Here is a 55,540-nt window from a genome sequence, read left to right as displayed (position 1 = left end):
ACAGTCCGGTGAAGCGTCAAGAATCACCGCACCTTTAGGTCGGTGAGTATGTCAACAATCCACAAGAACAACTATGAACACGGATTGCCAAGGTTTTCTCAACACTAGAACCACAACTCGAACAATTGATACTTGTTCCTCTGGGGTCAACTCCTCGCGTATGCTTGCCGCGTCTTACCGCTACTGCTTGCATGATTTGGAGGAATGCGCCCCAAGCAACATCTAGTATCGACTTAGCTAGTCGTGTCCTAGCTAGTCCCTTAATGTTCAAGTTTTCAAAAACGATTAAGTCATAGGAATTAACTAACCAATGAGCAACTTGATAATGAAACTCTTTTCTTTGTCTTGCAACTTGCAGGTGAGTAAGCGCAACCTTCTTAGCTTGCTTCTGGTAATTTTTAGACCCCTTGGTTTTACGTGCAAGCTTACGCTGCTGATGGGCTAATTTAGATTGTGCCTTGCGGTAATACTGCGGAACTTCAATACTTTGTCCATCAGCAGTAGTTAAAAATTTCTCTAACCCTACATCTATTCCTGTGGCAGACTTAATTTCATCAATAGATAAAGAATCAGGAACGGTTTTATCTTCTAAAGAAAAACTACAATACCATCCATCTGCTTTGCTTAAAATCGTCGCCTGTTTAATCTCAAAGCCATCTGGAATTGGGCGATGCAAGATAACTTCAATCTCACCAATCTTGGATAATTGGAGAATATTACCTGTGAGATGTGCGCCTGCTTTTGGTGAGTTAACACGCGGGAAAGTAAACGAAGATATATCACCACACTTTTTAAATCGTGGTTTGCCTCCCCTTTTGCCTTTCTTGTCAGGTGTTAGCCATTTTTTCCACGCCTTGTCCAATCGCATTAAATTTTGTTGTTGGCAGTCAGCGTAGATGTTTTTGTAGTCGGGGAATAACTCTTTAGTTTGTTTGAGATTTGACGCTTGTGTATAGTAATCAGGTTTGTCCGGTATCTTCCCAATTGGCTCCCAAACCAGGCTACATCGGTCAATTTGTGACCTTGTACGTCTTAACCAATCCAGTCTTTCTCCTAGTGCGTAGTTCCAATGACGACGCAGCAACTCGCCCCAAGTTTCAAGAATAACAACTTGTTCGGCAGTAGGGTTGAGTTTGAACTGATAAGTTAGTAGCATATAACTATTGTACAGCATTATTCCGTACTTTTATATGACTACTCGCATAGATATCAGACTTCCAGAGCAAGAGTTAGAAATATTAAAAACATACTGCCAAGAACAAAATAGAACTCAAACAGAGGTAATCCGTGAATTTATTCGTAGTCTTAAAAAAAAATCAAAAACCAATGATTTGGCAATTACTAGGGTATCGAACCCTAGTAATTGCCCTCCTATCCCCCATCACCGCCAATCGGAGTACCGATGTGGCGGGAGTACCCCGGAGATTTAGATGGGCGAGAAAATTAACCTCGCTAGTAAGCTTTCCCCAAACCCAAAACTCACACCAACCACTGCACCCAATGGGGAGCAGATGCCCCCAACTGCTCAAACATCTGTGGGTGTGTTTCCTCAATTGCCAACATTACACCCCATTGCTCGTTACTTGTCAGGCTGGAGAGTGACTCTTTGACTGCATTAACCTCATTTTCTATCTGTTACATGAGTAATGGGCATAAGATTTGACCTGTTTGCACAAAAAAATACTGGCAATCCACATAAGAGATTTATCAAAGAATTAACAAAAGAGCCAATGATTTCAAAACTCTAAGCTCTTTGTATAAAGAATCCCAAAGTAGTAATGTACAAAGCTTTTGGTTAAGCTAAGGTAAAAATAAAATAGCAGAATCAACAATTCAAACCTCCAATTGATGGGCGTAATTATAGGTAATTGACGAAGGTGACTATGACCAAACAATACATGGATTATTTAGAGTCAGTTGTTGACCAATTAACATTGGCAGCAGTTTTAGAGATGTTAGAACGAATTTGTCATAAAAAAGCCGAAAATTTGAGAACTCACTGGCAAGATGAAAATTCTGCCAAGCTTTGGGACAAAGCAGCCAGACAGATAGAACAGATAAATATTGATGTTTAATCGAGAAATATTGGGCGTTGTTGCGTGAATAGGCAAAATGGTAAATTTTACCTATCGCCGATGTTAGCTCGCCGCAAGCGCCCGGCATATGAAGACGAAAGCCCAGTACAAAGTTAAAAATGGGAACGCTTATGATGCTGCCCTCAAGCAACTAGGCAGTATAACTTTCGCTTGTGAATGAAGAGACCATCGAGCAGTGGCGCAATCAGCAAAAAACCGGGAAAAAGCGAGCATCGAATTATTACAGCGAAGTGGCAATCGCCACTTCGGGGAACGATTCAATCGTTATGACCAAGCAATATCCCCTAAAATCCGATTGACTTAAGATACTGATTTCGCATCTTGTTCAAGTAACATAAGTAGCTTACGCAGCATGGGGATGGATAGTTGCAATTCATCAGCTGTGAATTGAGATAACATCTGTTTCTCTTTCTTAAACAAAATAGGCATCACAGTATCCGCAAGCTTTATTCCTTTGGGGGTCAGTTGCACCATAACGCTACGACGATCCTCTGCATCACGAACACGCGTGACTATGCCATCTTGTTCTAGGCGGTCAATCCGGTTTGTCATTGCGCCTGAAGACAGCATAAGCAAACTATAGAGTTCAGTAGGTTTCAATTGAAAAGGTTGTCCCTGTCGTCGCAGTGTGGCTAACACATCAAATGACCACACGTTCAAGCCATACTCAACCAGTATACTTTCTCGGTGCTTTTCCAAAAGACGGGCAATTCGCAGTACCCGCCCAATTATGCTTACTGCTGAGGTATCCAACTGCGGCAACTCCTGTTGCCATTCCTCAAGAATGATGTCAATTCGATCTTTGTTCATATTGCCATTTTATCTTGACATCGAGATTCTTGACTTTTATCTTTATCTTAAGTATCTTGATATCAAGATATATTTACAAGCATCCTCTATTCTCCTCATAAAACAACAGCCATGACACCCATACGTCTAGTTCTCCGGGGGTCTGTCCCTAATGGTCAAAGCTACTTGTATGTTCTACTAGCATTGCTGAACGGTGCTATCTTGCCGATTCAAAGCAATCTCAATGCTCAATTAGCGAGATCGCTCAATTCTGTACCCCTAGCCGCAGATATTTCTTACCTTGTCGGCTCAATTGCATTGATTAGTTTGTTATGCACAGGTTGGTTTGGTCATCCAGATTGGTCTGCTTTAGCCAAAGCTCCTCGATGGAGTCTAATGGGTGGTTTATTTGGAGTTTGGTATATTACCTCCAGTGCTTATTTCACCTCTATTTTGGGGACTACCTTAACTCAGGGGTTAATTATTTGTGGACAAGCGATCGCTGGCTTAGTGACTGACCATTTTGGCTGGTTGGGAGTTAACCGCCGTCGCCTGACAGCTAATCGTCGCCTAGTGATGGGACTGTTAATTGTGGCAATTTTTTTACTTTCGCTACCAACCTAATACTTTTGAGTATCATCTTATGGAAATCTTCTTAGCATTGCTTGGTGCTGGCTCGGCTGGTGGCTTCTCAACAATTAGCTCAGCTGTCAATGCTCAATTAAAAACAATACTCCGCTCCCCAATAGCAGCAGCAACAACTAATTTCGTAGTTGGGTTTAGTATCCTTACATTGCTCCTAGCACTAGGTATTTTCCCACTCTACAAGCTTGACTTACTTTTTATTACTCCTTGGTGGGCATTTTTAGGCGGCTTGCTAGGTGCAATCTTCGTAACCTTAAGTACATTAATAGTTCCTAAATTGGGTTTAACTACAACTACTTTAGTTGTCGTCTTTAGCCAGATGTTTATGTCACTGGTAATTGATCAGTTGGGATGGTTCGGTGCTATTAAATATCCGATTACCACACCCAAGATATTAGGAATCGTCACATTAGTAGTAGCGATCGCAATTAATCAATTGGACAAAAACTATTCAGGTCAAAACTTCAAGTAGTACCTTAAATAAGGTTGAACAACTGGTATTTTTTTCAATCGTTTACTCACAATGATATTTCACAACCACACAGGAACATAGTTTCTCCCTCTATTCCCTTACATCTAAAATTGCAATAAAAAATATGGAATGGCTTAATAAACCTTCTAATTGGTCGCATTCGGATCAGCGAATCATAGTTACAACAGCCCCAAAAACCGATTTTTGGCGTAGGACTCACTATGGTTTTATTCGTGATAGCGGACATTTCTATTTTGACCGAGTGAGTACAGATTTCGTTGTCGATGTCAAGATAAAAGGAAACTATAAAGACTTATACGACCAAGCAGGAATTATGATTCGTGCTGACGAGCAACATTGGATCAAAACTGGGATTGAGTATGTAGATGGAGTACAAAATCTGAGTGCTGTTGTCACTCACAACTATTCAGATTGGTCATTCACACCTCTGTTAAATCCTCCTAACATTTTTCAGCTACGGGTTGAGCGATGCCAAGAGGCAATTCATATTGCTTATTTAGATGAATATTCTCGCTATGTTCCATTTAGAATGGCTTATTTTCCAGTCGTGCTAGACATTCAAGTCGGAATCATGTGTGCATCACCACAAGGAAATGGATATGAGGTAATTTTTGAGGATTATCAATTAACAAAAAAAGGTGAAAAATTATCATGAATATTCAAGATTTAGCTGATTCTATCATCAAAAAGCAATCAGAATTGTCAGTAGATAGAGGTTTTTTAGTTGCTGTCAGTGGTATTGATGGTTCTGGCAAAGGTTATATTACTGAAAAATTAATAATTGCTCTCAATGAGCAAAGTGTTTATGCTGTTTCCATTAATTTAGATGCTTGGCATAAGCTCCCGACTGAGCGATTTAATTCTGAGAATCCAGTAACGCATTTTTACCATCATGCTTTTAACTTTGATGCTCTATTCCAGCAATTGATCCTGCCGTTAAAAAATCAGCGTATGATTAATTTAACGACGGTTTTAACAGGAATTACAGGTATACCGCAAACCTATTATTATCAATTTTTTAACGTGGATGTAATTGTTCTTGAAGGAATATTTTTGCTAAAGAGATCGCTCCACCATTTCTATGATTTTAAGATTTGGATTGATTGTTCATTTGAAACTGCTTTGGAAAGAGCAATCCAGCGAAACCAAGAAGGCATTTCATTAGAACAGATAATTGAGGATTACCAAAAGATTTATTTTCCTGCCCAAAAGACTCATTTGGCAATTGACAACCCCAAATCAAGTACAGACGCGATTTATATTAATGATTTCAAGTTTGTTGAATTTGTGTTTTAACAGAGGAACTGAATTTGGGAATGTTGGTTCTAAACCTCTATTCCTGCATAAGTTTTTCCAAGAACTGTTTACCGCAGTCTTTGCAAAGATAGCGTTGTTTCCCATAACGATGCCCATTTTTAGATAAACGAGATGAATGACAGAAAGGACATATCATTACTTTCATTACTTGTTGCGGGGCTTCCTGTGCATAAGGTGTCAAATATGCTACTAATAAATCTTTAATTTCTGCATAATGAGCTTGTCTTTGATGCTTATCTTTGCGTAAAGCATTTAGTAGTAAAGCGTTGTAACATATATGAACCGTTTCTGCTAACAGTTCGCTTTTTTCCACAGCTAAGTCTGGATTCCACCTGCGGAATAAGCCAGCAAATTCTTGTATCAACGACGCATTAAAGGTTTCGTTAAATAGTTTAAACAACTCTGGTGCAACGAAATACTGGATGTACACAACACGCGGCATGGGATCTGCAAAATATTCAGCATAGGTATTCACCACGCGCTCAATAAACTCTGATAATGACTTTTGCTCGTCTGCTGACTGCATCAGCTTGGCATGAATAGCTGTCACCTGTTCCATGTGACGAGCTTCCAGAGCATGAAAAATTGCCAGTTTATCAGGGAAAAACTGATATAGAGAACCAATCGCCGTTTCAGCTTTTGCAGCTATCACATGGGTAGTTGCAGCTTCATATCCTACTTCAACAAAAACTTCTGCTGCTGCTCGAAGAATTTTCTCTACTCGTTGTTGACTACGTTTTTGTTGGGGTTGACGGCGCATTTGGGTAGGTTCTGGTTTGATCACGTTCCGAGTTGACAAAAATGAATAATATGTCGTATTTTTAGTTTTAAAGATGAAACTTTTGTCACAATTTTACTCTAACGATGGCGATCGCTGAGCCGATACCTTGACTGATCATTAAGTTATTGCCTTCATCACACATACCTTAAAACCAATACTTTGGGAGACTTTTATGGAACCGATTCTGCTGGGCGCACCTTGGTTAATTGCTCATCGTTCCATGTTGGGCATTAACCAACCTTATAAAATCACGCTCAATGACCATGACTATGTACTGTGGCAAAATCAACAAGGAGAAGTGTTTGCCCTTGATAACATTTGTCCTCATATGCAAGCACCGTTATCAGATGGCTGGATTTGTCAACAGACAGATGTGATTGCCTGTCCTTTCCATGCACTAGAGTTTGATGGGCAGGGAAGACTGCACAATTGCGGTAAGGTGGGTAGTCAACCTCTGCTCACTCCTCTCGAAATCGTGATTAAAGACGATTGTATTTGGACATACGGCGGCTATACTCCCAAAATTCCGATTCCGGATCTTATCCCCAAAGTCAGCGCAGGTATGAGCTTTTTAGGCGTTGCAGGAGAAAAAAGTATTCACGGTACTTTTTTGGATAGTATATCAATCAATTATGACTACAACCATCAAAGTGGCACACACCGGGAATTATTTGGCATTAAAGCCAATCGCATTCCCGTATTTGAGCATGACGGATATTGGGCAAAAGTTGTGCAAGAACTAGATCGTGACGACAGTACTTGGAATGATATCCTCGGCAATCCTGTTATCCTCACTGCACCTAAGACTTACACCGGAACATTAGAATATGCTTTTCCCTCACTAACAACTTTTCGAGCAGATTTTCCCATTGGAGAAGTTTTGCAAGTTCATGTGTTGTATCCAGAAACTGCAACCCAAACTAAAACCTTCGTTTTAGTCTACAGTAAACCTAAACACCCCATTTTGAAACTACTACTGGGGCGCTTTGTGTTAAGTGCAGTGGCAACAGTAGTAGAGCAAGATACACGCTCCATTGAAACTTCTTATCCTCGCCAGCCAGCCAAGATTCGCCTTCCTAATGAAGAAATTATGTTTCTTGCCCAAAAGCTATATCGTGAATGGTAATTCGCGCAATTGACTAGATTGGAATGCTCACGCCTTCAGGCTGAGGAGGATGTCAAAGCTAATTTCTGGGGATGTCTCCTATATATCATTCGATCAAATCCAAATCTGTCACAGCACCGATACTGCTAGAAGATACCAATTTGGCATATTTTGCCAACACGCCTTTAGTGTAACGTGGTACAGGAGGTTGCCAATTAGCACGACGACGAGCTAATTCATGATCAGATATGTTCAACTGCAAGAGACGTGCAGGTGCATCAATGGTAATACTATCGCCTTCTTCTACAAGAGCGATTGCACCACCCACTGCTGCTTCTGGAGCAACATGACCAACTACCATACCGTAAGTACCGCCAGAAAAGCGCCCATCGGTAATTAATCCCACCGCATCACCCAAGCCAGCACCAATAATTGCCGAAGTGGGAGCCAACATTTCTCGCATTCCAGGGCCACCCTTGGGCCCTTCGTAGCGGATAACCAAAATATCACCAGCTTGAATTTTACCCGCCAAAATTGCATCTAAAGAAGCTTCTTCTGATTCAAATACCCTTGCAGTTCCGGTAATTACTGGTTTTTTCACGCCAGTAATTTTAGCGACAGCACCTTCTGTTGCCAGATTACCTCTGAGGATGGCTAAGTGTCCTTGGGGATACATCGGGTTATTCCAAGTCCGAATTACATCTTGATTAACAGATGGTTCTTCGGGTATGTCTGCTAATATCTCTGCAATTGTTTGACCAGTGATGGTCAGGCAATCACCATGTAACAAGTTATGCACGAGTAGCATCTTCATGACTTGGGGAATGCCACCAGCTTTGTGCAAATCGGTAGCGACATACTTACCACTAGGTTTTAAATCACACAAAACGGGAACACGGGCGCGGATAGTTTCAAAGTCATCCAGAGTTAACTCTACATTAGCAGCGTGGGCGATCGCTAAAAAATGCAACACTGCATTGGTCGAACCACCCACCGCCATAATCACAGAGATGGCATTCTCTATAGATTTGCAGGTGATAATTTGGCTGGGTAAGATTTGTTTACGAATGGCTTCGACTAATACAAATGCTGATTTTTCCGTGCTATCGGCTTTTTCGGCATCTTCGGCTGCCATTGTCGAAGAATAGGGTAAACTCATCCCCAGTGCTTCAAATGCTGAAGACATAGTGTTAGCCGTGAACATTCCCCCGCAGGAACCCGCACCAGAACAAGCATGACTTTCGACTTCTAATAATTCCTTGTCGTCAATTTTTCCAGCACTGTATTGACCAACAGCTTCAAAAGAACTGACAACAGTTAAATCGCGTCCGTTATAGTGACCAGGTTTAATTGTGCCACCGTAAACGAATATTGCAGGGATATTCATCCGCGCGATCGCTAGCATTGCTCCTGGCATATTTTTATCACAACCGCCAATGGCTAGTACACCATCCATACTTTGTCCAGTACAGGCGGTTTCAATGGAATCAGCAATGACTTCCCGCGACACTAGGGAATATTTCATCCCTTCAGTTCCCATCGAAATCCCATCGCTGATGGTAATTGTGCCAAACATTTGCGGCATCGCTCCGGCGGTTTTAATCCCAGCCTCTGCTCTGAGCGCTAGTTGATTTATTCCCATATTGCAGGGCGTGATAGTGCTGTAACCATTAGCAATACCCACAATGGCTTTATTGAAATCTTCATCTTTAAAACCAACTGCACGCAGCATAGCTCGATTAGGTGATCGCTGCACCCCTTGCGTCACAATTTGGCTTCTCAAATTCTCCGACATAGTTACATCATCCTCTGACTTGCCTGTATGAGTATGATAGGTAGCAATTTTTGATATGTCCAATATATATTTATGAATATTTGAGACTTATAAAATATCAAAACTATGGAACTACGACACCTGCGTTACTTCATTGCTGTAGCCGAGGAACTACACTTTAGTAAAGCCGCAGAGCGACTTCACATCGCTCAACCACCCTTAAGCCAGCAAATTCAGCAGCTAGAAACAGAACTAGGAGTAGAACTTTTTCAACGCAAAACTAAACGACAGGTACAGCTAACGGAAGCGGGACAAGTATTTTTGCAAGAAGCTTATCAATTGTTCGCTCAACTGTCCAAGGCAATTGATCTGACTCAACGGACAGGTAGGGGTGAGAAGGGACAACTACGAGTAGGTTTCACCAGCTTGGTAACTTACGATTTGCTGCCTGTGATTTTGCGGCAATTTCGAGAGCAGTTTCTAGAGGTGGAGTTAGTGTTGCAGGAATTAACGACAACTCAGCAAGAACAAGCGCTATTTGATCGCCGCATCCATGTAGGTTTTGCCCATCCACCTTTAGAAGACAACACTTTCAATCAAGAATGTATTCATCAAGAAGGACTAATTGTAGCAATGCTCGTAACTCATTTCTTAGCTAGACAAGAAAATATTTCAGTGCGCGAGCTAAAAGACGAAAATTTTATTATGTTCCCCCGCTATTTGGGCCCTGGACTTTACGATCAAATCCTGAGTCTTTGTCAGCAAGGAAATTTCAGCCCAAAAGTGACGATAGAAGCAATCCAAATGCAGACAATTATTGGGCTAGTGTCAGGGGGAATGGGGATTGCGATCGTACCATCTTCTTTGCAAAATCTTCAAAGGGCTGGTGTAGTTTATCGCACTTTAGATGAAAAAACACCATTAGTAGAAACGGCTGTAGTGTGGCGACAAGAGGATATGACACCTGTTTTACGAGAGTTTCTACAAATTGTCAGAAGTGTCTGTGGTGAATTAATTAGTTAAAAAGGCGATCGCCTCTATATTTTGTAGTATATTACATATAGTAATTAGCCGCTAATGACAGCTAAAACGGGTAAATATTCCCAAGTTTTTGTATGTTCAAAGCCATCTCAAATAGAAAAGCGATACTAGCTCTGTTACTGTTAGTACCAGTTCCAAGTCTTGGGGTAGCGGCTGGATTATATCTTCCCGGAATTTTAGTTTTTTATCGTATTCAAAATACTACGATTGAAATTCTTCGGGTATTTCATGGAGCAAGGGATTTAGCAAATATACTTAGTGAATTGGATGAAGAGCTTTAAGCTAACCCAAAACTCACCCCATCCACTCGACCCAACCGGGAGCCTGTGCCACCAACTGCTCAAGCATCTGCGGCTCTTGCTCATCAATCGCCATCATCACGCCCCAACGCTCGTCACTTCTGAGGGTACTGAACGACTTTTTGCCTGATTTCACTCCAGATCCCACCCGTTCAATCACCAATGAAGCATAAAATATTATTAATCAGTTCAAGCATCCTCTAAGTAAACTAAATTGAATGACTCGGTTTGTACATGACGAATTTGCTAAAGATTATCTGGAAGAACTGTTAAAATCATACGGGGAAGTAAAATCATCGGAAAAAATATCAGGAGAGATCAAAGAAATTGATGTGCTATTTACTCCTTTAGCACAGCAAAACTCTAATTTAGAAGTGCTAGGGCTACTGGGAAAATTTGCCGAATTTCCGGCAATATTAGAACCATTTCGCAATGCAGCTTCTAGTGATGAAATTTGCGATTGTATTCAAAAATTATTAGAAGTAAAAGCTGCATTGCGGAGAGATGCTAAAGCGAATAAAACCAAACTCCAGGAATCAAATATTCCTAAACTATGGGTTTTGACTCCAACTGCATCCCCAACAATACTATCGAGCTTTAACGTTAATCAGAAAGAGGGTTGGTTGCCAGGAGTATACTTTTTAGGTGATGCTTTACGGACAGCAATTGTAGCCATACATCAACTACCGCAAACACCAGAAACGTTGTGGTTGAGAATTCTCGGCAGGGGAAGTGTGCAGTCACAGGCGATTGTGGAGTTATCAAACTTACCATTGAATCACCCATATAAGGAAGCGACGCTAGAATTAGTTTACAACCTGCGTGAAAATTTAAGGATCAATCAAAATTTAGAATCGGATGATAGGGAGTTAATTATGCGATTAGAACCACTTTATCAGCAAGACCGTGAAAGAGCTAAAGAAGAAGGACAACAGGATTTAATTATACGTCAACTAAATCGTCGTTTTGGGGAAATTGATGCGTCGTTGATTCAACGAATTCGAGGACTATCTATTGAGCAGTTGTCTTTTTTAGGAGAGGCGTTATTAGATTTTTCCGTTGTCGCAGATTTAGAAGCTTGGCTAAATCAGCAAGCCGGATAACAAAGTGAAATAAATTACAGCCAGCCAATCGCACCCCACAGACCTACAACCCGTCCCCAAAGTTCAATCACACTTGCCACTGCCGCAAATACCCATTCCAAAACGGTTCACCTAAATTTGGGAAAAGGCTCACCCAGTGCGATCTAGCCCCAAACCCAAGCGGTGACGCTTATGCGTATAACCAGAAGTAACTTGGTTATACATTTGTAAGACTGATGCAGAAATACGTCCTAAGAGTTTTGTGATCGCCCATAGCGCTCTTGTAAAATCATTTTCAATTGTTGAGAATTCGCAAGAGAAAAAAGTTTATGGCAGAGATGTCCGGTCAAGACCCTTCGGAAATCACAATGGCAACGGTTGATGAAGAACGAAAAGGCGCAACTTTTAGCGGTACGGTCATCCTTGGTATAGATCCTGATGCTGGGGAAGTTGTTTTCTTTAGAGACTTTTTAATTGAAGATTATAAAGGCGAACTTACCGCAAATCTTGCAACAGATGGTGATATAAGAAAAAGCATTGATTTAGGCGAACTCGATCATAAAAGCCCCAGTTTTAGGCTGCCAATTCCTCTGGGAACGGATACATTACCCTACAATACAGTCGTTTTGAGCGACAAAAAAAGCAAGAAAAAAATCCTGACGATCAATCTTTGACATCCTCCCGCCGCTAGAATCTAAAAAGATTTAGCGGCGGGTCATTGACGGGTGTGATAGCATACCTTCAACAATTTTAGATAGTATACCCAATCCATGAATCAAGTTAGACTCCCCAAAGTTAGCGTTGCCATGATTGGTTTGGTAGTTGCAAGCGTATTTCATGCTACTCCCGTGCTGGGAGCGATTCTAACTAGACAAGAATTTTCAGGTAATTTTACCTTAGTTGATGCTACTAGCCCATTCCTTACGAACTCTTTGCCAAAAGAGAGTAAATATTCGGGATTCGTGGTTTACTCAAAGGACGGGACTTTGAGCGATTGGGAGCTTAACGTTAACAATCTAGACCTGAATTTGAAGAGAGGATCTACTAATGGCGGTAATTTAACCCCAGATGTTGATTTTGAGCTTGATTCGAGGTCGAATTGGAATTTAGTGGTTGATTTTGGCATTGCTTTTGATGCTCCTAGATATACCTTAGAAAGAACTTCAAGCTCTGAAATTAGCTTGACGGGTGAAGTGGGACGGGCAGGAACATACATCTATCAAGATTCTGCTGCCAATATTACCCTGAGTTCTTCATCTACATCAGTACCAGAACCCAGTTCCCTACTAGGTCTATTATTTGGAGTTGGTGCAATCGCTGTCTCTAAAAAAGCTAGTCAGACGAAATCGGAAGCATGAATTACCTCTATCCGCTCTATCTTAATGGAGCAAGAGGACTCCCGTTACAGCGAAGCTTAACGGGATGATGAATTGCGACCAGTATAGAATTGAGCGCAGCGAATCATTATTTTGGTTGTTCTTGGTTCTCAAGGTAATTCTTTAATTGCTCAACTGTGACACCACCACAACTAGCCCGGAGGCGGAGCGTCTCCGGCTCCGCACAAAATACGCACCAGTCCAAAAGTAAGGCTTGTTGTAGAAGTATTTTTTAGCCAACGAGGGGAACTCTTTACGTATTAACCTGCTACTCACTGTTTTGATATTTCCAATCAATGTTGATAGCGGTTTATCTGGTTTGTAGTCAATTAATATGTGAACATGATCTGGTTCACCGTTAAACTCTAACAGTTCACAATCCCATTTTTTAAGGGTATCTGTGATTATTTCTTTCAACCTGTTTAGGATTTCTGCATTAATAGCTTTTCTGCGGTACTTCACAACTAAAACGATATGAGCGTTAAGTCTGTAAACAGACCTAAAACCATGATGGTACATATATTGACAAGAGTTAGCGGTAAGCAGTATATTACCACCGGCAGTTGTTCATGGGGGAAACCCCCAAGACCACACTGCCTCATAAGTTTCTCAAAAATATATTGATGTTAGACGTACTGAAGGTCAGAATTTATCCAAACAAAGAGCAAGAAATATCCTTAGCTAAAAGCTTTGGTTGTTCTCGCTTTGTTTGGAATTTCTACCTCAATAAAACCAATACTCAATATGAAGAAACTGGTAAAGGTATGACTTACTGCCAGATGGCTAAAGACCTTACCCAGTTGAAGAAACTGTCTGATTATGAATGGTTGCAAGAACCAACTGCTGCCGTTCTACAACAGTCACTCAAGAATTTGGAATCTGCGTTTAAAAACTTTTTCTCTAAACGTGCTGGATTTCCAAAATTCAAAAGCAAGCATTCTAAACAGTCCATCCGATTCCCTGAGAGTTGTTCGATTAAAGATAGTGGTTTAAAACTACCTAAGCTTGGGATTGTTAAAGTCAGTCTTTCAAAAAAAATTAATAGCAAAATCAAATCTGTAACTGTTTCCAAGACAAGTACAGGTAAATATTTTGCTGCACTCTTATTTGAAGCCAAAGATTTAACAAACAACAAGCAAGGCAAAATATCAGGAATTGATTTAGGACTAACCAGTTTAATAACTGTGTTTGATGGTGAAACTTGTTACAAGGTTGACCCAATCAAACCCACCAGAAAATATGCAAAACGACTGCGAATTAGACAAAAAGCTTTATCTCGTAAGGTCAAGGGGTCTAACAACAGACGAAAAGCAATTAAAGTAGTTGCGAAAGTTCACGAAAAAATATCAAACACTAGACAAGATTTTCTCCATAAACTCTCACGAAAGTTAGTTGATGATAACCAAATCATAGTAGCTGAGAACCTTTGCGTTAAAGGTCTAGCACGTACCAAATTAGCTAAGTCAATACATGATGCTGGTTTTGGTATGCTGCTTAATTTCATCAGCTACAAACTGGAAAGAGAAGGAGGTAAATTTGTTCAAGTTGACAGATTCTTTCCCAGTTCAAAACTTTGTTCATGCTGCGGTCATAAGAATAATTTGCTGAATTTAAGTATCCGTGAGTGGATTTGTCCAAGTTGCCAAACAACCCACGACAGAGATGAAAATGCTTCACGGAACTTGAGGACAGAAGGGATAAGAATACTAGAAACAAATACTGCGGGACACGCAGAAATTCAAGCTTGCGGAGAAACAGTAAGACTCGTTGGTACTTGTGCCAAAAAGCGTGTTTCTGAGAAGCAAGAATCTCCCGCTACACTGCTTTGCGGTTAGCGGCGAGAGTGTCAATTAACAAGTTTCATTCGCTTTTTGTTAGAGAAAGCGCCAGCCTGCCGTAGTGCAGCAGTTGGGTTCGGGTGAGCAAAGAACTCCTCAACTGCCGCCTTCAGCCCTTCAAAAACAACTGGATCATGGCAAGCGTAGATATATACGGATTGCTGAACTCCGTTGACCAAACGATATTCCTGGCGGTCGCCGAGTTGTGGGTAAAATGTGCGAATCCATGTACCTAAATGCCCCCGATAATGGGAGCCAGACAGAGGTACTTTCTTGCCAAGCTCGATTTCGGCAAAGTTTACAACGCCGAGCCATTTTTCTGGAGTACCACAGAGTGCTTGTCTGTTATGTTCAGCTAAGAGGTTAGCGGCGAAGTCTTTGAAATGCTGCTCGATGTATGGGTTGAGTTTTCCCCCAGTGAGGTCAGCCAAAGTCTTCATGGCCTCAACCAGAGTATGCAATCGTTGCTCTACAGGAGGGAGAGCAGGGACAGGCGGTTGCTCTGGCTGTTGAGTGGGTGTTTTTGTCCAGCCAGTGATATCCTGCATCCAGGCGCGAACACCGATGGTTTTGAATGCTCGGCAAATTAACTTTGCTTGAACAGTGCAGTAACGCCCGGCTTCATAACCGTAATAATCGAGGACAATAGCGATCGCTATATCTGGAATACCATTAGTACGCCAAGAATTTAGGTTCGCCGCATCGAATCCTTGCTCCATAAGCATTAGAGCTAATTTAGATGGTTCTAGGTTCGCGCTTTCTAATGCTTTACCGATAGCCTTGTCACTAACTCCAGCTAATCGTGCAGTAGCTTTCATACTGGCTTTACCCCGACCATCTGCGTCAACTTCAATCTCTTGTTTTATCTGTTCAATGATTTGTACAATTTCAATTTGTGACATAAATTTAGTTGTGTGATTGTGCTAACGATTGAAAAGTTGTTGAGGCTGGTGGAGAAATTCAGACCTTCACCCGTACCAAGTCTTCTTCTCGTACCAATGAAAAGCGATTAGTTGTAATGAGTGGTTGTTCAAAAGTAGGTGATGCCAACTCCACCAGATAAAACCAGGACTTTTCAATTAACTCAATCCCCAGAATTAACCGTTGTTTTGTGCCGCGATCGCTAAATTGCAACAGTACACGCTCTCCCAACATGAAAGAAGGTTTTTTCAAAATCCTGGGTTGTATATTACCAGTGGCAATAATTTGATGTTTAGTTGCATAGTTGAAATCATTTTTGATCTCGATAATGTAGTTCCAGCAATCGCCATACCACTGCACTCCACAGCAGTAGCCGAATGTTCTGTTGGTCTTTAGATAGACCTTTTCAAATAAGTTGACTTCTACAGGTGGTATTTGATGACCCCACGGTGGGGATAAAAACCAGCATCTTTCTAAATCTGTGATTTGTTCTGTCATACTTTTTTACTCAACAAATAATTAATGGTTTGGGAATCAAGAGATGCAATCCGTTTTCTGATTTGATGTGGTGGATTTTCTAAAAACTGTTTGAGATGAGAAATGCTAATCTCGTAATACTTTGGACAACGCTTGTTTGCCTTAAGCCAGCCTCGGTTAATCCATAACCGGACAGTAGACAAATTCAGCGAAAGAATACTGGCGATTTGGTGACAGTTGCAGTTTTCTGAATTAGTAAAATTCTTAGTCATAAACTTGCTTCAGATTCTTTTGATTCAGTTGTTAAAATTCGTGCGTTGATGGATACAAAATCGACTTGAGCAATATTGAAGTCAGTCTGCATTTGACCAGTGTTGTATCTAGCGACTATTTCCTGCTTTATTACTTCTTGGGTTAACCCATCAGGGATATCAATGTGAGCTTCACTCGTAATTTCCTCGACTACAGTAACGATGAATCTCATGGGAAATATTGATTATTGAAGTGGATAAAAATTAAAAAGTATGGAAAAGAGTTAAGAGGGGAATATTCTTAACTCTCCCCTCTTACTATTTCAGGCAGATCCAGTATTAGCCGCTTGTATCTGCTGCATCCATTGATTAATTGCTGTTAATTCATCATCCCCATTAGCAACCAAATCAACCACTTGCTGTTGATATGAAGTTTCAGCTTGATTAGGATGTTCAATATAGTTAGCAGCCCAAGCAAGGCACATATTTTTGACGAGAGCATCCACCTTACTAACAGGTAATTGACTTGGGGTAGTTGCATCTTGAAATTGCAAATACTCCTTCACCAAATCAAGCGGGTAATTAAGTAAAGTGCGAATATACTTCACCCGCAAATCTTGAGGATGCGGCGGCTGTTCTGGTGCTAATCCAACAGATGAAGACATACCCCCTAGCCGTGATTGAATCTCAGCAATGAGTGATGCCCAATCAGCATTAGGGTTCCATTCACGACGTATTCTAACTTTGGTAGCCGCATCATATAATCGGCAAAATACAACGTTCTCATCTCCGGCTGTAGCAGCAATAATTAGAGGTTTCGAGAAGTCATAAACTTGAGATGCTGAGAGTAAAAATGTTTTGGCAAAGTTGGTTTCAATGCCAGTGCGGATGATGTAAACTTCGTCTGCGGCAATAACAATATCTAACTTCATATTGCCCTTGCCCTTAAATTCTTTTGCAGTGATTCTCAGTTCTGATAAGTAACCTGTTAAACCCTTTTGATGCACAGGTGTTGTTTTATCTCTATCAATGTCGTGGAAATACCACAGATAAGATTCACCGTTTAATTCCCCATTTTTTACGTATAAGTAAATTGGTTCGGGAGGGTTACAAAACCCTAACTTAATTTCGTTATTCATTCTTAACCTCAAAGCTTTTTGCAGCGTGCAATAATAAAAATCTTGCGGAAGATGCTACTTATATAGATTGGCAATCGCGTGGAAAATAGCACTCATTCAGGCGATGTCTGCGACAAGCCGCTTTGCGTCTACGCTTTTTCCTAATTCGTTTCCTTTGATGCAGCAGATAACTGTTGCTGGTTCTCTAGCTCATCTTTGATACAAGACAGTGCAGTTTGAGCATCACCAATTGTTAAATCAGGGTAGTATTCCAGTTTGAGAAAATCAGGATGTTTCTCAATTTGGGATAGCAGATATTGAGTAACACCGATTAAATCAAGTAACTTAACTTTCATGAAAACTTCCTTTCTGCGTTGATTATTTTTCTTCGGTAAGTTTCAATAGAAAACCGCAACCAGTATTCTGAACTTGCACCAAATTCTTATCTAACAAAGACTGAATAATCCCTGTTGAAAAGCCGAGCGAATGCAAGGGTGCAGAACCTCCACGACAACGGAGTGAATGCAACAAATTTGCAGCAGTCAAATCGTTACCACGCTTTTTTGGTCTAGCCATTGTTGCCTCCTGTAACTGCTGCTAATTGCTGTTGCAGAATCATGATTTGCTGTTGGTGTTGTTCGAGTTCTGCTGTAATCTGTGCAAGTAATTCTTGAGTTGAAAATGGCTTAAGTTGCGATTCTTGGTAGTGGAATATGTCTTCAGACTGCTTATTCGGCATCAAAGCGTAACGCCATCCGTGACTGTATTGATAAGCCAACTGAGTATCAGCAGGATAATATTCGAGTCCGAGAATGACTCCCTGCTGTGTTCGTTGACCAAAGATAAAGCGAGGATAATCCCAGTGTTTGGGGAGTAATATCGTAGGTTGCATGATGAATCGATGGGTGAAGCGATTGGTAAACTTTTGAGAAAAATCTGCTAAAGACGATTCCAAAACGAAGGGTTATATTGAATCCGGTTCAGCTTCATTTAACTTAGTGGGCAATACTGCAATACTGCCCACTTATTTCCTTTAAGCCGCAACTAATTCCTGTACTGGCTCAGATTCCATCATCAGCAACCATTCTTCTGCACTGAGTTGGTCGAATGGTTTATCTAAAAGTTCGTCCCAATCGACAACCTCAACTTGCAACAGTGAGCGCACAAGAGCGATCGCCGACTCACACCCCGCCTTCTGCTGCCCAACTGAAGAAGTGCGGATGACCCACCAGTTGCCATTAGTAAAGCCGACTTCGCCTAACTTTTCGCCATCACGGGTATAAATCCCATCATCGAGCAGTTCTAACCCGTGTTGCTCACAAGCATCGAAAATCTGCGCCATGATTTCATTGCTCGTTGTAGCGGCGGGTGCTTCTGGTTCTTGTACTGGGAGTGTTCCGCGTGAGTAATGCCATTGGGTATCATCAAAGCACTTTTGCCACCAACTGCGGCGGAATACTTCGGCATTGTTCACCATCACAACCCAGCGTTGGGTGACAAAATCTGCCTCATCGTAAACAATCCGAGCAACCAGTCTTTCACCTATGTACAATTCATGCTCGTAGAAGTCGATTTCGCTTGATGTCAACAGTTCCGGTGCTACAGCTTGGGCTTGCTGGTTGATGTGCTGCTGTAGTTCAGCTTGAGCTAGGGTTTGTTCGCTGACGGGTTGCAGTCTATGTGCGGTATAAGCCATAATGAAGATCCTTACTAAAGGGTAGAAGGCGATCGCAAACTTTCTCAGGGCAAGCGGTCGCCTTTGTTTTTTAAACGTTGTGGGGAAGCCACAACGCACTCACAAAGCTTTGGCGTAGCCATTTATTGAAACTCAAAACCAGTGGCACTTGATTATTATCAAGACACAGACACGTTGATGCAGAAGTTTACTGTAGATTACTTCTGGCTGGTCTAATGTCTTAATGGCACTTAGTTTTCAAGGTTCTGTCATGAGTGCGGTCTTTGTTGGCGACAGAGGCATTGCACGCTTATCCTCTGTCGTAATTATTATCCTACGTCAGCCGTAGGATAAAGTCAAGCATTTAAAATAGTTTTTACTACTTGAGAAGTAGTTTATTTTCAAATAAACGTAGTTTTATACATATGTGGTATTGTATAGTAACTAGATTTCAAAAGCCGATTTATCTATGCAACGTGGAGATTAAACTAATGGAGGTGTTATATGGGCAAGCGAATGATTGCTTGGAGGTTAAACGAAATAATGGCAAAGAAGCGAATCAGGAATAAAGATTTAGCCGCAGCTTTAGGAATTGACGAAAATTCCGTTCATCGATTGAGGCGAACCGATGAAATGCCTCGATTAACTGCGGAAAGACTTAATGGCCTTTGCATTGCGCTTGAATGCCAGCCAGGAGATTTAATAGTCTTTATTCCAGATGATGATACTCTCAGCACAAACACAGGAGATAAGCCAAACAAACCTAAACCTATTCCTGTCAGAGAATATTTAAAATCTAAGGTTGAAAAATCTCAAACAGAGGATATAGCAGCATAAAGCGATCGCCCGCCGGCCAGCAAGTGCGATCGCCTGCTCAATCCGTTAACCACAAAGTGAGCTAATTATAATGCTGACACATTTAGGGTGTAACCCACCAGATCAGCATAGGTGTTCACTTTGGCAAATTGCGCCTGGAACCGTTTTCAGCATTTACCAATAGTGGGCAAAAAATATGCTGACACTAGAACGTGAAGAAACATCAAACCCTAATTACAGCCTTCTCAACTCCAGCATCAAAGAAACTTTTACCTCTATTGACCGCTTCGAGTGGCAAGCTGTGAATGAAGTTCTGCAAATGCGGGATGAAGAACTTTACTTTGAAGCAGGGTACACCACTTTTCGAGAATACTGCCAGTGTGAACTATCCGCCTGGGGTGGCTTACGACGAATCAACCAACTGTTGGGGGCGAAGAGAGTTATCGACACAGTTGGAGAACTGGGACAGCACATCAAGAATGAGCGTCAAGCCCGTCCGTTACTGCGACTTGTGGGGGAACCAGAGAAACTAAAACAAGCTGTAGCGATCGCAGTACAAGAAAACCCCTCCCCAAGTGAATCGGACTTTGCGGCGGCGGCTCAAAAAGTGGTTCCTCGTCTGCCACGCCAAAAAGCACCATCACAGGAACCAGTGGTTCCCAAAACGAACTTTGTCAAAGTTACTTCACCATCACACCCCAGATGTGGCGATAAGGGAACCATCGAAGCAGACGCACCGAACCTAACCCAGCAAATTGTAACTTTTGCTGATGGCGAGAAACTGTTAGTAAATAATGCTGATTTGACTAACTTAAGTAATGACGAAATAGAGTCAATTGCTTCGGAGCGTCAATATCCCCCAAAATACACCGAAGCCATCGCCGCAATTAAACAACAGCACCAGCAGGAATTGGAACGGCTAGAGCAGGAGTTAAGGATTGGGTTAGTCTCCGAAGCCAATGCTAGAGCCGAAGAACGGGTACAAGAACAAATAACCTCACTACAACAGTTATTTCAACAGCAGAAAGAGCAGAACATCCAGTTACAGCAACAGCTAGACGAGATAGAAGCGCTCAGGCAGTTGGAATCTGAGAACCAGCAGTTAAAACAGCGTATTCAAGAGCTAGAGAATGCTGTACAACAACGACCTACTCAAGAATGGGGAAATACTCTGACCAAGCAGGCAACCAAAGTTTTAAACAAGGAAGTATTGCGATCGCTGGATAAAACAATCGACTTGCGATCGCTTGCAGAAGAACCACCAAAGGAAAATGCTCAGGAGTGTTTACGCCTCATGGGTATAGCATTGGGTAATCTGGCTACAGCAATGAACAACACCCAAGCTCTACAAGCGGCGGCTTTGCTTTTGGGCAGTGAGCCAACACCAAGCGCGATCGCATATCGGGCAGAACAATTACAACTGCTACCTCAAGCCGTGAGTGATATTCGGGCTGTGCTGTCCAAGCCTGGGTGTACATGGACTGACTATTTGAGTGTGGCGCAAGAGTATGAGGTTATCAAACAAGATTACCTGGGAGAGTTAACCCCACAAGAGACAGAGTTAATTACTGCACTGGAGAAGTCCACACTACCCAAAACTATAGAAGTCGGTTCTATCGTTGCCTACAAAGACCCGTATTGCGCCTTATACATAGCAACCGGAGAAGTTATAGAAGATTTGGGTGACGAGGTTTGGGTCGCCTGGGAGCATTGGCGAGATAGAGGCAAGAAGACAGACCGATATTTCAAAGACGAATTACGGCAATTGTAGGACTAGCAGTTACTAGATAACCCAAACAACCGAATGCGGCATGGCTCAACTGCTGCCGATATTTTCATGCGTCAAATATCCACTTTCACCAATAAGAATTTTATGACATCAGAATTTACGCTTGAACTTGCCGAGAAGTTGCACAACAGCAACCAGATTATAGATTGTGATTGGGCTTGGTCAGTGCTGGGGTATAGCCGAAAGGATAGTGCCAAGCGAATGCTGACGGGATACTTTGAACAAAACTTCGATTATTTCGTACAACTTCCTGATGAATCGTCCGAAGCCTTACCACATGATATTTTCCACATTAATGTGGAAAATTCAAAAGCAGGTAGACCAGTAGAAAAGATTTATTTGACAATTGAATGTTTTAAAGAAATGGGGATGCTGTCTAAGAGTGAACAAGGTAGACAGATCCGCAAATACTTTCTGCAATGCGAAACCATTGCAAAAGAATCAGTCAAGCTAATTCCTCAGTTACAACAACAAATTCAGGATTTACAACAAAATTTCGCCCAGTTACAAACCCAAGTCCAAACCCTGCTGCCCCCGTCAGCTGACTTCATGCCCCCTGGTTGGGATGCCGAAGTATGGAACCAGTTACCCCCACAAGACAAACGCCATTTCCGCTTTCTGTTCCGTCGTCGTGGTTTCCGTCCCTCAGCGCAAGGACAGGAGAAACCCAAGGCACTCCCCGCCATTAGTACCGAGCAGATGAAGCAAAACCAGACGGATGAAGTAGCGCAATTAGTCAGTGAAGTATCGCCTGAAGAAAAACAACGGTTGCAAGCCGCAAAACTCCAGGCACTCAGAGAATTTTGGTCACAAGCTCCAGAAGAAGACCAAGAAAATATGCCATTTTAAATATTGAGTAAAATATATGACTAGTAAATTAATCACACCAGAATCCCCTCTGTTGGTTCCGCCGTTACTGGCCGCAGAGATTGGTTTAGAAGAAGCAGTAATACTCCAGCAGATCCATTACTTTTGCCAAATATCTAAGCACATCAAGCGTGATGGGCGGCGGTGGTTTTGGAAGACACTCAAAGACTGGGGCGAAACTCTACCGTTTCTCAAGCCTTCTGCAATTAGACGAGCGATCGCTAACTTAAGGGATAATTTTAAGTTGATTGATGTCTGTCGTCACAGTGAGAAAACTTGGTATCAAGCCAACTGGTTCACGGTTAACGTCGAGAACGTACAAGCCTTGTGGCATCGCATTTGTCAAAATCAGCAAATCGATGTGAGCAATTTGGAACTATCGATCTGCTCACTCCCAGCAGATCATAACAAAGACTTCCCTCTTAAAGACTTCGCTTCACAACAACACAGTGCTGTTGAGCTTGAAAAAAGTGAGGAAGTGAAACCGGAGATTTTGAAATGCGACCAGGAAGTGATTTACCAAGCCCCAGAACCAGAGTTACCCCAAATCCCTCGCTTTGTTGAAGAGATAGAACAGGTTAACTCGACTAGCGAGATAGATACTCATGATGGCCATTCTTCCGCCGCCGTGTCAGGTTTTCATAACGAAGACTCTGGTGATGATGATTACACCCAGCCACAAGAAAAGTCAGTACAGCCTAGTCAGCAGGAGGTTCAGGATGTTTTGCAGCAGTTGAGGGAAATTCCTTGTACACCACAGTTTCGGTTAAACGGAGAGATTCAGCGCACTGTTAGGCGGTACTGGGAGAATGTACCGGGTGCGATCGCTTATCTCAAGGAGGCTGTGCGGACTTGGAAGGGTATCAAGTCACCGGAGGCTGTGTTTGTAGCTGCTTGCAGGGAGGGTCGGAAGCCGGAAGCACAGCAGGCTAAGTCGGTTGCGATCGCTTGGTTTGAGTGGGCGAGGCAGAAGCGGATTGTGATTGCGATGTTGGGTGAGGTCGTGTATACACCGGATGGGGAGGCTGTGGCGTTGAGCGAGATGATGCGGCGGTTTCCGATAAGAGAGTAGCTTTATTTTTCAGTTTTTTGGTTAGTAATTTATTTTCTATTAGAAAAGGAAAGCTCAAACTTTGATTAGATCAAGCTTTCAGTTTTCTCCTACGATTTTTGTTTTCCAAACATAACAGAATAGGGTTATTAAGGCTATAAAAAATTCAAGCCTTTAAGTCTAAACTACTCACTACCTTTGCTAATTCTTCTGCCTGTTCAGGATAAAAATGTGCTAAAACCTCACATATATGGTAGGCTGCATCTAAGTAATACGCACAAGGTATTAGTAAAGGTTTGAAGCTATTACAATCTTTAGTTATAACGAACAATGATGCAATTCTTGGAAGATACCAGTTACGCTCAGTGACAATTGTTTCTGCTGTTTTTACGGCTTGTTCACCTAATCCTCCTAATACTTGGATCATAGCAATTACTTGAAGTGCTTTTCTTAATTCTTCTTCGGACTTAATTTTTTTCTTAGCTTCAAGGGTAGCAGAAAGAATTGCTTCAAATTCTTTATAGTCTGTAGTTTTTTTATCAAATTTCTCCCAAGCAATTGCTGAAAAAGCCCTCACTTGCTCCCACCCATCCTCAATTTCATCTGCAATCTTTAGGGCAGATACAATATCACCTGCTTCTGCAATAGCTGCTACTATTGTAGATAAATTTACGTCTCGCTGATTTCCACTTTCTCTGGCAAAATTCAAAACTTCAGTGAAGATTGATTGTGCAAGTTCACTGTTTTCAAATGATTTTAATATAGCCTCTCTACATATAATATTTATCCTTTTGCCATTTATATAATGTCCAGCTTCAAAATGAGACAATATATTTTTTGGTTGATTATAAAGATTTATTTCTGCTTCTGTTTTCTGCCCGGATTCTGCCTGTAATTTGACTATTCTTTCTATAACTTCGGCTCTAGTCCAAGGAAATTCTATATTTTGAGCAGTCTTATAGGCAGCAACAAAATCTTCTATTTTTGCTTGAGATATCGCTATCGTTTTGAAAACGTTAACACGTTCTCCTTGTATTTCAATTTTATGTGCGATTTCAGTAGCCTTATTAAAAATATCTGTTGTCTCATCTCTTTTTCCGGTTTTTGCTAATGCTTCTGCAACTAATGCTAAAGCAATTGCTTTTTGAGTTTGCTGGTTAATCTTTTGAGCAATCAGATAAGCAGTATTAGCAGTTTCTGTTCTTACTTGCTTTGATGTCCTTTTGAATTGTGCTTCAACAATACCTGCTAGTGCAATTGCTTGCAAGAATACAGTTTCATATTGCTCATGATTTTGTACTGTTTGGAGGACATTAGCAAACGTATCTAGTGATGCTGATGTGTAACCTTCTTCTGCTTGTGCTTCAGCTATAAATCCTTGAACCTCTGCCCGTCTGTGCAGATTATTAATTTTATTACTGAAACTTAGTGCTATATCATACTGTTTACTATCTATGTATAAGTAAGATATTTCAAATAAAATTTCTGTCTTTTCAGCTTCGGTCTTAAAATCTTTAGAGACATTCAATCTATATTGAAGGTGCATTAATCTATCAGGTTGATTATACTTGTTACTAGCTTCTTCAAAAGGATAATTTTCAGCCTGCATCTCATCTTTTAAATATTTTAAAGTCTGTTTTTGTTGTTCTGGATTACTAATTTTATCTGCTATTTCAGCATCTACATTGAAAAATACTTTTACTCCTAAATTATTTAGTTCGTTTCGAGCATTTTCTATCATAGACATCTTATCAAGCCAATCTCCAGTGGGAGAAGAATTATGGAAGACTTCTACTACCTTATTAAAAGTAACTGCTGCTGCCTCTATATCATGTATCTTGGCTTGTGCTTGTGCTATATTTAGTAAATGTGATATTTTATGTATGTCTAAATTTAGGTTTAATGCAATATCAATAGCTATTGTAAAAGAAAAATTATTATCAAGATTTTTGAGGTATGTACACAGATGTCGGCGAAAATGATCATTTAATAGTTTTTGCTCTAAATTTTGGCAAATATCCTTATTGATTTCAAAAATTTGGGCAAGAAAGTACGCTGCAAATTTGCCTTGCCAATCAGCATCTCCTCTCCTCTCAAAACGTGGTAGGTTTATTTTTTCTAAATCTTCAAGTATTTTTTGTGCTTCTTCTCGTCGGTTTTGAAGCTTTAGTTTCCATACTAGCAACAGATACCATAATAGTTGACGCTCTATTTCATAAATTTTTATAAGCTTTAAAACTCGTTCTAAACCTTCTTCCCGTAGAACTTTAAGTAGAGAATCTTGCTTTTTTACATTCTCTATCCAATGCGCGTGTCTTATCATAAACTCTGCCACTAAACCTGCATCATCATTTTCCGCAGCAGAAGATATAGCTAACTGTATAGTCTTTAAAGGCAAGTCAGCTTCATTTGGTAAACGTTGTGATTGAATATGTGCGAAAGTCTGATTCCGAGCTAGTATATACAGATCGTTCCACTGCTTGGCATTTCTTAAGTGTTCTGCATAGTGACGTAAGGCATACAAACTATAATGTTCTTGCCAGGAAGTACAAAAGTCCAAAATTTTACGGTTATAAATCTCAGTTTTGATTTTAGTACGCATATGTTGACGTAGCCGTGGGTGAGCGATCGCATAACCTTGCTCTTCGTTGCCCATTACAAAACGTCGCACTTGTTTAACAACATCATCGAAAAAATCAACTGCCCAATCATCTATTAAAGTGTCTTTATTAATAGCTTCCAAATCTTTGCGACCCATCTTACCTAAAGCAACAGTAAGTGTGCCAAATAAATCTTTAGTACGTTGTTCACCTGCTGATATTTTAATTTCATCCCACCATCGATTCAGATATCTCTCCAAACCTTTTGGTTGATTTGCAATATTATCAAGAGTTAGATCCCCATCTGCTGTATTTTCTGCTAACAAGCGCACGTAAAACGGATCTGCCCCTAAGCTAGGTTCTTCCTGATCAGAGGCAACAGTCATCACTTCATCAATAAATTTATGGTTATCAGCTAGGATAGTTGCTTGCTTCCCTGCTGCACGCAGAACATCACCTACATCTTCAGTTGATAATCCGTTTAATGACAAATGCTCAGTTTGTCCCTTGGGGAGATCATAATCACCAATCCAATCTTGTCCCACATCCCGTACAGTTAGAATAATATGTAAGTTTTCAGGTAAGCGGCGGGAAACATAAGAAGTAAGGTTCCAGTCTGTTACTTCGTCAAGCCCATCGATAACCAGTACATGGGGATGCTTAAGTGGCTCATCTAAAAACTTTTGATACAGTGCTTCTAAATCAAGCAACTTTTCTGGAATACTATTAGTGTAATTGTGCCATTGTGCCATTTGCTGAATTACATTTTTTAAAAAACCTTCTTTTGTAATGCTATGGTCACTGATAGAAGGAGCAAAAAAATGATAAGCAAATGTTTCTGGAGCTTCGCTTATTAACTTTGCCATCAAAGAGGTTTTACCAAAACCAGCAGGTGCTGTGATAACTAAGTAGCCGCTTAGTGAGTTTTTTAGAAACTCGGTTATCTGGGTGAGTACGGTAATGCGACCACCAAATAATGCAAGACGATTTTCTATAAGTGGCTTGAAAACTTCTCTGTGTAAGAATGGTAACTTTGATTGTGGCGTTGTTCCTACTTCTATTAGGGGCTGTTCTTTCAAGCTTTCATTAGGCTTTAGTCTCGGAAATTCCTCTTGGAGAAAATCTTTAATGAATTGAACCAGTAAGCGATGTTGTACTGCATCTTTATTAGTAGGAGTTGCAATTGTACTATGATCTGAGCCGGGAACCTTAAATGAATTTGGAAAATATTTTGCACCAGAGAAAGGTTCAACAATTTGTTTTTTTATGAATTTTTTACCATAGAGCGGTAAATCTTCAATTAATTCTTTGCCTTTTATTAGTAAATTATTGTTTGCTATTAAATTGATAAAATCCTTATCTAAATCATTGAGCCACACATTACTTTGAGAAAATCTTAGTGCGCTGGCTTGAGTATGACCCATAATACTTGATAAAAGCTCTAGCATATTTGCATAGCCAGAACCTAAAGATGGTGATGCTACTAAAAACAGACCAATCTTGTTCAGACCTTTTTCAACTAGTATTGAATGTTGGTTTACGAGAAACCGCCTTGTTACAATGCCCCCCATGCTATGACAAACAAATATAACCCCTGTGCTACTAATTAAGTCATCCAACAAAAAGTATTCTCTTAAAGAATCAACAATATCGCTTAAGCTATAAAAACCTGTATTAATACCAGTTCGATAAGAAAATACATAAATCCCAATATCAGCTAATTCACTTTCATCTCTAAGTAAATTAGGCCAGTAAGAGCCATTTTCATGTTTCCAACAATCCTCGCTAGAATTTATACCATGAATAAATATAATGTTGAGGCCATTTTTCGCTTTTCTTGTCCATTGCCCTTGCATCATATTGATTCAATCCTTAATATTCCTGTTATCTTAATATTCTGTACTTAACCTTAACTGTGCAGATGAATTGATGATTTTGTGAATTAAGTTCTGGGTTTTGAAGGAGGGCTGACGAAGATTTTGCAAGGAGTTGTCTTGAGGGCTAGTTGGGTAAAGCATCTAAGTTTGTTTTTTAGATACAGATATACCACGAACAATTTCGTAATATCAACGCTTTTAAGCATATTTGTTTTTGTAAAGTCAGGTTCAAACATGTCAACCAAGCTACCCCAACAAAAGCAAAGTTAGGGAACCTGCTGTCATGATGGTATGACGTGCATCAACCACTAGCCAACCAATGCGCCTTTGTCAGCATTGAAATCCCTAGTAAGTAGGTCGCTGTGAATATTTCGTGTTGGGAGAAGGCAGGAGGCAGGAGGGAAGAAGGTTTCAGCCTAGTTTATCTTTATTTACATAGTTCTGTTTTTTCACATCGTTCTACTTAGTTCATGAAGTTCTCCACCTGCTGCACTGCAATCATGGTGATGGGTTCTCGGCGGTGATGTCATGCCTCATGTTGGACTAGAGGACGCAGAAGCAGAAACAAACTTTAAGCTATACATGGTAATCAAAACCACAGAAGTCTTAAAAATATTTAAAACCCGAATTTTTTAACATGACAGTGAATGTTTCCAACTCTCAACTGCTGCTATCGCTTGGGGTGAACCAATCATTTCAAGTGATACTGCTGCAATGTCACAAATGCGATCTCCATACATACTAACAACGGGTTCTTTATCAGCTAAAAGCTTAATTAGAGGTAGCACCGCATCCTCGTTACCAATTCGACCAAGTGCTGCTGCTGCACTACCTCTTGCATATTTATAAGGATCATTTAATACTGGAATTAATGTAGTCACTGCACGCTCATCTGGAATCTGCCACAGTGCCCATGCTGCGCTGTCACGTATTTCACCAGATGGATGAGCTAATGATGTTTGTGCATACCGAAAGGCAAAATGATCACGTAATAGCATATGAGTAAACCTTATTACTCTGCCCTTTTCCCAATATAAAATATTCAATAATGTGACAAGTTCTAGCAGTTGAGATGTATTATTACCTAGATGCTTTAGAAAATCTACAAAATGAAAAATATTCATGTTGCCACCTCCTCCAGCATCTTGCATAGCTACTAAACCGAGAACATCATATATTTGCTCCAACGTAAATAGAATTTTACTTCGTATTTTTCGAGACTCAACTTCAAAGCGGCGCTTGATATATGTACCTAAAATTTTATCTCTGACCTCACCTTGATTAAGATTAAGTAGTTTATGTGTCTCATGATCTAGTCCTTCAAAAGCTGAAGTAAATAAACTTAATATGATGGGAGTTCGTGTTAGCTCTTTAAGCACATTGTCTGATTCGATGACTGAAAAAAGCCCTGGAAAATTCCGAAGATAAGTTCTTATCTGCTCATCATTAAGTGGTTGTAATGTAATTTCACTATTTAACCGTGCTTTACTGCTTATTGCTTGATAATCCTGTGAACGGCAAGTTATTAAAATTTTATTATTTGACGGAATTATTTTAAGAAATTCTCTACGAAAATCAATTTCTTCTCCTGTATCTTCATTCTTTGTAATATTCCCAAGCTCATCTAAACCATCAAGGAATAGCAGTGCTTTGCCTTCATGTAGAACCTTCTCTATTTGATCTTTATTAAGCACTGGCATTAATTGACTTAACCAGTCTGTAAGTGACGCTGAGGCTTTGGCATTCCAAGTTGCGATTGGTGCAATTAAAGGTAAGGGTTGATTTACATCTTTAAGAGCTTTAGCGATACACTCTTTGGCAAAAACCATTAAAGTAATAGTCTTTCCGCTACCAGGTTCCCCCAACAGTAAAACCCGTCCATTGTATCGCTCAAATAATGTATAAAAGTCTGTACATGTTGATTTATCCGATGTTTGATCATTGTCAGGTAACATCTCAAAAAATGCAATAGGTAGTATGAGCGGTTTTTTTTGAAATGTTCCTGATTCGACAAGATTGGACGTTTGCTGACTCTCAAGTTGAATGATAGGTGTATTTAGCGAGGGTACTGCACGACTCAAATATTGATCAATATCTTGTGCTAGTCCTCGTAAAAACTGTTCCCTTATTTCTAAGCTAATTAAATTGTTCTGTAATTGTTGTTCAATTGCATCCAGCTTTTCACCAAGCTCTTTAAGTATATTTTCTTCCTTTTGAAGCTGTTGTTCATACTGAAATTTTCGGGATGGGTCTGTTTCAATTACCCATGCGCTCTGTATTCTGTCAACTTTCTGCCTTTGCTGCATATAAACTTTCTCCAGGGAATCTCGTTCTTGCTGCGATCGCTCTTTTCGCTGGAGTGATGAGGACGAATTATCTGATGCTACCGTCTGCTGTCCAAAGTGAATATTATATATGTCGCCGCCTATACGCTCTGCCTTCACAGACTCAGCATTAATCAACCCTCCACCAAACTGAGAATTGGGTGCATTGTTATTGGTCACTTCCTTTGGTTCCTGGGAGTCCGGCATGGGTCGGTTTTGGCATACTTAAGCGTTGTTATTATGAATACTATCACCTTTAGTTTCTGGTCAACTGAGATGAAATCTCTCTTACACTAATTCTCCAAAACTTGGTTATAGATGCAGTTTGAGGAAGTCTTGCGATATCTAAATTATTCAATTGCGAATTGCGAATTGCGAATTGATATTAGTCCCGCCTAAATTCCATTTGCGCGAAGTGGTCTTGCAGTAGCTTGTGGATGAAGCGGTAGCGGCCGCCGACACGCTGGAGTAGCATACGCTCGGTGCAGTAGTCGAGGAAACGGGCGTAGTTCCAAGGGATGTAGCCGTTGAAGTAGAGGATGAGGCGGAGGGTGAAGTGTTGAATTAGACTTTTAGCTCCACCACTAAAACAAAAAACTAACGGAAGACTTGGTAAAAAAATCAATCCAATAGACCAACCGACACTGTGTCCACCACTAAAGCCAACAACTAGTGGACTAATTAATACGCCACAAATTCCAAAGAATGCAGCATTTATTGCTGATTTCCTAATTCCTTGATTCGGAATTTTCTTTGTACTTATTTCAGAAATATTTAATCCTGCCATCAATACAAAAATCAACAGAGAACTGATTCCCAAGGCTGTTCCACCAAGAGAACCACCAATGAAATTACCAATTAATATAATAATAAACCAAAGTAGTATTATAAATACTGACAGGTCACTTAACAGTTTATACTTGGCTTTGTTATATGAGAAATTAATGATTTCTATAGTTCTTATTCTTTTGCTAATTCCGCAATTTATCCCTAAAAACAATCCGTACAAAACTGAGATTAATAAACCTAAGAATGGAGCAATAGCTATAAAGAATTGGCTACGATACTCTCCTTCAAATTGAGAAACACTCTTAGTTATATTATTTTGATAAAATGAAAATAGTATAAAATAAAATACAATACTTCCTAGTATAAAGGTTAAACTTAGCAGCCAAATAATTAAGACAATACTTAAAAAATAAATAAATTTTTGAGTAGTATTTAACCAATTAGGCTGCATTTCTTCAATTAAAAATTCACTTTTAGATTCTCCTTGCAACTGTTGAGCTAACCAAACAAGACACATTCGCATTTCCCTAGCATTAGGAGTTTTATTCTTCAGATATGCCCTACTTTTAATACTTCGTATCAACATTCGTCCTACATAAGTATCTAGCAAATACTGAAGACGGTCTGCTGTAGAAGTCAAATGCTGCCATTCTTCAACAGATATTTCTTGAGATGCTAGAACAGTAATACTGAGTAGTAAGGGAGTTTTTACTAGCTCTAGTAAGTCTAAGTCATTACTAATAGTTGACCACAGTTCTATACAATTTATAGCAGTTAGATAATCACAAATTTGCTTGTTAGTTAAAGGCTGTAAGTAGATAGCACCGTTTAGTTGTAATTGAGTAGCGTAGTTACTATATTCCTCAATCCGGCTACAAACAACTAAATAAAGCGGCCTATTCTCGCCTGCTAAAAATTGATTGATTGCATGGACACAAAGTTCTTGACGTTGTGGTTCAAGTTCATCTAAACCATCAACCAAAGGTAGTAATTGCTTATTACCTACCCACTCTTGTCCAAGTTTAGTTGAAACACCGTATTTAGATTTTAATTCTGCCACCAACCAATCAGTTATAGATTGTCGGTCATCTTTCCAAGAAGACAAGTTAAATAAAACAGGTACAGGATAATCAGGCTGTTCCTCTGCACGTTTGACTAATTCTTGAGCCAGTTCTAATTGTGTGGTTGTCTTGCCTGACCCTGGCGCTCCTAAAATTAACAGTTTACCTGCAATCTCTTGAGAGTCAAAAACTTCTAAAATTGTTGTCTTGTCTGGGAGAGGTTCAGCCGGCTTTAAGCCAATTTTTATCTCTGCATCCCAAGGGCGTTTTACTTGTTGTGGTTGTGACTCCTTCCCCAAATTGATCAGCACGGCACTGTGTAGAGATTGCCTTAACCGTGCGCTCACTTCTTCCTTAACTGCGGCCAGTAGTATGCGTTCGTTCTTTGGTCGAGCAGGGTTGCCTGCTAGTGTTGTCTGCTGCCCAAAGAAAAAATTCAGAATATCGCCGCCTATTCTGCCAGCGTTTACATTCTCAGCATTTATAAACCCACCACCAAACTGGGCATTGCGTAAGTCGTTGTTATTGACTTGCTTCGGTTCTTCTGCGTCCGGCATGGGTCAACTGGGGAAGTCTTCAGTGTTGTTGTTTTGAATGCTACCACCAATTTGCTGTGCGTCAACATTAATCGCATCCACGATACCGGCTGCAAACTGAGAATTTATTATATTGGTGTTAGAAACTTTCCTTGGATTTTCTGCTAGTGCTTTTTGAACTGATCCTTGTTGTTCTACTATGTCAAACAGGCGGTTAATTTGCGATTCCTGTTTGGCAATTAAGGCATCTTTTTCTTGCAGTCTAGATTGGTACTGCGCTTCCAATGCTTTAGCCGCAAATTCATACCCCTGCATAAAGTCGTTGTGGATTTTGGCTTTGTCTGCGTCAGGAGCAACAGCTACTTTTACTAAAACAATACCATCACCTTTAAGTTCAATAGTTGTAACTATAGGATGTACGCTTTGGTTTTCGACTTCTACTTTTTTGAAGGAATAGGCGAAAGCATCCCAATCGATACCATTGCGGAAGATTAAGTCTACGGTTTCTAGGGATTTCTGGAATAACTTTGTGAACTCGCCAGGGGCAAAGTTACCACTGCTAGGGCGGCGTTCTTGTTGACCTTGGCGGAGGTAAATATAGTCACAATTTACGTTAGTAAGATTTGTGTTACTGTTTATCTGCCAATCTTGTATACAGGCTCCTGTGAAATTTGCTGAAGTAAAATCTGTTTCTAGAGCTTGAACGTTTTTCAAATTAGCATTTTCTAAAGATGCTTTTTTTAGGTTAGAGTAACTAATTTTAGATTCTGTTAGGTTAGCACCACTCAAATTTGCTCCGCTCAGATTTACCCCGCTAAGATCAAGTCCACAAAGGCTAACATTACTAAGATTAGCATTGCTCAAAACTGCGTTAGTTAAAATAGCTGTGCTTTTATTAATATTTTGAATATCTTCGTAAGTTAGAGATTCTACTAACTCATCTGAAAATTCACTGTAAAGATAATCAAATTCACTAAAGGTAATTCCTCTCAAATCTGTATTGCTTAAGTCTGCTTCTGTGAGATTAGACTGAACAAGGTTTGCATTGATTAGACTGGCTTGCTGAAGGTTGGCAAAAGAAAGGTCTGCTCCAGTTAAATCAGCATCATCTAAATGAGCAAAAGAAAGGTCTGCTCCAGTTAAATCAGCTTCGCTTAAGTCTGCCTCTCTCAAATTAGCTCTAGCAAGATTAGCTCTAGCAAGATTAGCCTGGGAAAGATTAGATTTGATAAAAATAGTGCCATTGAGGTTAACCCCACTCAAATCAATTTCACCAAGATCAACTTCACTCAAATCTGCATTACAAAGATTTTGGTTTGCTATATTCCCATGAATAAGATTCCAAACAATACGCCATTTTTCAGCAATAATTGTTTCTTCGCTGAGAATAACTCCCTTTAATTTTGCATTATTTAATATAACTCCGCTTAAATCAGCATTACTAAAATCAGCTTGACTAAGGTTAGCATTACTCAGATTAGTTAAACACAAATCAGCATTATTGAAATTAGCACTGTCAAGATTAGTAGCACTAAGGTTTGCTCTACGAAGATCCGCTTTGCTGAAATTGGCTCCCATCAGTCCAGCCATACTAAGATTACTGTCTCTAAGATTAGCCTCACTCAGATCAGCGTCCCAAAGAGTAACACCATGAAGGTTAGCCTGTTTAAAATTTACTCCTTTAAAATTAAATTTGCGGAGGTCTTTCTTTTGGAGATTAGCCATACTAAGGTCTACTATTACACCTCTGTTGTTATCTCTCCACTCATTCCAAACCTCTACTCCTTTCTCAAGTATCGCCAGATGCTCCTCATTCGCCATCTTCAGCTACCCCTTCTGCTCACCTGTTGCTAACAAACTACTCAGCCTCCTGCCACCCGTCGATTGATGCCAACAGTATGTTAATCAAAGGATTGTCAATCAATTCCTTCAAAGCCTCTGTTCCCCCAGCCTTCAACGCACCGATCACCCGTGCCTTTAATGTCGGGTTACTCTCAATCTCATCCACAGCTTTAGCCACAACGCTCATCTTCTCTGATGTCGTTGCAGTGGGGTATGTCTGGCTGAGTTGGTTGAGAAGCTGCTGAATATCTGCTGCTGCTTCTGCGAGGTTTTGTTTTTGCTCAGGGTTGTAGTTGGTGATGTTGCCACCGATTTGGTTAGCGGTTACGGTGTCGGCGTTGACTAGTCCACCACCGAATTGAGCGCCTTGTAAGTTGTTGTTGAATACTTGTTTTGAACCTTCTGACATAAATTCACTCTCCGCTTTAGCTGTCACATCAATAATATTTGTAATAGGTCTTTCAGCCATTAATTTAACTATTTCTGCTAAATTAGTATTATGTTGACGGTAAATTGCTATCTGTTCATCTTTTGCTTGTAATTTGATTTTATATTTTTCCTCAATTGCTACAACTGCTAAGTTATATTCTCGCTTTAAATACTTTTCAATTTCTGCCTTGTTTGCATCATAAGGAACGTTAACTCGGATAACAAAAGTACCATCATTCTTACTTTCAATAGCTTGGATAGATAATTCTTCGCCGCTACACTCAACTTGTAATTTTTGGAATGATATCAGAAATGCTTGCCAATCAATACCATCACGGAAAATTAAATCAACTGTTTCTAAAGTTTTTTGAAATAGTTTGGTAAATTCTCCAGGTGCAAAATCTCCACTACTTGGACGGCGTTCCTGTTGATCGCTTTTTAAGTAAATATATAGGCAATTAATATCATTTAGTTTTGTAGCAGAATTAATATTCCAATCTTCTATACAAACTCCTGTAAAATTTGCACCTGTAAAATCTGTTGCTAATACTATCGTTCTATTTAAAATAGCCCTGCTAAGGTCTGCTTTGCGAAAGTCTGCTTCGCTGAGATCCGCGTTAGTAAGGATAGCTTCGCTCAGGTCTGCATTGCTCAAGGTAGCCTCGTTAAAATTTGCACTATTGAGTATAGCCCCCTTAAGATTAGCCTGACTGAGGTTAGCATTGCTCAAAATAGCCCCCCTCAAGTTAGCATTACTAAGGTTAGCATTGCTGAGGTTAGCCTGACTGAGTATAGCCCCACTAAGATTAGTACACATGAGATTAGCTTCCCAAAGTTTAGCTCCACTCAAATTAGCTTCCCAAAATTTAGCATTGCTGAGGTTAGCTTGACTGAGGTTAACTTGACTGAGGATGGTTCTGCTGAAATTAGCCTTGCTAAGGATAGCCCCACAAAGGATAGCGCCACTGAGATCAGCCTCACTAAGGTTCGCCTTGCTAAGGTCTGCATCTCTGAAGTTAGCCCCTGCAAGGTCTTGTCCCTTAAAATAATGACCTCTAAGATTTTGACCGGAGAAGTCCTGGGGCATAGTTGGCTACGGTATCTCTTTTGCTTTTTCGATACAGATATACCACGAATAATTTCGTAATCTTAACGTTTTAAAGCAGATTTAATCTTTAATTGTTTTCCTAACTTGCAGGCTCAATCTAGTGCGATCGCTTGGTTTGAGTGGGCAAGGAAGGAGAGGATTGTGATTGCTATGTCAGGTGAGGTTGTGTATACGCCGGAGGGTGACGCGGTGGCACTGACGGAGATGATGGGGCGGTTTCCGGTGGGGGAATGATAGCGCAAGAAAACTGGCGATTACTGTAATATTAAAGGTACAGCAGGGCGGATACAGAAACTCAGTAGATGTTTGAAAAGCATCAAGTTTAGCTTGTGAGCTACAATGTGACATGAAACGAAAATTATATGGTACTGATTTAACAAATAAAATAAAAAAATATTTAGCTGTTAAATCCTGTTTCTAAATCAGGTGAGCGTCCAAGCAAAGTTAACATCTGAGAAATTATCTTATACTCTTTAGTTTCTGAAACACTTTCTTCAGAAATGCTATACAAAGCATTAAAAAAATTTGGATAAGTCATATTTTGAGAACAATGCCAAAGTACCTCATACTTAGAACAATAAGTTTTATAAATATTTATACGTATGTCTAAAAAAATATCATTTTCAAATTTTTTAATTATTTCCTCAAGTTCTTCATTTTCATATCCATATTCATCAATTAACTTTAGATTATTTTTAAGTTGATTCACAATACCAAACATTTGATTTTCTGTTAACGAATCCTTCAAGTTTTTAGCTGCTAAATTATTATACTCTTTGCTATATTCTAATAATTTAGTCAGAACCATAACCGCTTTTGGATTACCAAAGTCTATTATACCCAGAGCCTTAGCAGTACGCCAACGGAGCCATTCAATAATCCCACTAGGTCTACTATTTCGATTCAATCTATTTAATAATTGGGTAAGAGCATCGATAACTACTTTATTCTGAATTGCTATATCTTCTAAACAGCTAACAGAGTGACAGCAATTCTCTAAATTTTTATTTTGTAATATTTCCAGCAAAATTTGTATGGACTTTTGATTAGTAGGCTCAATTATACCTAATATCCGGGCAATGTAACAACGATTTATTTGTTGTTTTTCAATTTCTAAAAGCTTATTACAAATATCAACTACTTTTTGATTAGAAGTTTTGAGTGACGGTAATATATTAATACCACTAATACGAATCCAATCATGCTCAAGATTTTCTTTACAAAATAGCTCAAATAGGCATTCAATAGCCTTTTGATTATCAGGTGCAATTATCAGTAAGTTTTCAGCAGCCCAGAATCTTTGTGCTTCAATATCGGATGATTTCATGTATGAAAAATTCTGGTAATAGTCTAAAAACAGCATTTCACTAAGGTAATTAATAATTTCTGAGTTATCTGGATTTACTTCTTTTAAGGCTTTAGCAGCAAAATTATTAATAGGAGGATATGGTTCTTCTAATGCTAAATTAATCAAAGTTTCAATCGCCTTTTCATTTCCAGGATCAATCTTCGCTAAACTTTTAGCAGTAATACAAAGATCCCAGTTGTCAAGTTTAGCATTTAGTAAACTTGTGATAGCTTCAATTGCTTCCTTGGTACAACAATTTATACTACCTAACATATCTGCTATTTTACACTTAACCTCTAGAGGTGTGTAATCATTATGGATGAAGGAAATCAATGTATTGTAGAGCTTTCTCTGTTCAGTTTGCTTTAATACAGCTTTAGTTGCTTCAACAATTGGGTCTAGAAATGTCTTCCAACCGTTCTTTTGATTATTAAAATAACCAAAACTCCATTTAACAAGGCGTATAATAATTTCGTCAGCATAATTACAGTCTATAAATTCTGCAATACCCACTCCGGCTAGAAAGTAAGCTTTATACGAATAAAATCCCTTGCATCCATCTTCAAACTCTATTAATGCTTTAATAAGCTCTTCTTTCTGCCTATTAGATATTTGCTTATGAGTACGACCTAACCATAATAAAAATATTTCTCTCCACTGTGCTTCAAAAACTCGGTAACTTGCCTCTAGATGATTTGGGTTCTCAATAAGATGATTTAAAAAATAATGCCCATCATCAATCGCCAAAGCTGCAAAATACTCCTGAAATGTGGGATGAAAAAACGCATACACTGCTCTTGTATGATGCTCTGCCTCTACCCCCACTTTATTCAACCATCCCAGTCGTAACGCTATCGCAAATAAGGAGTCTGTATCATCTGGATCACCCAAATATTCATATACAAATTCCTGCCGTAACCGAAACCGCATTGCTTCTTTATCAATAGCATCTCGCGCCAATTCACCTAAAGCCGAATTTAAACGCCTACGTTGCTCCCCTGTAGTCACAAACAAACTCTTCTTCCATTCATAAAAATACGAGACAAACTGCTCATATAACCCTGCTTTTGTTTGGGGTAAATTGCCCTCACCTAAATGCCAATTCAAACACAGCAGTGTCAGCCGTAATGGGTTTTTTACCAAATCTCGAATCCTTTCTTTCCCTGGTTCCCTTAACGCCACACACAACTGCTGTCCTATCTGAATTTCTGCTGGTGATTGAGAACCAAACCATTTGCAAATAAACTCCTCTACTTGCTGAGGATAGGAAAACTCCAAAGTGCGATAGTTATCAAAGGAATCTAGGGTGTTCCTACCGTCATCCCAAAGATTTAAGCGGCAAGAAATTACAATCCGCGCTTGTTGTAGCAAACCACCTTGGCGAATTTGACGCTCAATTTCTCCTAATGGGTTGCCATCGGTGACTGGCATTTCATCAACCCCATCCAACACCAGCCATACTAACCCCCGGTTAAATTGCGCCACGAAATCATCTTTAACTTGGGTAGATGCTTCGGCTTGCCCTGCTGTCCGGGCTATTCCTTGCAACCATACCTCTAACAAATATGATTCCAGATCATGCGATCGCAAATCAGCCAGAGAAACCCAAATTACAACCGATTGCTCTATCTCCTTCGATACCCATTGAGCAATCTGCTGTAACAAGGTAGTTTTTCCTGCTCCTAGTTCTCCAATAATCGCAATGCGTCTTCCTTGGCTTCTGGGGCTTTGTCTGTCTCTTAATACCTGCTTAAGAAACTGATGATGCTCAAACGTTTGTGTAATTTCTGTTTCATGATAAAGTTCCGAACCTTTCTCTGGTAGAACATCTTCTTTTCGCCGACTCTGCTTTTTCCGCTCTACAAGTCCCAATGGCACATACACCTGCTCGGTTTGGTAGGTAATCCCCTCGCCAAATGTCAACGGATTTGTTGTCAGCCGCAGATGCTCATCTAACAGTGAGGAGCTAACTTGATGCCAATCAATATCTATTTTCTGCTGGCTAGGCTGTCCAATGTAAATATTGTAATTATCACCTCCAATCTGCCCAGCAATTATGTTGTCAGCATTAACCAAACCCCCGGCAAATTGGGCATTGCGTAAGTCATTGTTGTTGACTTGCTTCGTGTCTTCTGCGTCCGGCATAAGTCAGTTTGGGAAGTCTTCAGTGTCGTTGTTTTGAATGTTACCACCGATTTGCTGTGCGTCAACATTAGTAGCGTCCACGATGCCCCCGGCAAACTGCGAGTTATGTATGTTATAAATAGTAATACTATTTTGTAATACAGGCTTCTCTAGAAATTCTTGAACTTTAATCTCTTGTTCAGATGGTAATACGAAGTTAAGTATATTTGGATAATCATTATTCTTAGTAAGAAAATCTTGGTATTGGGCAGAAGAGAAATTTAAATTATCAATACTAAATTTACAATTTAAATCAAAATCAAATAAACTATATTTTGAGCGACATTCTAAATATATTATGAAACGATTATTTTGTTCGTCTTTTACCACATCTCGCTTAAATTCACGAGATGAATTTTGTGAATCCCTAATTTGAATAATATGAGGAACTGCATATATTGGCAAAGATAAAGAATACAAAGAAAGCTGATTAACTTCTGTAGTTATTCCTCTCCAAAAAATATTTAGTTCATATTGATTATTTAAGAACCGAAAAGTTCTTTTACCTAAACGCCGCGACTCACATTTTGCAAAACCTTTTATAAAAGTGTCACGATACTCTTTATCAAGAAAATAAACTGGCCCTTCTCTAGGTTCTTCATATTCATCGGCAAAAGCAACAATTATCTCACTGTTAGGCTCGGCAAGCATTCTAAATGTCTTTAAAGTGCCGTCATCTTCTAATTGCTCAATAATTAAGCTTTTTACAATCATACCACCTCCTGCTTCTAGAATTGGATACAGTTCAAGAACATCATGATTATTAATTCCTGCTAAATTGAGCGTATTAGAACGATCTAACTGCTGCCATGTACATTCTAAATGAATTGCATAATTAACCTCTATTGGCAGGTTCCATTCTTGTTGTGCGCGTTCTATAATCTGTTGTATGGTAGTTCTTCAGAACAATTAACTGTAGCCGCTTTAGTTTGATCAGCGTAATGAATAGTAAAAGACACCATAATTATTTAAAAGTATTTTAGAAAATTAAATATTAATGTCTACTCCGCCTCCTGCCATCCTTCAATTGATGCCAGCAGTATATTCACTAAAGGATGGTCTATTAACTCCTTAAATGCTTCCGTTCCCCTAGCCTTCAACGCATCAATTACCCGTGTTTTCAGTGGTGGGTTACTCTCAATCTCATCAACTGCTCTAGCCACAACAGTCATTTTCTGTGATGTAGTAGTCGTGGGGTATGTCTGGCTCAGTTGGTTGAGAAGCTGCTGAATGTCTGCTGCGGCTTGGGCGAGGTTCTGCTTTTGCTCTGGATTGTAGTTGGTGATGTTGCCGCCGATTTGGTTAGCAGTTACGGTGTCGGCGTTGACTAAACCACCTGCAAATTGAGCGTTTTGTAGGTTGAAGTTAGAAGTTTTGTTACTGACCCTTTGTTGGTTATTGTCACCCTGAACATTGTTGATATCACCACCAACATAAAAACCACCAGGATTGTTAGTCATAAAACCTACCTGCTCAACGTTTGAATAAAAATTAGGACGCTGTAGTGATGTTACTACCATATTCTGTAAATCAGCGATTCTGCTATCCTTTTCAGCTATTAGTGCTTTAACTTCTTGTTCTGCCAGAGCTTTTAGCTGATTATACATGGCGAAATACTCTGCACTTAGTTCGGATTTATCGGCAGCGATCGCTGTTTTGGCACGGAGCAAAAACTTATCCTCACCTCGCACTTCCATTCCTACAATCCGCAAATCTGCCTCTGGGTGATTTTCGGCTAACTGCTTGAACGAGATTGCAATCGCTCTGGGGTCAACGCCTTGACTATGGTACAAGTCGAGAGTATCAAAAATCGGTTTAATGAAATCACCAAATTCACCATCTGCAAACATTTCCTGGCGATTGTCTGGTTTACGGTGTGGGTCTGGGTTATCTGGGGTGGGCAGGCGCATATAAACGTATTCACACCGCACTCCGTCAAACTTGGTGTTGGTGGTGATGTTCCAGTCTTCGATGTATGCCCCTGTGAGAGTTGCGCCTGTGAAGTCAGTACCGTCGAGTTGGGTTTGCACTAGCCTGGCTCTGGTTAAATCTGCATCGTGTAAGTTAGCGTGGCTTAAGTCTGCGCCGTTAAAGCTGGCATCTTTTAAATTAGCTCCTTTTAAGTTTACTCCACGTAAATCTTGACGGTCAAAGCTCATGTTCTGTCCCTGACCTCTAATTAGTAACTGCTGTAGTTTGATATTTTGAAGATACGTGTTGCCAGGGCAAACACGGTGAAGCATTTTTACATTAAACCAAAGAGTAGATATAAGGACAGCATTTCTAAAATTTGCGCCTTTTAGCCAAGCTTTAGTGAAATTAGCATTGGTTAAGTCAGCATTGCAAAACCTTGTACTTCTTGTTGCAGCAATTAAAACAGCAACATTGCCGATTAAGAGATACTTTTCATCTCCTTTTAATGCTCGCCAAGCAACATAAATATTAAATAAAGCTAAAGTTCCAGCTACAAATGAGGTGATGGTCAAAGCTGTAGAGCCAGCTTTGGAAAAGATAAAAGCAAATACTCCTATGAAAGCAAAAGAAGAAGTTAAAATTCCGATTACACCACAGCATATGGCAAGTATTCCACCGTATGCAAAAGGTATGGCTAACCCTAAAGCTAAAACTAAAATTAGCCATACCATTTCTGAGCTTTTTTTGACACCTTGGTGTATGGTTAGTAAAAAGAAGGCGATCAATATGCTTAAGCTAACCCAACCTGCAATCTGATTGCCTAATTTAGCACCATCAAATATTCGAGAAACTAAGTAACCATAAATGAACCAGTAAACTCCCAACAATCCTGACCATACCCATAAGAGTATCATTAAAAAAATAGCCCAGCGTTTTTGCAGTCCTGCTTTCGCGCTAGTAAAATTTGCACCTACTAAATTTGCTCTACTAAAGTCTGCTCCCCGAATATCTGCATAGCTAAAGTTTGCGCCAGCTAAATCTTGACCTTTAAATGAACGACCTCTGAGATTCTGGTGAGAATAGTCTTGGAGCATAGCTAGGTTGCAGAGAGCAGGATTTACCTTGAATTTGTTTTAGTTATCGGCTTGCACGGACTTTAGCACAAAAATTCTTACTTGATATGGCGATATTTACAGAGAACGCCCACGTAAAATATAATATATTTAGATAAATTTATACCTACAACCCAGAAGTCCAGGTACAAACAGCCAAGTCTACCCAAAAAAAAAGCTCAGATGAAAATTTGCTGTCATGATGGCATGACTCACATCAACCAGCAGCCGCACCTGTGTCAGTCTTCGATTCCGTGATAGCTTATGAGTTTGACCACTTGCTGCACCACAATTATGATGATCGGTTGGAGGGCTGCGCTGTCATGCGTCATGCCGGACTGGAGGGTGCGGAAGGGGCAACTGGAATTTTGGGAGGGCGGGGATGAGTGAAAGACTGGTGTGGGAGGCATGAGCGATTACAGTCACTTTTAATTATATGGGACAAAACCAAACTTAATGCCACAACCGACACAGCCATGCTTACAAGACGGGAGAAACTACAGGTGTTTTGGTTAAGAAAGACGCTTAATGGCATTGTTGCAATCTTGTACATACGCATCGATTCCCAATATCTTAGACAGTGCAAGAGAATTGCGATAAGCAACAAGTGCATCCGATTTCCGATTGACGTATTCTAATGCTAAACCTAAATTAAACCAGGAATCGGCTTCTCCTTGAATGTCGCCGATTTCTTTAGCTATATCTAAAGACTGTTGGTGAAAATCAATTGCTAATTGGTACTGTTCTAAGTAACGGTAAGTATTGCCCAAGTTATTTAAGGAATTGCCTTCACCCTTGCGATCTCCTATCTCTCTAGCTATACTCAAAGACTGCTGATGGAAATTAATTGCCTGTTGGTACTGTTTCAAAGCGCAGTAAGCAATTCCTAAATTGTTCAAGGAACAACCTTCACCATTGCGATCTCCTATGTTCCTTTTAATTTCCAAACACTGTTGGTGGAAATCAATCGCTTGTTGGTACTGCCCCAGAGAGTTGTAAATATTACCCAGCCCCATTAAGTAATTACTTTCACCATAAAGATCGCCTGTCTCCCTAGCTATGGCTAATGACTGCTGAAAGAAATTAATTGCCTGTTGGTACTGTCCCAGGGAGTTATAAGCACTACCTAAATTGCCCAAGGCAATACTTTCACCACTAAGATTGCCTATCTGTCTATTGATTTCCAAAGACTGCTGAGAGAAGTCAATCGCCCGTTCGTACTGTCCCAGGGACTTGTAAGCATAGCCCAAATTATTTAAGGCACTACCTTCACCCTCGCGATCATTTATCTTCCTTTTAATTTCTAAAGATTGCTGGAGAAAACCAATTGCCCGTTGATACTGTCCTAGAGAGTTATATGCAATGCCTAAACCGTTTAAAGAATTACTTTCACAGTTAATATTGCCTTGTTCTCTAGATATATCTAGAGATTGCTGGTAACAGTTTATTTGCTGTTGATATTGTCCAAGGAAGTAAAAAGTATTACCCAATAAAATAAGAGCAGCATAATAATTACAATTTCCCCTGTCACCTATTTCTTCCCATTTACTCACCAACTGCCCAAATAATTCTACTTGGTCTGTGTAATAACCCCGTAAGGTCAAAAAATCATTGCAAACCGATATGCTATTAAAGGCAGAATTATAATCTTGCAATTGATATAAGTGATGAAAGATTTCCAAGTATTCTTTAACATCGTCTTTTGTTGTCCAAGGGAATTGTTTAGCCCTTGAGCGATAGTAATCAATAGCTCGTTGATGAGCCTCAGCCTGATCCCCAGATTTGTAGCGCACATATTCCAAAACTACTGGCTGAAACTCAAAGCATCGCTTGCCATTGATTTTTTCTAGCAACAAAGAACGCTTCACCAAATTTCTCAATTCTCTCTCAATTTCTCGTTCTGAAATTTCTGGTAAAACTGCTATTGCTGCTGGACTGTCAATCTCACCACGATAAACACTAATATTCAGTAATAATGCCTTTTGTAAGTCATTCAACCTATTAAAACTAGCATCCAATACCAAAACCATCCCTACATTTTCCCGGCGATGAATGCCTACCACTTGAGGATCTGTCAGCAACTGCCGCAGATTCCCCAAGCCTAAATCTGCTAGTCTGCTTAAATTTGGATCTTGTGAATATTCTTCTTTTAGTAAATCTGCTACCAATCTCAACAGTAGAGGATGCCCGTCTACTAATTCAACAAACTCTGCTAACTTTCCTCGAATACCCAATGCTTTTAGCAGTATGACCCCTTCATCTACTTGTAAACCTTTCAGAGTTAGCCATTGAAAGCCTTTTAATTCTGGTCTTTCCCTGGTAGTAATTAATACTTTACTATTAGCACCAGACTCGATCCATGCTTGAAAAAAGTCTCCATACAATAGACTTGCCCACTGCCTATCAGGTTGTAATAAGCTTTCCAAGTTATCAATAATTAGTAAAAATTGACCAGAACGTAAACAATTAACCAGTGCATCTACTAATTGCACTTCTTTTTCTGGAAGCCGAAAGCCAAATTCTATTAATACTTCTCTTGCTAAATCGCTGAAGCTTGCTCCATTACTGACATCAGCCCAAAATCGCTTCGGAAACCCTGTTATCTCATCAAAAATTTTAGCTGCCAGCATTGATTTACCAGTGCCACCAATGCCTTCTATGCCAATTAGAAAGATATTTTCATCAATTAACCATTGCTGTATTTGTGCAATTTCTGATTCTCTTCCTTGCCAGTAAGCCAAACTTTTACCGGGATTCCCAGCCTTAATTACCCCCGGTGATTCTGGTTGATGAATTTGTTGAAGCCGTTCTAGTATTGGTTCTATTCGGTCAACAATATTTTTGACTTCTGTTGGTGTCTGCTGGCTAAAATCGATATTAATATTGTAGACATCGCCACCAATCTGCCCAGCATTAACATTCTCAGCATTAATCAACCCGCCACCAAACTGGGCATTGAGTAAGTCGTTGTTATTGACTTGCTTCGGGTCTTCTGCGTCCGTCATGGGTTAATTTGGGAAGTCTTCAGTATTATTGTTTTGAATGTTACCACCAATTTGCTGTGCATCAACATTAATAGCATCTACTATACCACCTGCAAATTGAGAATTAGGTTGATAGTAAATTGAGACTTTATCACCAGTCTGAGCTAGTAACTGATTTTGCTGGTTAATTGTGGAAAATAGCTGGTTGATTACTTTTTCTTTATCTTCCAGTCTTGCTTGGTATTGTGCTTCTAATACTTTAGCTGCAAATTCATACCCCTGCATGAAATCACTGTGGATTTTCACCTTGTCTGCGTCAGGGGCAACAGCTACTCTAACTAAAAGAACACCATCACCCTTCTTTTCAATGCTTTGGACATCCAATTGTGCGCCTTGGTTTTCGACTTCTAGCTTTTTGAAGGAGTAGGCGAAAGCATCCCAGTCAATACCGTTGCGAAAGATTAGGTCTACAGTTTCTAAAGACTTTTGGAACAGTTTGGTAAACTCCCCAGGTGCGAAATTACCACTGCTGGGGCGGCGTTCTTGTTGACCTTGGCGAAGGTAGATATAGTCACAGATTACATCATTGAGGGTTGTAGAACTATTTATATTCCAATCCTCAATACAAGCTCCTGTAAGGTTAGCTCGATCCAATTTTGTAGAGATAAAAGATACTTCCTTCAGGTTTGCTCCTCTCAGATCAGCATTGCTAAGATCAGCATCGTTTAAGTTTTCACCAACTAAGTTGCGCGAATAATTTGGATTATTTAATATTTCCCAAACTATTTGCCATTTCACTTCCAAACGTGTAACTTTCTCTTTTCTCCCTAAAGGATCAAACTCGATATGTCTTAGTCTAAAGTTGACTTTACTTTCTCTGAAATTGGCAAAAGAAAGTTGAGCTTTTAGGAAATCTGCATTACTTAAGTCAGCACCGCAAAGATTAGCATCACGAAGATTAGCATCACGAAGATTAGCATCACGAAGATTAGCACCACGAAGATTAGCACTGCTCAGATCAGTGCCTTCAAGGTTAGCGCTGCTAAGGTCAGCGGCTTCAAGGTTAGCTCCGCCAAGACTAGTTCTTGATATATCGACACCACTAAGAATCCGGCTATATTTAGGATTATTCAATATGTTCCATACAATATAATATTTATCTTCGATTTTTGTAGAGGAGTCAATTAAGACGCTACGTAGAGGAATTTCTCTACTTATACTTATTAAATTAGCACCACATAAATTTGTCCTCAAGAAGTAAGCATTTTCAGTAGTTCTACTTTCATATGTTGCATATTTTTTCAGCTTACATCCTGTAAAGTTGGCATTTTTACAATTAGTATCTATAAGTTTGGTACCGGCGAGATTAGCATTTTCAAGATTGGCACCTTCAAGATTGGCACTTTTAAGGTTAGCACCTCTAAGGTTGGCACCTTCAAGATTGGCACTTTTAAGGTTAGCACCTTCGAGATTGGCATTAATGAGGTTAGCATTTCTAAGATCGGAGTTCCTGAGATCCGCCTTCATGAGTGCCGCACAAGGAAGTCTTGCATTACTAAGAGTAATAGATTGCATGATTGCATCTTCAAACTCAGCAGAATGAAGCTCAACCGCACTAAGATTAGCTTTGCTCAGATTAGTATTTCTAAAATTAGCTTTCTCTAAGTTTATCTTGCCATCAGAGCATACCTTAAGGTCATCAATAACATGGATATTTATATTGCTAAGATCAGTCTTTACACCTGAGTTTTTCTGTCGCCACTCATTCCAAACCTCCACCCCTTGCCGCAATATTGCCAGATGCTCCTCATTCGCCATCACCAGCTAACCCCTCTGCTCACCTATTGCCAACAAACTACTCTGCATCCTGCCACTCGTCGATTGATGCCAGCAGTATATTAATCAAAGGGTTGTTGATTAACTCCTTCAACGCTTCCGTTCCCCCAGCCTTCAACGCACCTATCACCCGTGCTTTTAGTGTTGGGTTACTCTCAATCTCATCCACTGCCTTGGCCACAACTGTCATTTTCTCCGATGTCGTTGCAGTGGGGTATGTCTGGCTCAGTTGGTTGAGAAGCTGCTGAATTTCGGCTGCGGCTTGGGCAAGGTTCTGTTTTTGTTCGGGGTTATAGTTGGTGATGTTGCCGCCGATTTGATTTGCGTTTACGGTGTCGGCGTTGACTAGACCACCACCGAATTGAGCGCCTTTAAGATCAAAGTTAGATTGTTTCTTAGAACTTTCTGACATAGATTCGCTTTCTGATTTAGCTATATTTTGAATATTTATAGACTGACTTGTAGCCATTTTATTTATAATATTTAATAAATTTGCATTTTGTTGTAAATTATCTTCATAAACTTGACGATAAATGCTCATTTGATTGTTTTTATTTTTTAATTCTCCTTCGTATTTTGCTTCTATAGCTTTCAGTGCATTTTTGTATTTTTGTCTAAAAATATTAGAAATATTTGCTTTATTGGCTCCTTCAGGAACTTGAACTTTTATTACTAAAACATTATTATTCTTGTTTTCAATACTTTGAATATTTAGCTCAATACCTTCATTGTCAACAATTATTTTATAAGTAGACAAAAAAGCTTCCCAAACAATCCCATTTTTGAATGTGAAGTTAATGCTTTTATGGGAATCTATATTATCTGAATTTGCTTGTTCATTCTCTTGATAAATTCTAATAGGATAAATATATTTAAGCTTTTTAGCATTATTCCAACAGACGTTAGTTAGGTTAGCTTTTTCAAAGTTTGTATTTTTTAGTTTGGCATGACTGAAATTGGCATCACTTAAGTTGGCTAAACGAAATTTAGTGCCTTTCGTAGCAGCAACAGCTATAGAAATTTCTTTAAGACCAGTCTCATACTTTTTAGAACTTGTAACAAATACTCCCATATAGGCACTTAAAATCACGAAAATTCCAGTAAAAATTCCAGATTCATAAATATTAAAAACTGAGATAATGAAAGCGAAAAGAAGAAAGATAGTGACAATAATAGTGAAAAAAATTAAGACAAAAAATTTTTCAGACTCCAAAACTGCTATTGCAACTCCGGCAGTCACCGCAATACTCATAATGCCAACAACAGTAAAAAATATAATAAAAACGATAGTCACAGTCAAAGCAACTGCTACGGCAAAATTCCCAAGAACATTTACTTTAGCATTGGTAGTAATGTCTAAAATAATACTTGTAATTACTGCCATAGCTACTGCCACAGTAAAGACTAAACAAAGTGCTTCTAAACCTGCTACAAATCTCTTATGAATAGTAAAAGCAACAGCAAATATAATTGAACAAATTATGCCAAATTTAAAGCTAATATTGATATTATTAGAAAACGTAAGAATGGCTGTTAATACAATATGAGTAAATAGTAAACATATCCCTATAAATGCTGTCAATAAAGATGAAATTATAATCAATGCAATTGCCCAATATAACGGTAGTCCAGCTTCAGCATGACTAAAGTTTGCCCCGCTCAAATTAGACCCACTAAAATCTACCCCTCGGATATCTGCATAGCTAAAGTTTGCCCCGCCCAAGTCTTCGCCTTTGAACGAACGACCTCTGAGATTTTGACCAGAGAAATCTTTTTGCATGGTTAGGCAAATAAAAGCGATAGTTTATACTGTATAAAGCTTAAGTATGTGCTTGTACGAAGTTTAGCACAAGATTTCTTGGCAAGTAAACGGATATTGGTTGCTATAATCTCCTTTTCAGTTTTTATTGGTAATACTCCAGCAGATTCATTATTTTTGTCAGATTTCCAAGCACATCAAGCGTGATGGTAGACCTTGGTTTTGGAAGACGCGCAAGGATTGGGGGCAAACACTGCCATTTCTCTCCACATCAGCAATCAGACGAGCGATGGCGTAACCGCCCAGCGTAGCTGATCGCCAACTTAAGGGATAATTTCAAGTTGATTGATGTCTGCCGCCACAGTGAAAAGACTTGGTATCAAGCGAACTGGTTCACTGTGAACGTCGAGAACGTACAAGCCTTGTGGAATCGCATTTGTCAAAATCAGCAGATCGACGTGAGCAATTTGGACATATCGATCTGCTCACTCCCAGCAGATCATATCAAAGACTTCCACTACAAAGACTTCGCTTCACAACAACACAGTGCTGTTGAGCCTTTTAAAAGCGAGGAAGTGGAAAACGAGAATTTGGAATGTGACCAGGAAGAAGCAGGGCAAACCCCAGAACCAGAGTTGCCCCAGGTTAGTCGCTACGTTGATGAACCAGGACAGGTTAACTCGACTAGCGAGACAGACCATCATGGGGGTAATTCTTCCGCCGCCGTGTCAGGTTTTCATAACGAAGACTCTGGTGATGATGATTACACCGAACCACAAGAAAAATCAGTAGAGCCTAGTCAGCAAGAAGTGCAGGAGGTATTGCAGCAGTTACGAGAGATTCCTTGCACCCCGCAGTTTCGGCTTAACGGGGAGATTCAGCGTACAGTTAAGCAGTATTGGGAGAATGTGCCGGGGGCGATCGCTTATTTGAAGGAGGCAGTGCGAACTTGGAAAGGGGTCAAGTCACCGGAGGCTGTGTTTGTCGCGGCTTGCAAGGAGGGCAGAAAAGTGGAAACGCAACAGGTTAAGTCGGCGGCGATCGCTTGGTTTGAGCGGGCGAGGAAGCAAAGGATTGTGATTGCGATGTCAGGGAAGGTTGTGTATACGCCGGATGGTGAGGCGGTTGCGGTTGCGGAGATGATGCGGCGGTTTCCGGTGCAGGGATGAGTAACCAGAATCAGAACAACTTGTAGGGTTTTGGGGCTAAAATTTTTAATTGTTGGGTCTACAAAAATACAATGCCCCGTCCACGACTTTAGCAACTATGGCACTCATGACCGCTTGAGTAACGATTGCATCACTCAGTGGCATCCGGCATTTTTGCAATTGGGGCAGACTTTAGAAGAATGTGCGGCGAAGTACCGCAAATTTTGCCAGAAATACAAACCAAAGCCGAAGCCAGAAAATCGGAACCACTGGGGAAGTCGCTTCTTGCCATTGATAGTGAAAGGGGCGAAGGCGAAAAAGTTATCACCTGGGCAAATGAGCTTACCTTGGAACAAGCAAAAAGTGACTGAAAGTACGGAGGTACATGAGGTAGCAGCAAAATTTGTTCAGGCGAACTGATATCAGCCGCCAGTGCCAGGTATCGGATTCATGAAATGCTGATTAGTGCGTGGAAAATGAGGCAGAAATAAATGTTTACAAACTTTTGAAAGCTTATATGTTAAAGTTCACAAGTCGCAACGGGAGAAAAGAAAGACCCCAAGCGCCCCAAAACCAACCTCTATAGTTGAGGTAGGTAGCGCCCCCTCCCAAGTCCTATCATTGATTCCAGTCCTATCATTGATGATTTCATTGGCTATATTACCTGCTTGGTAATTAGACCATCCAAGTCTCCTAGCAAACCGCAAGTAATTTTCGGTATCTTTAGGAGTCCAGTCTTCTAGTTTTATACCTAGCCGATTCCCATTGTGAATCCATATCTTCTTCTGCACACTAAAGCCAAAACGTTTGTCTGAATTGCTATACCAAAGGTCGTTTATTGTTTGCAGGTCTGGACAAGAAAAATTATTTATTTGCTCATAATTTAAATATCCTTCTTTTTCTCTTTTAGCGATATTAAGCATCAGTTTATTTGTTTCACTGTCAGCCGCTTCCCAGTTTTTAGCTTTTAAATAGTATTCAAGTTGAGCATATAAATGTTGTGTTAATGATGCTTCAAAGTCTTTATCTTGATGGTTTAGATCCCTTAAACTCCGATAAACTGACTCAATATTTTCACCTGTAAGCAACTGATTATCTTTAGTAAAATCAGTTTCATTACGATGAGCTTTTAAAATTTTAAAAGCTTTACTATATGATTCTATTGCTTCCTGAGTTTTTCCATTCTGGGCTAGTAAATCACCTTGGATTTTATGTACCAATACTTGAACTTGTAAACCTTGGGTTGAATCTAAAGTTTTATTGTCTGCTTGTTCTAAAAAATACTGACTTTGCTTGATATCTAATTCTGCTTCTTCTACCTTTTTCAGTTGTTGATATACTTGGGATCTAGCAGCAAATACTAATGCTTGTTTAAGTTGATAATTATTGATATTAAAAGATAAGGCAGATAATTTCAAAGCTTTAGTTGAGCTAAAAGTAATATCTTGTGAGCTAGAATTTTCCTTACTCTGTAATTCCCCAGCTAATTTATTTAATTCTTGAACAGCTTCAACTTCTTTTTGAGTTTCATGAAGTTGTTTTCTAGACGATAATCCAATAGCTAATGCTGCCAGAAATGTAACAAACAAAGCGACAAACCCAACACTAATTATTCTTTTAGCCTTCGTGTTAGCCTTACTAAGCAATTGATTTCTTGCCTCAGCCGCTTCTCTATCCTCTTTCTCACGTTTAAAAGCAGCTTCTTGTTCTTGGATAGCAATTTTCTCCTGAATTTCTTTTTCTTTACTAGCTGCTAAATACTGTTTATCCTGATAACTTAAATTTTTATCCTTTGCCCATTCTTCTGCTTCTTGTAACGCATTGCCTCTCAGCAACCGTGATTCATCAACACCACCCGATGCCACCCAAAAGCGAAAGTTTTCTGAATATGGGCGCAAATTATTTAATTGAGTCTCAATCCAACTGGAGTTAAATATTTCCCAGTAAATCTGGTTATATATCCTCAGTTTACCTTCCTGTCTAACAACTAATCCCGAAAGCTGTAGCTCACTTTGTTCTAACGTATCGTCTGCGATAATGAGTGATCGCTCCTGAGCCAATCTGACTTGCTGGTATAACTCAAGTAAATACCCAGCCCGTTGCTCATCTCGCAAAATCCTGGCTTGAATTGTTCGCAAATGCTCAGGTTCATCCTGTGATTCCCAGTTTTTGATGATCCGTGATCTAACAACTTGCTCAACTGAACGGGGATCTTCCAGCGTTGATTCCTCAACCATAAACTGACACAGCTTTTGAGTTAGGAATGGTTGCCCCCCAGTCCACTGCAAAATCTCCTGCATTATTATATGGGGATTAGTGAATTGACCATGTAATCCTTTTTCTAATGGCTCAATTTCATGCAATTGAAAACCCTTAAGGGAAATTGCTTGACCAATATTAAACGGGGTACGATTCTTATCTTGTATTAAGCTAGTTGGTGATGCTACTCCCAGTAAACAAAATGTGAGACGGTTGTATTCTGGGTTATCAACTCGCAAGTTATAACAAGAACGGATAAAAGCAAAAAAGTCATCCGTAGGAAAATTCAGACTGAGTACACTATCAATCTCGTCAATAAAAATTACAATATTTTCAGTAATTTCAGTTAACAGTATCTTAGTAAGAAAGTTGCTAAATCTTAGTAATGGAGAGTTTACGTTATTCTGCTCCCACCAGCTTTTAAAGTCTACATCTAAGACAAAACTATCAATAAGCTTAACAATCAAATCTGCATACCAGTTCTCCTGAGTTGCTGTCTGAATGCTAATAGATGACAAGTCAATAGCTGCACATTCTACTCCAGCTTCACTCAAGCGGCTCATTGTTCTGACACGCAAGCTAGACTTACCACTCTGCCTTGAATTTAATACATAACAAAACCTTCCTTGTAATAATGCCTCATACAATTCATCATCTGCTTGGCGTTTGACATACGTGCTGGCATTTTCAGGTAAGCTTCCAGAGAAAATGTACTGGTCGTGCATAGATTACCTCAATCTTGCCAAGAAATACTGTCGGTACAAATCACAACTAGCAACACAGTCATTGCGTACTATTTTAACTAGCCCCAAACTATGTAATTTAAAAGTAACCTCTGGACTAAGTTGTACTGCCTGATCTGCTGTTATTACTCTTTTATAACTCTCCTTTAACTGAGCATCTTTCTCTAATGCTTCTAGTTGCTGCCGTAGATGATAACTGAAAATTCCTTGTTCTGTTGGTGCTAATGTTAATAGTTCTTGTAACGATACTTCCTGCTCTTTGAGTTGAGAAATTACTTCTTGCACTAAATACGGATGTCCACCTATCAAACTAATTAACTGCTCCAATCCTTCTTGTGAAAAAAGATGATCTAGCCCATATAGCCTAATCATCTCTTGGATCTGCTGCTGGTTAAACTCAGGTAACTCTACTGCTACCCCCACATTAAATGGTGAACGGTTTATGTCCAATGTTGGGTAAACCTCTGTAGAGTTAACTACTATTAATCGTAATTTCTTCCAAATTTTTCCCATTCTATCCCCTTGCTTCGCTGTTTCATACCAACTCCGCAATAGTAAATAGAACTCGGAAAATATATTGTCATGTTCAAATAATCTCTCAAAATTATCTATAGCAAAAACTAAATTAGTATTGATATTCGATAATATATATCTTTGAAAATAACGAGTGCAGCCTGTATTAATCCCTAAGTTATCTTGCCAATATTCTTCTGTTTTATCTTCTAGATTCAGCCTATCAGAAACATTCACACATAACCAATGCAAGAAGGTTTTCAAGTCAATTAAAGTAGAATTATCAGCAAGTTTTAAATCTAGTTTTATTGTTTCGTAACTTTGTTTTCTAGCATAATCTAGTATTTTCTCTAGTAAAAGACTTTTACCCATTCGCTGAGGGGCTTTGATGCGGATTAACGCCCCTGGTTGCACAATTGCGTTGTAGCATTTGTCCTCAATTGGTGGGCGTTCTATGTATATATCTTTTTCTGCTTCTACTCTTGGCTTCTCAGTAGTTTGCAACTGCTGCTCCATTGCATCTAACTTGTCACCAAGTTCTCTTAATGTGCGTTCTTCGGTCTGAAGTTGTTGCTCATACTGAAACTTGCGTGATGGATCTGTTTCAATCACCCATGCGTTTCTTAGCCTGTCAACTTTTTGGCTTTGCAGTGTATAAACTTTCTCAAGGGAATCTCGTTCTTGCGGCGATGAACTACGCCCCGCCGTAGGCGATCGCTCTTTTCTCTGCGGTGATGAGGGTGTATTACCTGATGTTGCCTGCTGCTGACCGAAATGAATATTGTATACGTTCCCGCCCATTTGCCCAACACTTACCGTATCGGCATTAATTAATCCGCCATTAAATTGGGCATTGCGTAAGTCGTTGTTAATGACTTGTTTTTCTGTCTGCCCTTTCAAGCTTCTATCAGGCTTTGGAGTCAGAATTTCTTCTTGGAGAAACTCCTTAATAAATTGAACTAGTAACCGATGTTGTACTGCATCTTTATTGGCAGGAGTTGCAATTGTACTGTGATCTGAGCCGGGAACCTTAAATGAGTTTCCAAAATACTTTGCACCAGAGAAAGGTTCAACAATTTGTTTTTTTATAAATCCTTTACCGTATAGTGGCAAATCTTCAATCAACTCTTTGCCTTTAATTTGTAAATCCTTGTTTCCTTTGAGATTGATAAAATCTTTATCTAAATCATTGAGCCACACATTACTTTGAGAGAATCTCAGTGCGCTGGCTTGAGTATGCCCCATAACACTTGATAGAAGCCCCAACATATTTGCATAGTCAGAACCCAAAGAAGGTGATGCTACTAAAAATAGACCAATCCTATTCAAACCTCTTTCAACTAGCATTGAATGTTGGTTGACAAGAAACCGTCTTGTTACAATCCCTCCCATACTATGACAGACAAATATAATCCCTGTGCTACTAATTAAATCATCCAATAAAAAGTATTCTCTAAGAGAATCAACAATATCACTTAAGCTATAAAAACCTGTATTAATACCAGTACGATAAGAAAATTCGGCGTTGCATAATAGAGGGATGAATTGAGGTCATCTACTGTGCAATGTCCAT

The 55,540-nt window shown here is 39.7% G+C and carries 49 protein-coding genes and 1 pseudogene; 23 read left to right on the top strand and 27 right to left on the bottom strand.

Annotated elements, in window-relative coordinates; genetic code table 11:
• Nucleotides 1–34: 34 nt before the first annotated feature.
• The gene (locus ACM5QX_RS24235; RefSeq protein ID WP_414755879.1) at nt 35–1,156 is read right to left on the bottom strand and encodes an RNA-guided endonuclease InsQ/TnpB family protein; all 1,122 of its coding nucleotides are present in this window, start codon (nt 1,154–1,156) and stop codon (nt 35–37) included.
• A 34-nt stretch (nt 1,157–1,190) separates the two neighbouring features.
• Here ACM5QX_RS24235 and ACM5QX_RS24230 point away from each other — a divergent pair, with 34 nt between their 5' ends.
• The 4 genes from ACM5QX_RS24230 (at nt 1,191) to ACM5QX_RS24215 (ending at nt 2,400) form a co-directional block, all read left to right on the top strand.
• Nucleotides 1,191–1,430 (top strand): ribbon-helix-helix protein, CopG family, encoded by a 240-nt coding sequence (locus tag ACM5QX_RS24230; RefSeq protein WP_414755878.1) that lies wholly within the window; start codon nt 1,191–1,193, stop codon nt 1,428–1,430.
• Nucleotides 1,431–1,610 (top strand): hypothetical protein, encoded by a 180-nt coding sequence (locus ACM5QX_RS24225; RefSeq protein WP_414755877.1) that lies wholly within the window; start codon nt 1,431–1,433, stop codon nt 1,608–1,610.
• Nucleotides 1,611–1,883: 273 nt separating this feature from the next.
• A complete protein-coding gene (locus tag ACM5QX_RS24220) occupies nt 1,884–2,075 on the top strand; it encodes a hypothetical protein (protein WP_011316356.1) in 192 nt (63 codons plus the stop codon).
• A gap of 196 nt (nt 2,076–2,271) precedes the next feature.
• Nucleotides 2,272–2,400 carry a hypothetical protein gene (locus tag ACM5QX_RS24215; RefSeq protein ID WP_414755876.1) on the top strand — a complete coding sequence of 43 codons (129 nt, stop codon included), beginning with the start codon at nt 2,272–2,274 and terminating at the stop codon, nt 2,398–2,400.
• Here ACM5QX_RS24215 and ACM5QX_RS24210 read toward each other — a convergent pair.
• Nucleotides 2,397–2,906, bottom strand: coding sequence for a MarR family winged helix-turn-helix transcriptional regulator (locus ACM5QX_RS24210; RefSeq protein ID WP_414755875.1), 510 nt, complete (start codon nt 2,904–2,906; stop codon nt 2,397–2,399). The two genes, ACM5QX_RS24215 and ACM5QX_RS24210, sit on opposite strands and share 4 nt — an antisense overlap.
• A gap of 111 nt (nt 2,907–3,017) precedes the next feature.
• Here ACM5QX_RS24210 and ACM5QX_RS24205 point away from each other — a divergent pair, with 111 nt between their 5' ends.
• The 4 genes from ACM5QX_RS24205 (at nt 3,018) to ACM5QX_RS24190 (ending at nt 5,319) form a co-directional block, all read left to right on the top strand.
• Complete coding sequence (locus tag ACM5QX_RS24205; protein ID WP_414755874.1) at nt 3,018–3,509, top strand: DMT family transporter; 492 nt, start codon at nt 3,018–3,020, stop codon at nt 3,507–3,509.
• A 19-nt stretch (nt 3,510–3,528) separates the two neighbouring features.
• Nucleotides 3,529–4,002: a DMT family transporter gene (locus tag ACM5QX_RS24200; protein ID WP_414755873.1), complete on the top strand. Its 474-nt coding sequence runs from the start codon at nt 3,529–3,531 to the stop codon at nt 4,000–4,002.
• A 124-nt stretch (nt 4,003–4,126) separates the two neighbouring features.
• On the top strand, nt 4,127–4,678 hold the full coding sequence (locus ACM5QX_RS24195; RefSeq protein ID WP_414755872.1) for a DUF1349 domain-containing protein: 552 nt from the start codon (nt 4,127–4,129) through the stop codon (nt 4,676–4,678).
• Nucleotides 4,675–5,319, top strand: coding sequence for a uridine kinase family protein (locus ACM5QX_RS24190; protein ID WP_414755871.1), 645 nt, complete (start codon nt 4,675–4,677; stop codon nt 5,317–5,319). Before ACM5QX_RS24195 ends, ACM5QX_RS24190 begins: the two co-directional genes overlap by 4 nt.
• Before the next feature lie 37 nt (nt 5,320–5,356).
• On the opposite strand, the gene ACM5QX_RS24185 is transcribed toward ACM5QX_RS24190, so the two are convergent.
• Nucleotides 5,357–6,124, bottom strand: coding sequence for a TetR/AcrR family transcriptional regulator (locus ACM5QX_RS24185; RefSeq protein ID WP_414755870.1), 768 nt, complete (start codon nt 6,122–6,124; stop codon nt 5,357–5,359).
• 169 nt (nt 6,125–6,293) lie between these two features.
• Here ACM5QX_RS24185 and ACM5QX_RS24180 point away from each other — a divergent pair, with 169 nt between their 5' ends.
• A complete protein-coding gene (locus ACM5QX_RS24180) occupies nt 6,294–7,247 on the top strand; it encodes a Rieske 2Fe-2S domain-containing protein (protein WP_414755869.1) in 954 nt (317 codons plus the stop codon).
• 85 nt (nt 7,248–7,332) lie between these two features.
• Here ACM5QX_RS24180 and ilvD read toward each other — a convergent pair whose 3' ends face one another.
• A complete protein-coding gene (gene ilvD / locus ACM5QX_RS24175; protein WP_414755868.1) occupies nt 7,333–9,021 on the bottom strand; it encodes a dihydroxy-acid dehydratase in 1,689 nt (562 codons plus the stop codon).
• Nucleotides 9,022–9,126: 105 nt separating this feature from the next.
• Here ilvD and ACM5QX_RS24170 point away from each other — a divergent pair, with 105 nt between their 5' ends.
• From ACM5QX_RS24170 to ACM5QX_RS24150, 5 genes are all read left to right on the top strand, one after another.
• A complete protein-coding gene (locus ACM5QX_RS24170) occupies nt 9,127–10,023 on the top strand; it encodes a LysR family transcriptional regulator (RefSeq protein ID WP_414755867.1) in 897 nt (298 codons plus the stop codon).
• Nucleotides 10,024–10,115: 92 nt separating this feature from the next.
• Entirely contained in the window at nt 10,116–10,322 is a 207-nt protein-coding gene (locus ACM5QX_RS24165; protein ID WP_414755866.1) for a type II toxin-antitoxin system RelE/ParE family toxin, read from the top strand.
• 236 nt (nt 10,323–10,558) lie between these two features.
• A complete protein-coding gene (locus tag ACM5QX_RS24160) occupies nt 10,559–11,443 on the top strand; it encodes a DUF4351 domain-containing protein (RefSeq protein WP_414755865.1) in 885 nt (294 codons plus the stop codon).
• A gap of 308 nt (nt 11,444–11,751) precedes the next feature.
• A complete protein-coding gene (locus ACM5QX_RS24155) occupies nt 11,752–12,096 on the top strand; it encodes a hypothetical protein (protein ID WP_414755864.1) in 345 nt (114 codons plus the stop codon).
• Nucleotides 12,097–12,192: 96 nt separating this feature from the next.
• On the top strand, nt 12,193–12,780 hold the full coding sequence (locus tag ACM5QX_RS24150) for a PEP-CTERM sorting domain-containing protein (RefSeq protein ID WP_414755863.1): 588 nt from the start codon (nt 12,193–12,195) through the stop codon (nt 12,778–12,780).
• A 106-nt stretch (nt 12,781–12,886) separates the two neighbouring features.
• Here ACM5QX_RS24150 and tnpA read toward each other — a convergent pair.
• A pseudogene (gene tnpA, locus ACM5QX_RS24145) lies at nt 12,887–13,317 on the bottom strand (IS200/IS605 family transposase).
• A gap of 50 nt (nt 13,318–13,367) precedes the next feature.
• On the opposite strand from tnpA, the gene ACM5QX_RS24140 reads away from it, so the two are divergent.
• Nucleotides 13,368–14,633 carry an RNA-guided endonuclease InsQ/TnpB family protein gene (locus tag ACM5QX_RS24140; RefSeq protein ID WP_414755862.1) on the top strand — a complete coding sequence of 422 codons (1,266 nt, stop codon included), beginning with the start codon at nt 13,368–13,370 and terminating at the stop codon, nt 14,631–14,633.
• Between the two features lie 11 nt (nt 14,634–14,644).
• On the opposite strand, the gene ACM5QX_RS24135 is transcribed toward ACM5QX_RS24140, so the two are convergent.
• The 9 genes from ACM5QX_RS24135 to ACM5QX_RS24095 form a co-directional block, all read right to left on the bottom strand.
• Nucleotides 14,645–15,538, bottom strand: coding sequence for a hypothetical protein (locus ACM5QX_RS24135; protein WP_414755861.1), 894 nt, complete (start codon nt 15,536–15,538; stop codon nt 14,645–14,647).
• A 58-nt stretch (nt 15,539–15,596) separates the two neighbouring features.
• Nucleotides 15,597–16,055, bottom strand: a complete 459-nt coding sequence (locus ACM5QX_RS24130; RefSeq protein WP_414755860.1) for a DUF1392 domain-containing protein — start codon at nt 16,053–16,055, stop codon at nt 15,597–15,599.
• The gene (locus ACM5QX_RS24125; protein WP_414755859.1) at nt 16,052–16,306 is read right to left on the bottom strand and encodes a hypothetical protein; all 255 of its coding nucleotides are present in this window, start codon (nt 16,304–16,306) and stop codon (nt 16,052–16,054) included. The genes ACM5QX_RS24130 and ACM5QX_RS24125 overlap by 4 nt, the downstream gene beginning before the upstream one ends.
• Nucleotides 16,303–16,518: a hypothetical protein gene (locus tag ACM5QX_RS24120; RefSeq protein WP_414755858.1), complete on the bottom strand. Its 216-nt coding sequence runs from the start codon at nt 16,516–16,518 to the stop codon at nt 16,303–16,305. Before ACM5QX_RS24120 ends, ACM5QX_RS24125 begins: the two co-directional genes overlap by 4 nt.
• Nucleotides 16,519–16,608: 90 nt before the next feature.
• Nucleotides 16,609–17,424: a hypothetical protein gene (locus ACM5QX_RS24115; protein WP_414755857.1), complete on the bottom strand. Its 816-nt coding sequence runs from the start codon at nt 17,422–17,424 to the stop codon at nt 16,609–16,611.
• A 140-nt stretch (nt 17,425–17,564) separates the two neighbouring features.
• Complete coding sequence (locus ACM5QX_RS24110) at nt 17,565–17,759, bottom strand: hypothetical protein (protein ID WP_414755856.1); 195 nt, start codon at nt 17,757–17,759, stop codon at nt 17,565–17,567.
• 22 nt (nt 17,760–17,781) lie between these two features.
• Complete coding sequence (locus ACM5QX_RS24105) at nt 17,782–17,979, bottom strand: hypothetical protein (RefSeq protein WP_414755855.1); 198 nt, start codon at nt 17,977–17,979, stop codon at nt 17,782–17,784.
• Entirely contained in the window at nt 17,972–18,358 is a 387-nt protein-coding gene (locus ACM5QX_RS24100) for a hypothetical protein (RefSeq protein ID WP_414755854.1), read from the bottom strand. Before ACM5QX_RS24100 ends, ACM5QX_RS24105 begins: the two co-directional genes overlap by 8 nt.
• A 78-nt stretch (nt 18,359–18,436) precedes the next feature.
• Nucleotides 18,437–19,099 (bottom strand): hypothetical protein, encoded by a 663-nt coding sequence (locus tag ACM5QX_RS24095; protein ID WP_414755853.1) that lies wholly within the window; start codon nt 19,097–19,099, stop codon nt 18,437–18,439.
• Nucleotides 19,100–19,582: 483 nt separating this feature from the next.
• On the opposite strand from ACM5QX_RS24095, the gene ACM5QX_RS24090 reads away from it, so the two are divergent.
• The 4 genes from ACM5QX_RS24090 (at nt 19,583) to ACM5QX_RS24075 (ending at nt 23,622) form a co-directional block, all read left to right on the top strand.
• Nucleotides 19,583–19,915: a helix-turn-helix domain-containing protein gene (locus ACM5QX_RS24090; RefSeq protein ID WP_414755852.1), complete on the top strand. Its 333-nt coding sequence runs from the start codon at nt 19,583–19,585 to the stop codon at nt 19,913–19,915.
• 175 nt (nt 19,916–20,090) lie between these two features.
• On the top strand, nt 20,091–21,665 hold the full coding sequence (locus ACM5QX_RS24085) for a hypothetical protein (RefSeq protein ID WP_414755851.1): 1,575 nt from the start codon (nt 20,091–20,093) through the stop codon (nt 21,663–21,665).
• 33 nt (nt 21,666–21,698) lie between these two features.
• The gene (locus ACM5QX_RS24080) at nt 21,699–22,532 is read left to right on the top strand and encodes a hypothetical protein (protein WP_414755850.1); all 834 of its coding nucleotides are present in this window, start codon (nt 21,699–21,701) and stop codon (nt 22,530–22,532) included.
• 16 nt (nt 22,533–22,548) lie between these two features.
• The gene (locus ACM5QX_RS24075; protein ID WP_414755849.1) at nt 22,549–23,622 is read left to right on the top strand and encodes a hypothetical protein; all 1,074 of its coding nucleotides are present in this window, start codon (nt 22,549–22,551) and stop codon (nt 23,620–23,622) included.
• Between the two features lie 145 nt (nt 23,623–23,767).
• Here the strand turns inward: ACM5QX_RS24075 and ACM5QX_RS24070 are convergent, their stop codons facing one another.
• The 5 genes from ACM5QX_RS24070 to ACM5QX_RS24050 form a co-directional block, all read right to left on the bottom strand.
• Nucleotides 23,768–28,060 carry an alpha/beta fold hydrolase gene (locus ACM5QX_RS24070; RefSeq protein ID WP_414755848.1) on the bottom strand — a complete coding sequence of 1,431 codons (4,293 nt, stop codon included), beginning with the start codon at nt 28,058–28,060 and terminating at the stop codon, nt 23,768–23,770.
• Nucleotides 28,061–28,710: 650 nt separating this feature from the next.
• Nucleotides 28,711–30,609, bottom strand: coding sequence for an NACHT domain-containing protein (locus ACM5QX_RS24065; RefSeq protein ID WP_414755847.1), 1,899 nt, complete (start codon nt 30,607–30,609; stop codon nt 28,711–28,713).
• A 178-nt stretch (nt 30,610–30,787) separates the two neighbouring features.
• A complete protein-coding gene (locus ACM5QX_RS24060; protein WP_414755846.1) occupies nt 30,788–32,809 on the bottom strand; it encodes an NACHT domain-containing protein in 2,022 nt (673 codons plus the stop codon).
• Between the two features lie 3 nt (nt 32,810–32,812).
• On the bottom strand, nt 32,813–34,609 hold the full coding sequence (locus tag ACM5QX_RS24055) for a pentapeptide repeat-containing protein (RefSeq protein ID WP_414755845.1): 1,797 nt from the start codon (nt 34,607–34,609) through the stop codon (nt 32,813–32,815).
• A 37-nt stretch (nt 34,610–34,646) separates the two neighbouring features.
• Nucleotides 34,647–36,146: a pentapeptide repeat-containing protein gene (locus ACM5QX_RS24050; RefSeq protein ID WP_414755844.1), complete on the bottom strand. Its 1,500-nt coding sequence runs from the start codon at nt 36,144–36,146 to the stop codon at nt 34,647–34,649.
• Nucleotides 36,147–36,251: 105 nt separating this feature from the next.
• On the opposite strand from ACM5QX_RS24050, the gene ACM5QX_RS24045 reads away from it, so the two are divergent.
• Nucleotides 36,252–36,401 (top strand): hypothetical protein, encoded by a 150-nt coding sequence (locus ACM5QX_RS24045; RefSeq protein ID WP_414755843.1) that lies wholly within the window; start codon nt 36,252–36,254, stop codon nt 36,399–36,401.
• A gap of 163 nt (nt 36,402–36,564) precedes the next feature.
• Here ACM5QX_RS24045 and ACM5QX_RS24040 read toward each other — a convergent pair whose 3' ends face one another.
• From ACM5QX_RS24040 to ACM5QX_RS24030, 3 genes are all read right to left on the bottom strand, one after another.
• A complete protein-coding gene (locus ACM5QX_RS24040; protein WP_414755842.1) occupies nt 36,565–39,660 on the bottom strand; it encodes an NACHT domain-containing protein in 3,096 nt (1,031 codons plus the stop codon).
• 3 nt (nt 39,661–39,663) lie between these two features.
• Nucleotides 39,664–40,413, bottom strand: a complete 750-nt coding sequence (locus ACM5QX_RS24035; RefSeq protein ID WP_414755841.1) for a hypothetical protein — start codon at nt 40,411–40,413, stop codon at nt 39,664–39,666.
• Between the two features lie 287 nt (nt 40,414–40,700).
• On the bottom strand, nt 40,701–42,707 hold the full coding sequence (locus ACM5QX_RS24030; RefSeq protein WP_414755840.1) for a pentapeptide repeat-containing protein: 2,007 nt from the start codon (nt 42,705–42,707) through the stop codon (nt 40,701–40,703).
• A gap of 254 nt (nt 42,708–42,961) precedes the next feature.
• On the opposite strand from ACM5QX_RS24030, the gene ACM5QX_RS24025 reads away from it, so the two are divergent.
• Complete coding sequence (locus ACM5QX_RS24025) at nt 42,962–43,111, top strand: hypothetical protein (RefSeq protein ID WP_414755839.1); 150 nt, start codon at nt 42,962–42,964, stop codon at nt 43,109–43,111.
• A 126-nt stretch (nt 43,112–43,237) separates the two neighbouring features.
• Here the strand turns inward: ACM5QX_RS24025 and ACM5QX_RS24020 are convergent, their stop codons facing one another.
• The 3 genes from ACM5QX_RS24020 to ACM5QX_RS24010 are packed head-to-tail and all read right to left on the bottom strand — an operon-like array spanning nt 43,238 to nt 49,325.
• Nucleotides 43,238–45,730 (bottom strand): tetratricopeptide repeat protein, encoded by a 2,493-nt coding sequence (locus ACM5QX_RS24020; protein WP_414755838.1) that lies wholly within the window; start codon nt 45,728–45,730, stop codon nt 43,238–43,240.
• A gap of 3 nt (nt 45,731–45,733) precedes the next feature.
• Nucleotides 45,734–47,527: a pentapeptide repeat-containing protein gene (locus tag ACM5QX_RS24015; protein ID WP_414755837.1), complete on the bottom strand. Its 1,794-nt coding sequence runs from the start codon at nt 47,525–47,527 to the stop codon at nt 45,734–45,736.
• 37 nt (nt 47,528–47,564) lie between these two features.
• Entirely contained in the window at nt 47,565–49,325 is a 1,761-nt protein-coding gene (locus tag ACM5QX_RS24010) for a pentapeptide repeat-containing protein (RefSeq protein ID WP_414755836.1), read from the bottom strand.
• Nucleotides 49,326–49,771: 446 nt separating this feature from the next.
• Between ACM5QX_RS24010 and ACM5QX_RS24005 the strand changes: the two genes are divergently transcribed.
• Both ACM5QX_RS24005 and ACM5QX_RS24000 read left to right on the top strand, forming a co-directional pair.
• Nucleotides 49,772–50,473: a hypothetical protein gene (locus tag ACM5QX_RS24005; RefSeq protein WP_414755835.1), complete on the top strand. Its 702-nt coding sequence runs from the start codon at nt 49,772–49,774 to the stop codon at nt 50,471–50,473.
• A 137-nt stretch (nt 50,474–50,610) separates the two neighbouring features.
• Nucleotides 50,611–50,823, top strand: coding sequence for a hypothetical protein (locus ACM5QX_RS24000; RefSeq protein ID WP_414755834.1), 213 nt, complete (start codon nt 50,611–50,613; stop codon nt 50,821–50,823).
• 156 nt (nt 50,824–50,979) lie between these two features.
• Here the strand turns inward: ACM5QX_RS24000 and ACM5QX_RS23995 are convergent, their stop codons facing one another.
• The gene (locus ACM5QX_RS23995; RefSeq protein WP_414755833.1) at nt 50,980–53,436 is read right to left on the bottom strand and encodes an AAA-like domain-containing protein; all 2,457 of its coding nucleotides are present in this window, start codon (nt 53,434–53,436) and stop codon (nt 50,980–50,982) included.
• A 3-nt stretch (nt 53,437–53,439) separates the two neighbouring features.
• Nucleotides 53,440–55,314: an AAA-like domain-containing protein gene (locus ACM5QX_RS23990; RefSeq protein WP_414755832.1), complete on the bottom strand. Its 1,875-nt coding sequence runs from the start codon at nt 55,312–55,314 to the stop codon at nt 53,440–53,442.
• Between the last annotated feature and the right edge of the window lie 226 nt (nt 55,315–55,540).

The sequence above is a fragment of the Anabaena sp. CCY 9910 genome (assembly GCF_963920875.1).
Lineage (GTDB): Bacteria > Cyanobacteriota > Cyanobacteriia > Cyanobacteriales > Nostocaceae > Trichormus > Trichormus variabilis.
This window is presented reverse-complemented; position numbering and strand designations above follow the sequence as displayed.

Coding starts and splice junctions, on each gene's coding strand:
- ACM5QX_RS24235 (WP_414755879.1), bottom strand. CDS start 1,156: ATGCTACTAACTTATCAGTTCAAACTCAACCCTACTGCCGAACAAGTT.
- ACM5QX_RS24230 (WP_414755878.1), top strand. CDS start 1,191: ATGACTACTCGCATAGATATCAGACTTCCAGAGCAAGAGTTAGAAATA.
- ACM5QX_RS24225 (WP_414755877.1), top strand. CDS start 1,431: ATGGGCGAGAAAATTAACCTCGCTAGTAAGCTTTCCCCAAACCCAAAA.
- ACM5QX_RS24220 (WP_011316356.1), top strand. CDS start 1,884: ATGACCAAACAATACATGGATTATTTAGAGTCAGTTGTTGACCAATTA.
- ACM5QX_RS24210 (WP_414755875.1), bottom strand. CDS start 2,906: ATGAACAAAGATCGAATTGACATCATTCTTGAGGAATGGCAACAGGAG.
- ACM5QX_RS24205 (WP_414755874.1), top strand. CDS start 3,018: ATGACACCCATACGTCTAGTTCTCCGGGGGTCTGTCCCTAATGGTCAA.
- ACM5QX_RS24200 (WP_414755873.1), top strand. CDS start 3,529: ATGGAAATCTTCTTAGCATTGCTTGGTGCTGGCTCGGCTGGTGGCTTC.
- ACM5QX_RS24195 (WP_414755872.1), top strand. CDS start 4,127: ATGGAATGGCTTAATAAACCTTCTAATTGGTCGCATTCGGATCAGCGA.
- ACM5QX_RS24190 (WP_414755871.1), top strand. CDS start 4,675: ATGAATATTCAAGATTTAGCTGATTCTATCATCAAAAAGCAATCAGAA.
- ACM5QX_RS24180 (WP_414755869.1), top strand. CDS start 6,294: ATGGAACCGATTCTGCTGGGCGCACCTTGGTTAATTGCTCATCGTTCC.
- ilvD (WP_414755868.1), bottom strand. CDS start 9,021: ATGTCGGAGAATTTGAGAAGCCAAATTGTGACGCAAGGGGTGCAGCGA.
- ACM5QX_RS24170 (WP_414755867.1), top strand. CDS start 9,127: ATGGAACTACGACACCTGCGTTACTTCATTGCTGTAGCCGAGGAACTA.
- ACM5QX_RS24165 (WP_414755866.1), top strand. CDS start 10,116: ATGTTCAAAGCCATCTCAAATAGAAAAGCGATACTAGCTCTGTTACTG.
- ACM5QX_RS24160 (WP_414755865.1), top strand. CDS start 10,559: ATGACTCGGTTTGTACATGACGAATTTGCTAAAGATTATCTGGAAGAA.
- ACM5QX_RS24155 (WP_414755864.1), top strand. CDS start 11,752: ATGGCAGAGATGTCCGGTCAAGACCCTTCGGAAATCACAATGGCAACG.
- ACM5QX_RS24150 (WP_414755863.1), top strand. CDS start 12,193: ATGAATCAAGTTAGACTCCCCAAAGTTAGCGTTGCCATGATTGGTTTG.
- ACM5QX_RS24140 (WP_414755862.1), top strand. CDS start 13,368: ATGGGGGAAACCCCCAAGACCACACTGCCTCATAAGTTTCTCAAAAAT.
- ACM5QX_RS24135 (WP_414755861.1), bottom strand. CDS start 15,538: ATGTCACAAATTGAAATTGTACAAATCATTGAACAGATAAAACAAGAG.
- ACM5QX_RS24130 (WP_414755860.1), bottom strand. CDS start 16,055: ATGACAGAACAAATCACAGATTTAGAAAGATGCTGGTTTTTATCCCCA.
- ACM5QX_RS24125 (WP_414755859.1), bottom strand. CDS start 16,306: ATGACTAAGAATTTTACTAATTCAGAAAACTGCAACTGTCACCAAATC.
- ACM5QX_RS24120 (WP_414755858.1), bottom strand. CDS start 16,518: ATGAGATTCATCGTTACTGTAGTCGAGGAAATTACGAGTGAAGCTCAC.
- ACM5QX_RS24115 (WP_414755857.1), bottom strand. CDS start 17,424: ATGAATAACGAAATTAAGTTAGGGTTTTGTAACCCTCCCGAACCAATT.
- ACM5QX_RS24110 (WP_414755856.1), bottom strand. CDS start 17,759: ATGAAAGTTAAGTTACTTGATTTAATCGGTGTTACTCAATATCTGCTA.
- ACM5QX_RS24105 (WP_414755855.1), bottom strand. CDS start 17,979: ATGGCTAGACCAAAAAAGCGTGGTAACGATTTGACTGCTGCAAATTTG.
- ACM5QX_RS24095 (WP_414755853.1), bottom strand. CDS start 19,099: ATGGCTTATACCGCACATAGACTGCAACCCGTCAGCGAACAAACCCTA.
- ACM5QX_RS24090 (WP_414755852.1), top strand. CDS start 19,583: ATGGGCAAGCGAATGATTGCTTGGAGGTTAAACGAAATAATGGCAAAG.
- ACM5QX_RS24085 (WP_414755851.1), top strand. CDS start 20,091: ATGCTGACACTAGAACGTGAAGAAACATCAAACCCTAATTACAGCCTT.
- ACM5QX_RS24080 (WP_414755850.1), top strand. CDS start 21,699: ATGCGGCATGGCTCAACTGCTGCCGATATTTTCATGCGTCAAATATCC.
- ACM5QX_RS24075 (WP_414755849.1), top strand. CDS start 22,549: ATGACTAGTAAATTAATCACACCAGAATCCCCTCTGTTGGTTCCGCCG.
- ACM5QX_RS24070 (WP_414755848.1), bottom strand. CDS start 28,060: ATGATGCAAGGGCAATGGACAAGAAAAGCGAAAAATGGCCTCAACATT.
- ACM5QX_RS24065 (WP_414755847.1), bottom strand. CDS start 30,609: ATGCCGGACTCCCAGGAACCAAAGGAAGTGACCAATAACAATGCACCC.
- ACM5QX_RS24060 (WP_414755846.1), bottom strand. CDS start 32,809: ATGCCGGACGCAGAAGAACCGAAGCAAGTCAATAACAACGACTTACGC.
- ACM5QX_RS24055 (WP_414755845.1), bottom strand. CDS start 34,609: ATGGCGAATGAGGAGCATCTGGCGATACTTGAGAAAGGAGTAGAGGTT.
- ACM5QX_RS24050 (WP_414755844.1), bottom strand. CDS start 36,146: ATGCCCCAGGACTTCTCCGGTCAAAATCTTAGAGGTCATTATTTTAAG.
- ACM5QX_RS24040 (WP_414755842.1), bottom strand. CDS start 39,660: ATGCCGGACGCAGAAGACACGAAGCAAGTCAACAACAATGACTTACGC.
- ACM5QX_RS24035 (WP_414755841.1), bottom strand. CDS start 40,413: ATGATTGTAAAAAGCTTAATTATTGAGCAATTAGAAGATGACGGCACT.
- ACM5QX_RS24030 (WP_414755840.1), bottom strand. CDS start 42,707: ATGCTCCAAGACTATTCTCACCAGAATCTCAGAGGTCGTTCATTTAAA.
- ACM5QX_RS24020 (WP_414755838.1), bottom strand. CDS start 45,730: ATGACGGACGCAGAAGACCCGAAGCAAGTCAATAACAACGACTTACTC.
- ACM5QX_RS24015 (WP_414755837.1), bottom strand. CDS start 47,527: ATGGCGAATGAGGAGCATCTGGCAATATTGCGGCAAGGGGTGGAGGTT.
- ACM5QX_RS24010 (WP_414755836.1), bottom strand. CDS start 49,325: ATGCAAAAAGATTTCTCTGGTCAAAATCTCAGAGGTCGTTCGTTCAAA.
- ACM5QX_RS23995 (WP_414755833.1), bottom strand. CDS start 53,436: ATGCACGACCAGTACATTTTCTCTGGAAGCTTACCTGAAAATGCCAGC.
- ACM5QX_RS23990 (WP_414755832.1), bottom strand. CDS start 55,314: ATGCTAGTTGAAAGAGGTTTGAATAGGATTGGTCTATTTTTAGTAGCA.